This window comes from Thermogemmatispora sp., assembly GCF_019683635.1.
GTDB lineage: Bacteria > Chloroflexota > Ktedonobacteria > Ktedonobacterales > Ktedonobacteraceae > Thermogemmatispora.
The window spans coordinates 1-48,578 of sequence record NZ_JADGIA010000010.1 but is presented as its reverse complement, the minus strand read 5'-3'; the positions used below and the strand labels follow the sequence as shown (position 1 = coordinate 48,578).

General features: G+C 60.5%; 37 protein-coding genes. 12 read left to right on the top strand and 25 right to left on the bottom strand.

Annotation, left to right across the window (positions count from 1 at the left end; translation table 11 throughout):
* From cas3 to IRZ31_RS02530, 10 genes are all read right to left on the bottom strand, one after another.
* The coding region (gene cas3 / locus IRZ31_RS02570; RefSeq protein ID WP_297149215.1) for a CRISPR-associated helicase Cas3' at positions 1 to 2,540 on the bottom strand (2,540 nt) is incomplete at its 3' end.
* Between the two features lie 12 nt (positions 2,541 to 2,552).
* The gene (locus IRZ31_RS02565) at positions 2,553 to 3,632 is read right to left on the bottom strand and encodes a WYL domain-containing protein (protein ID WP_297149213.1); all 1,080 of its coding nucleotides are present in this window, start codon (positions 3,630 to 3,632) and stop codon (positions 2,553 to 2,555) included.
* Between the two features lie 178 nt (positions 3,633 to 3,810).
* Positions 3,811 to 3,957, bottom strand: coding sequence for a hypothetical protein (locus tag IRZ31_RS02560; RefSeq protein ID WP_297149211.1), 147 nt, complete (start codon positions 3,955 to 3,957; stop codon positions 3,811 to 3,813).
* Positions 3,929 to 4,096 carry a CRISPR-associated endonuclease Cas1 gene (locus IRZ31_RS21335; protein ID WP_363325627.1) on the bottom strand — a complete coding sequence of 56 codons (168 nt, stop codon included), beginning with the start codon at positions 4,094 to 4,096 and terminating at the stop codon, positions 3,929 to 3,931. The genes IRZ31_RS02560 and IRZ31_RS21335 overlap by 29 nt, the downstream gene beginning before the upstream one ends.
* Positions 4,041 to 4,298 (bottom strand): CRISPR-associated endonuclease Cas1, encoded by a 258-nt coding sequence (locus tag IRZ31_RS02555; protein ID WP_297149209.1) that lies wholly within the window; start codon positions 4,296 to 4,298, stop codon positions 4,041 to 4,043. The genes IRZ31_RS21335 and IRZ31_RS02555 overlap by 56 nt, the downstream gene beginning before the upstream one ends.
* A gap of 368 nt (positions 4,299 to 4,666) precedes the next feature.
* Entirely contained in the window at positions 4,667 to 7,228 is a 2,562-nt protein-coding gene (locus IRZ31_RS02550; protein ID WP_297149207.1) for a glycoside hydrolase family 31 protein, read from the bottom strand.
* Between the two features lie 254 nt (positions 7,229 to 7,482).
* Entirely contained in the window at positions 7,483 to 10,932 is a 3,450-nt protein-coding gene (locus IRZ31_RS02545) for a malectin domain-containing carbohydrate-binding protein (RefSeq protein ID WP_297149205.1), read from the bottom strand.
* Between the two features lie 116 nt (positions 10,933 to 11,048).
* Positions 11,049 to 12,086 carry a carbohydrate ABC transporter permease gene (locus IRZ31_RS02540; RefSeq protein WP_297149203.1) on the bottom strand — a complete coding sequence of 346 codons (1,038 nt, stop codon included), beginning with the start codon at positions 12,084 to 12,086 and terminating at the stop codon, positions 11,049 to 11,051.
* Between the two features lie 2 nt (positions 12,087 to 12,088).
* A complete protein-coding gene (locus IRZ31_RS02535; RefSeq protein ID WP_297149201.1) occupies positions 12,089 to 13,096 on the bottom strand; it encodes a sugar ABC transporter permease in 1,008 nt (335 codons plus the stop codon).
* A gap of 111 nt (positions 13,097 to 13,207) precedes the next feature.
* Positions 13,208 to 14,578, bottom strand: a complete 1,371-nt coding sequence (locus IRZ31_RS02530; protein WP_297149199.1) for an extracellular solute-binding protein — start codon at positions 14,576 to 14,578, stop codon at positions 13,208 to 13,210.
* Positions 14,579 to 15,196: 618 nt separating this feature from the next.
* On the opposite strand from IRZ31_RS02530, the gene IRZ31_RS02525 reads away from it, so the two are divergent.
* Together IRZ31_RS02525 and IRZ31_RS02520 are read left to right on the top strand one after the other, a co-directional pair.
* Positions 15,197 to 16,219, top strand: coding sequence for a LacI family DNA-binding transcriptional regulator (locus tag IRZ31_RS02525; protein ID WP_297149197.1), 1,023 nt, complete (start codon positions 15,197 to 15,199; stop codon positions 16,217 to 16,219).
* 700 nt (positions 16,220 to 16,919) lie between these two features.
* Complete coding sequence (locus IRZ31_RS02520; RefSeq protein WP_297149195.1) at positions 16,920 to 17,780, top strand: aldo/keto reductase; 861 nt, start codon at positions 16,920 to 16,922, stop codon at positions 17,778 to 17,780.
* 221 nt (positions 17,781 to 18,001) lie between these two features.
* Here IRZ31_RS02520 and IRZ31_RS02515 read toward each other — a convergent pair whose 3' ends face one another.
* Positions 18,002 to 19,249 (bottom strand): MFS transporter, encoded by a 1,248-nt coding sequence (locus tag IRZ31_RS02515; protein WP_297149193.1) that lies wholly within the window; start codon positions 19,247 to 19,249, stop codon positions 18,002 to 18,004.
* 180 nt (positions 19,250 to 19,429) lie between these two features.
* Here IRZ31_RS02515 and IRZ31_RS02510 point away from each other — a divergent pair, with 180 nt between their 5' ends.
* The gene (locus tag IRZ31_RS02510; RefSeq protein ID WP_297149191.1) at positions 19,430 to 20,536 is read left to right on the top strand and encodes a MarR family transcriptional regulator; all 1,107 of its coding nucleotides are present in this window, start codon (positions 19,430 to 19,432) and stop codon (positions 20,534 to 20,536) included.
* A gap of 846 nt (positions 20,537 to 21,382) precedes the next feature.
* Here IRZ31_RS02510 and IRZ31_RS02505 read toward each other — a convergent pair.
* The 3 genes from IRZ31_RS02505 to IRZ31_RS02495 form a co-directional block, all read right to left on the bottom strand.
* Complete coding sequence (locus IRZ31_RS02505) at positions 21,383 to 22,807, bottom strand: PTS ascorbate transporter subunit IIC (RefSeq protein WP_297149189.1); 1,425 nt, start codon at positions 22,805 to 22,807, stop codon at positions 21,383 to 21,385.
* A 117-nt stretch (positions 22,808 to 22,924) separates the two neighbouring features.
* Positions 22,925 to 23,197 (bottom strand): PTS sugar transporter subunit IIB, encoded by a 273-nt coding sequence (locus tag IRZ31_RS02500; RefSeq protein WP_297149187.1) that lies wholly within the window; start codon positions 23,195 to 23,197, stop codon positions 22,925 to 22,927.
* 35 nt (positions 23,198 to 23,232) lie between these two features.
* On the bottom strand, positions 23,233 to 23,712 hold the full coding sequence (locus IRZ31_RS02495) for a PTS sugar transporter subunit IIA (RefSeq protein ID WP_297149185.1): 480 nt from the start codon (positions 23,710 to 23,712) through the stop codon (positions 23,233 to 23,235).
* A gap of 587 nt (positions 23,713 to 24,299) precedes the next feature.
* Between IRZ31_RS02495 and IRZ31_RS02490 the strand changes: the two genes are divergently transcribed.
* From IRZ31_RS02490 to ptsP, 4 genes are all read left to right on the top strand, one after another.
* Entirely contained in the window at positions 24,300 to 25,238 is a 939-nt protein-coding gene (locus IRZ31_RS02490; RefSeq protein ID WP_297149183.1) for a MerR family transcriptional regulator, read from the top strand.
* A gap of 81 nt (positions 25,239 to 25,319) precedes the next feature.
* Positions 25,320 to 25,721, top strand: a complete 402-nt coding sequence (locus IRZ31_RS02485; RefSeq protein WP_297149181.1) for a PTS sugar transporter subunit IIA — start codon at positions 25,320 to 25,322, stop codon at positions 25,719 to 25,721.
* A 51-nt stretch (positions 25,722 to 25,772) separates the two neighbouring features.
* Entirely contained in the window at positions 25,773 to 26,087 is a 315-nt protein-coding gene (locus tag IRZ31_RS02480; protein ID WP_297149179.1) for an HPr family phosphocarrier protein, read from the top strand.
* Positions 26,080 to 27,816, top strand: coding sequence for a phosphoenolpyruvate--protein phosphotransferase (ptsP, locus tag IRZ31_RS02475; protein WP_297149177.1), 1,737 nt, complete (start codon positions 26,080 to 26,082; stop codon positions 27,814 to 27,816). Before IRZ31_RS02480 ends, ptsP begins: the two co-directional genes overlap by 8 nt.
* A gap of 192 nt (positions 27,817 to 28,008) precedes the next feature.
* Here ptsP and IRZ31_RS02470 read toward each other — a convergent pair whose 3' ends face one another.
* The 6 genes from IRZ31_RS02470 to IRZ31_RS02445 form a co-directional block, all read right to left on the bottom strand.
* On the bottom strand, positions 28,009 to 28,740 hold the full coding sequence (locus tag IRZ31_RS02470; protein ID WP_297149175.1) for a response regulator transcription factor: 732 nt from the start codon (positions 28,738 to 28,740) through the stop codon (positions 28,009 to 28,011).
* On the bottom strand, positions 28,697 to 31,468 hold the full coding sequence (locus IRZ31_RS02465; RefSeq protein WP_297149172.1) for an ATP-binding protein: 2,772 nt from the start codon (positions 31,466 to 31,468) through the stop codon (positions 28,697 to 28,699). The genes IRZ31_RS02470 and IRZ31_RS02465 overlap by 44 nt, the downstream gene beginning before the upstream one ends.
* A gap of 274 nt (positions 31,469 to 31,742) precedes the next feature.
* On the bottom strand, positions 31,743 to 32,786 hold the full coding sequence (locus IRZ31_RS02460; RefSeq protein WP_297149170.1) for an ABC transporter substrate-binding protein: 1,044 nt from the start codon (positions 32,784 to 32,786) through the stop codon (positions 31,743 to 31,745).
* Positions 32,787 to 32,918: 132 nt separating this feature from the next.
* Positions 32,919 to 33,758 carry an ABC transporter permease gene (locus IRZ31_RS02455; RefSeq protein ID WP_363325628.1) on the bottom strand — a complete coding sequence of 280 codons (840 nt, stop codon included), beginning with the start codon at positions 33,756 to 33,758 and terminating at the stop codon, positions 32,919 to 32,921.
* Between the two features lie 25 nt (positions 33,759 to 33,783).
* Entirely contained in the window at positions 33,784 to 34,557 is a 774-nt protein-coding gene (locus IRZ31_RS02450; protein ID WP_297149166.1) for an ABC transporter ATP-binding protein, read from the bottom strand.
* Positions 34,558 to 35,241: 684 nt separating this feature from the next.
* Complete coding sequence (locus IRZ31_RS02445; RefSeq protein WP_297149164.1) at positions 35,242 to 36,111, bottom strand: class I SAM-dependent methyltransferase; 870 nt, start codon at positions 36,109 to 36,111, stop codon at positions 35,242 to 35,244.
* Positions 36,112 to 36,615: 504 nt separating this feature from the next.
* Between IRZ31_RS02445 and IRZ31_RS02440 the strand changes: the two genes are divergently transcribed.
* Positions 36,616 to 37,554, top strand: a complete 939-nt coding sequence (locus tag IRZ31_RS02440) for a class I SAM-dependent methyltransferase (protein ID WP_297149163.1) — start codon at positions 36,616 to 36,618, stop codon at positions 37,552 to 37,554.
* A 157-nt stretch (positions 37,555 to 37,711) separates the two neighbouring features.
* On the opposite strand, the gene IRZ31_RS02435 is transcribed toward IRZ31_RS02440, so the two are convergent.
* Together IRZ31_RS02435 and IRZ31_RS02430 are read right to left on the bottom strand one after the other, a co-directional pair.
* Positions 37,712 to 39,226 (bottom strand): carboxylesterase/lipase family protein, encoded by a 1,515-nt coding sequence (locus tag IRZ31_RS02435; RefSeq protein WP_297149161.1) that lies wholly within the window; start codon positions 39,224 to 39,226, stop codon positions 37,712 to 37,714.
* A gap of 256 nt (positions 39,227 to 39,482) precedes the next feature.
* On the bottom strand, positions 39,483 to 40,358 hold the full coding sequence (locus tag IRZ31_RS02430; RefSeq protein WP_297149159.1) for a PHP domain-containing protein: 876 nt from the start codon (positions 40,356 to 40,358) through the stop codon (positions 39,483 to 39,485).
* Between the two features lie 556 nt (positions 40,359 to 40,914).
* Here IRZ31_RS02430 and IRZ31_RS02425 point away from each other — a divergent pair.
* Positions 40,915 to 41,835: a class I SAM-dependent methyltransferase gene (locus IRZ31_RS02425; protein WP_297149157.1), complete on the top strand. Its 921-nt coding sequence runs from the start codon at positions 40,915 to 40,917 to the stop codon at positions 41,833 to 41,835.
* 78 nt (positions 41,836 to 41,913) lie between these two features.
* On the opposite strand, the gene IRZ31_RS02420 is transcribed toward IRZ31_RS02425, so the two are convergent.
* Positions 41,914 to 43,620: a hypothetical protein gene (locus tag IRZ31_RS02420; protein ID WP_297149154.1), complete on the bottom strand. Its 1,707-nt coding sequence runs from the start codon at positions 43,618 to 43,620 to the stop codon at positions 41,914 to 41,916.
* Between the two features lie 339 nt (positions 43,621 to 43,959).
* Between IRZ31_RS02420 and IRZ31_RS02415 the strand changes: the two genes are divergently transcribed.
* Together IRZ31_RS02415 and IRZ31_RS02410 are read left to right on the top strand one after the other, a co-directional pair.
* Positions 43,960 to 44,568, top strand: a complete 609-nt coding sequence (locus IRZ31_RS02415) for a hypothetical protein (RefSeq protein WP_297149152.1) — start codon at positions 43,960 to 43,962, stop codon at positions 44,566 to 44,568.
* A 207-nt stretch (positions 44,569 to 44,775) separates the two neighbouring features.
* A complete protein-coding gene (locus IRZ31_RS02410) occupies positions 44,776 to 46,047 on the top strand; it encodes a Bcr/CflA family multidrug efflux MFS transporter (RefSeq protein WP_297149150.1) in 1,272 nt (423 codons plus the stop codon).
* A 293-nt stretch (positions 46,048 to 46,340) separates the two neighbouring features.
* Here the strand turns inward: IRZ31_RS02410 and IRZ31_RS02405 are convergent, their stop codons facing one another.
* Together IRZ31_RS02405 and IRZ31_RS02400 are read right to left on the bottom strand one after the other, a co-directional pair.
* Positions 46,341 to 47,396: a cation diffusion facilitator family transporter gene (locus IRZ31_RS02405; RefSeq protein WP_297149148.1), complete on the bottom strand. Its 1,056-nt coding sequence runs from the start codon at positions 47,394 to 47,396 to the stop codon at positions 46,341 to 46,343.
* A 32-nt stretch (positions 47,397 to 47,428) separates the two neighbouring features.
* Positions 47,429 to 47,878 (bottom strand): metalloregulator ArsR/SmtB family transcription factor, encoded by a 450-nt coding sequence (locus IRZ31_RS02400; RefSeq protein WP_297149145.1) that lies wholly within the window; start codon positions 47,876 to 47,878, stop codon positions 47,429 to 47,431.
* Between the two features lie 247 nt (positions 47,879 to 48,125).
* Here IRZ31_RS02400 and IRZ31_RS02395 point away from each other — a divergent pair, with 247 nt between their 5' ends.
* Positions 48,126 to 48,518: an ACT domain-containing protein gene (locus IRZ31_RS02395; protein ID WP_297149143.1), complete on the top strand. Its 393-nt coding sequence runs from the start codon at positions 48,126 to 48,128 to the stop codon at positions 48,516 to 48,518.
* Positions 48,519 to 48,578: the final 60 nt, after the last annotated feature.

Genomic DNA, 48,578 nt, shown 5'->3' with positions numbered 1-48,578 from the left:
CGTGTCATGACAAAGGCCAGCCAGGTTTCGTAGTGGGGTTTGTGCAGGTCCAGCGCGGGCTGACTGAACTTCCCCGAAGTGGCGTTCTCGGGGAAGAGATCTCCTTGCTGGCACGCTGGCAGAATCAACTGCAGGTTCATGGGCTGAGGAGGGGTCTCGCGCTGTACCAGGGCTAAGGCTCGCCGTACCGCCTCTAAGGCTCCTGGCGCCAGCCTGCTCGCACCATATTCGTGGGCCCCTGTGGTATGATGACGGGCAATGGCATAGCAGGTGGCCCGCGCCACGGGCGCAGTGGGGCTGGCCGGCGTTGTCGCGCCCAGGCAGTCCACAATGAAGCGGCGCGCCAAAGCCACGCTCTCACAGGCGTGGTTAGGACGGCGTTCGGCTAGCTCTTGCTCCCACTGTCGCTCTTCGCGGGCTCGCACATTATAGGTCGTCTTGGCAAAGAGATAATCGGCTGCCGGTTCCTGATAGTGCAGACCCTTCTTTTCGTGATAGAGGCGCTCCCAGGCGCGGGCCCAACGCTGCCAGCCCTCAGCCAGTTTCCCCAGGTCGTGCAGGGCCAGGGCCAACTGAATGGCCTGATCAATCGTGCCCGCTGCCACTCCCATGCGCTCCTCCAGGCGGCGCAGAGCATAGGCCAGCTCATGGTAGAGGCCGTAGTGGTAGGCGTCGGCCAGTCCCCCAATGTGCTCCTCGTAGCGCTGGCGCGAGACCGTCTGACTGGCCGCACCTGAACGCCGCCGCTCCTGCGGACGGCTCTGGTAGCGCGTGCCCTCAAGGCGCTGCCGCCAGCGCGCGGACAGCGGCAGACGTCCGTCGCGGAAGACCAGGCCCAGATCGCGATCGTAGGTCACCAGGGCCTGCGGCAGAGCCAAGACCAGCGCACTGCTGATCTGGGCCGGGTTGGTCACCGGCTCCCACGTATAGAGTGGCTCGCGCCGGCTATCGTCCTCGCCCTGGGCCGCTGTCCCGCTCCCGCTATCCACGAGCACCGCTTGTTTGCACACCCAATCGAGGCCCAGTGCGGCGGCCCGCTCCTGTAGGGCCCGCCAGTGCCGGCCCTGCAGCAGACTGGGACGCAGCGTGAAAAGCTGCCAGTGCCAGGGCGCTGTGACGATCTCCTCTTCGGGCGCATCGTGCACCAGCAGCGCCACTTGCAGATCGTCACGGATCAGCGTAGAGCGCACACTTGGATCGGGTTTCCTCAAGCTGGTCACCATCTTCTCCAGCAGAAGGGGCCGTTGCTCCTCGTAGCGCGCCAGCAACTGGAGGTCGCTCTCACAGTGGACCGTGTCAAGCAGGCGGCGCTCCTCCTGAAAGCGCACTACCTGGCCATCGTACTCGGCCAGGGCCTCCCAGGTACGTTGACAGGGTTCCGGCTCGTAGGGCAGTGTCTGCGGCTGACCCTGATCATCGACGGGGAGCGAGTAGACAAAGACCTGCCCCTGCTGGCGAGGGAAGCGCGCGCAGCGTCCGGCGCGCTGGATCAGGCTATTGGCTGGCGACAGCTCGCTGTGCAGCGTCTCAACCGAGATATCAAGCCCCACCTCGACCACCTGCGTCGCCACCACAATCACATTCTCGCCCTGATAGCGCCCGCTCTCCTCGTCCCAGGCGGCGGGACCAAGCAAACGCTGCAGTTCCTCGCCCTGGCGGCGCCGATCCTCATCACTAAAGCGGCTGTGCAGCAGTTGCAGACGGATGTCAAGCCCGCGCTCTTGAATCAGCTCATCAAGCTGCAGATATAGCTCCTGGGCTCGCTCGACACGGTTACAGACCGCCAGAGAGCAGCGCTGGTGACGCGCAAGCACCTGCTCGGCGCTCAGCGGCTCCGCCACGCGCCGAAAGACGCGCTGACGTCCCTTGGCCAGGGCGGTCAGCTCCTCATCGCTTGCCTCAATCACCTCAGCATCGATCATCTGCGCCAGTTGCTCCACCAGTGGCCTGGAGAGGGTCGCGCTCATGAAGATAAAGCGGGTCAGATCCTTGAGCTGGCGCAGCAGCTCGATCGTTGTTGTCAGGGCGCCAAAGCAGCTCTGGCCTTGCCGATTGAGCGGATAGAGATGCGGCTCATCCAGAATCAGGTAGGTGCTGGCGAGCAGACCAACATTGATATTGGCGCGCGCCCCGTCGACGCTATAGGGCACGCCGAGAGCGCTGGCCAGCAGCTGATCGATCGTGCAGGCGATGATCAATGACTCGAACTGGGGATCGTCCGGCGACTCGCCTGTTTGCAAACTGAGCAGCGAACGACCGAACTGGGCATAGCGTTGGCGCAGCGGCTCGATCAAGAGCGGGTTCAGCTCCTCCTCCAGTAACTGGCGGCAGGTTCTGATGAACTGCGTGGCCAGCACCCGCATGGGCGAGACGTAGAGCGCCTTCCCGGGCAGCGTCCCATCGTTAAACGCGCAGCTCTGCAGGAAGGGTAGCAGGGCTGCCAGCGTCTTTCCGCCGCCCGTCGGAATGACCAGAATCACATTGCGGCCCTGGGCCAGCACCTGGAGCACACGCTCCTGATAGGGATAGAGAGTCTTCATGAGGGAAACCGCTCACTCCTTTCTTTCCTTCACTTCAGCCTCTTCTGGCCGGGCGGGACGGCGGAACAGATCCGCGTTGAGCCTGCCTGGCTCGTGGGTGGAGAGGGCGGGGCGCTGCAATCCATAGTTCTGGCTGGCTCGTTGGACGTGGCTAATGACTCGCAGGCGTAGCTCTTCCGGCTCCAACACCACACAGTCGGCGCCCCAACCGCGAACCCAGGGTTCGATCTCGACCAGGTCACCGATCAGGGCCGTCCACTCGCAGCCGTCGCGCGTCAGACGAATCTCCTGCGACGGATGCCAGCGCGTCTCACGCACGCGCTTCACCACCTGGCTGCTGAAGTGCAAGCGTACCCTGACCGGTTCCTCATCGCCGTACATCACGCCCCAGGCCCGTTGCAGCAATTCCTCAGCCTTAAAGGAGGGATCGGGGACAAACGTCTCACTGGTTAGCTCTGCATGTCGGATGCGCTCCAGCTTCAAAGTACGCAAGGCCCGCACGGTATGACTGTAGCCGAGCACGTAGATGGTCCGTCCGATAGCTGATGGTTCCAGCAGGTAAGGATCGAAAAGCGTCTCGAAACGGCTCTTGCGCGGCGGCTCGTAGACCAGGCGTAGGCGGCGGTGTTGGACCCAGCCGCACGCCAGTGCCAGAAAAATGGCCGAAACATCTTCCCTGTCGCTATCCTCCGTGAGCAGCAGCGCGGCAATAGTCTCCTGCTGCTCGCGCACGGGAGCGGGCAGGGCCTCTACCAACTTATGCAGGGCCATTGTCAAATGCCAGTTCCGCTCATCGCGCGTCTGAGCCAGGAGGCGGCCAGCCAGATAGAGGCCCACCGCCTCGGGATAGCTCAGGGAGAGCTGTAGCCTGGGGATGACCGCCCCTTCCGGCAAAAACCAGTAGAGGCCCTCTTTCGTGAGAGGCAGCAGGCCGGTTAGCTGCAGCTCATTCAGGTACTTGTTCGCCGTATCCTCATTGATGCCCAGCCGCTCAGCGATTTCGCGGGTGCGCCACCGCCGCTTCATATGACTCTCGAAAAGGTGAATGATAGTCTGCAGGCGATGGACCCGTTTCATGGTCTCGGTATTCAAGGCGGCGTCTCCTTTCCCTTCGTGCTCTTGTCTTGACCTGGCCGAGGAGCTGAGCCAGGCGGCCCGCTGCTCTGGGAAGCAGTATAGCCTAACGATTCCGCTAAATCGTCGGAATCCCGGTCTTAGAGAAAAGACCGGTACGCCTTGCGTTCGCTCTCTGCTCTCCTGTTCTCCTGACTCACACCACGTCGTTGCAGAAGCGGCGAAACTCGCACAGTGGGCAGCGGCGCTGCTGAGCTGTGGGCCCTGGCAGACCCTCTGTCTGCAGGCTCTGACGGATGGCCGCCACTGTTGTCTCAACACGGCGGCTGTTCAACTTGAGCATAAAGCACGCCGTAGCCGTAGTTGAGGAGGGCATTGAAAAGATCGGTGGCTCCCCGTGTCTGCCATCCGGGCCAAGCGATCTGCTCAGGCAGAACATACCTGACGCCCGCTCCGTAGTGCTGAGCGGCCCGGCCTTCCAATCTCCAGGAAATGGAGCGCAATCCCTTCCTCGCTGCAGAGCTTCACCACATCGCTGGAGATCCCAACGCCTGTATCGATAACAAGAATTTGCTTGAGATGGATCAGAGGTATTTCCTCCACGACCTGCGATCCCTGGACCAGACGAATTCTTCCTTGATGTTTACTAATAAAGATGCCTTTCCCTTCCACAATCAGATTCATTGTTTCCCTATCCGTCAGACGATAGCCATTGACATTTTTATCGGAACAGTCTGGTAATTATACTGCAGCTACCAGGCTGAAGCAGCCTTAGCAGCAGCGCGCTCATGCCCACAAGAGTAGCGAGAAGATTCCGCTAAAGTATCGGAATCCTCGGAAGTATTCAAAAAAAAAGAGGAGAGAAACAAAAAGAAGAGTGCTGGCACCTCTTGCCAGCACTCTTCCTCTCTCTAGCTCTGGCAGCACAAAGATCTTGAAGACAGATCTAACGAGTGAGCCCAGGTGAAAAAACGAAGCAGGCCGCGCGGCGGCCTGAATGCCTGGTGAGTGACCAGGGCGAGCAGCGGGAAGGTCAACAGCTTGCCTACAGCTCAAAGCCGATCAGCAGGCTCCTCGTCCGTCTCCTCCAGCCAGGCGCCAGATCCTCCCTCGGTGGCTGTTGCCGCCAGGCGGATGCTCAGCTCCTGCGCCTCAACCTGCTCCCGCAACGTCACCAGCAGGCGGCCCTGCTCCTGGTCATAGGACCACTCGACCGGACCGGCAGAGTCACCGTCTCCGGTGCGTTGCTCGACACTCCGGGGAGCGCGCTCAAGGGCACGCAGCTCCAACACGATGCGCTGGCGCTGCGGCACAAAGCTGCCCTCGCGGGCGCTGAGGAACACGCGAATCTCATCGCCCTCGACCTCGCAAATGATGCGCCGGCGAGCGTATTCCCCCTGCAAGTAGCCATAGCCATCGCCGGCGTCCTCGTAGAGACTGCTCTCGCCGCTCCCTTCGGCTGGGTAAAGCAGCAGTGTCAGCGGATCTGGTGCTCGCTCTCCCACGTAGTTCATCTCGGGCCAGAGTGGCACCGCCGTATTCGCCCGCACGTAGAGCGCTGGCTGCCCGAGCGGGGCATAGGCTACCACATGGGCCGGACCGCTCAAGCGCTGGCCGCTCCAGAAGTGGAACCAGGTGCCGGCGGGCAGATAGACATGACGGTGACTGACACCCGGGCGCGAGACAGGAGCTACGAGCAGCGCAGGGCCGCAGAGCGCTTCGTCATCGTAAGCCCAGGCGACGGGGTCTGCCGGCGCCATCCAGAAGAGCGGGCGCAGCACTGGCGCACCAGTGCGATGGCACTCCTCGAACAGCGTATACAGGTAGGGGAGCAGACGCTGCCGTAGCTTGAGCATGGCGCGACAGACCGACTCGTACGGCTCGCCAAAGACCCACGGCTCTTGACGGCGCGTCTGCTTCTCCGAGTGGTTGCGGCAGAAAGCCTGAAAGATCCCGAACTCTGTCCAGCGAGCCAGCAGCTCGCCGCTACAATCGCCATAGAAGCCACCGATGTCGCTGCCACACCAGCTCACACCGGAGAGACCCAGATTGAGCAACTGCGACACACTCTGCGCCAGATCCTCCCACGTTGACGCATTATCGCCGGTCCAGATCAAAGCATGGCGCTGGATACCAGCGTAGCCGGCGCGCGAAATCACAAACGGGCGCTGGTCCGGGCGCAGGCGCTCCAGACCCTCGCGCGTCGCCTGGACCAATAACGAGCCATAGGCATTGTGAATCTCAACATGCAGACGTGGAGTCCCGCCGCCGGGGTGGATCGTCTCAGGGGGCAGCGTCCCATGTACCGGAATAAAAACAGCCGGCTCGTTCATATCGGTCCAAATGCCGGCTACCCCAGCATCGAGCAGTGAGCGATGCTGCTCGCCCCACCAGGCGCGCGCCGCCGGGTTGGTCACATCGGGAAAGACGCAAAGGCCCGGCCAGACCGCATTTTGATAATCCTGATAGTCGGGGGTCTTGCAATAAAGATCGCGCCGCTTGCCATCTACATAGACCGCGTAGTGCTCATCGACCTTGATGCCCGCATCAACAATGCTCACCACATGGAAGCCTTGCGCGCGCAGCTCGGAGAAGAGGCCGGCGGGATCGGGAAAGCGCTCCTGATCCCACGTAAAGACGCGGTAGCCATCGAGCGCATCGATATCCAGATAGAGCGTGTCGCACGGAATATCGCGCGCGCGGAAGGTGGTCGCCACCTCGCGCAGCTCCTCGGCGGAAGCATAGCTGAAGCGGCTCTGTCCGTTGCCGAGCGACCAGAGTGGTGGCAGAGGAGTGCGCCCAGTCAACTCGGTGTAGCGCTCCAGCACGGCCTGTGGGGTCGGGCCACAGAAGACATAATAGATCAGGTCGCCGGTACTGGTGCCGAACCAGGAGCGAGCTGGATGCTCATGAGCCAGATCGAAAGCCACCCGCCCGGGATTATCCAGAAACAGCCCCCAGGCCAGACCATCGGCCAGCACCAGCGTAAAAGGGATAGAGACATACAAGTTATTGTGGAAAACGCTGTGCCCGGGTTGCGGATCGGTGTTCCAAAAGATCTGGTAGGTCCCTGTCTTATCCAAACCGCCGAAGCGCTCGCCACAGCCGAAATAGCGCTCCTCGGGCAGGTGTCGCTTATAGACGCGCAGCGGTAGGCCGAGGGTTCCGGCCACATTGGCCAGCGGTAGCAGGGCCTCCTCGGCGGGCCGTTCGAACCAGCCCATCCCCAGCTCGGGATCATCGGCGGCGAAGATCCGCCCGCTCGGATCGGAAAAACTGAGACGCAAGGGATCAAGAGAGAGGTGCGCCGTCGCGAACGAGGTGGCCATGCTCAGCTGTCCCGCTGCTGGCTCTGTGATAGTGACAGACTCTGGCTGCCAGGCTTGTTCCACCACTGCCGGCGACTCGTAGCGGCGGGGACGGCCATCCAGAAAGAGGCCAACGCGGAAGAGGTCCGGCGCAAGGGCCGTCACCTCAACGCTGGCCGGTCCGCTGCGTAGGCAGATCCTGGCGGCGTCTCGCTCGCAGACCTGGGCTTGACCCAGGACCCGATAGCCGTCCGGTAAGGTGACAGCGGGGTGAGCATTGGTGGCTACTGGCTGTGCCCTCTCCATGAAATCTTGGTTCCTTTCCACTCTAGTTGCTTGTTTTTATAAGCTGACCGCTGATCATCGGTTCGCTGAAAAACGGGCAAAGAAGCGCTGTTGAACTGGGCCGGGCCGGCCTGTGAAAACCTGACCCCTCCGGAGGCGGAGCGAGCGCTCCGCGCTCCGAGCGGGGTCTTTTCTATCCAGCAACCAGCTTCCTTGCTCGTCTGCTTATCCACTCACCTGTCAGGGAAAGCGATGCTGTATCCCATGCAGGCAGATCAGGCCTGATAGATCTCGATGCCATTGATGAAGGGATTGTCGGCGCTTCCCTGGGTAAAGGAGATCACGATCTGGCCACTGCTGTTAGCCTGAACCGTGAACTGGCGCTGCAGAGCAGTCTTATAGCCTGCGGTGGCATAGACATCGAAATTGCTCAGCACCGTCTGTCCATTGATCGCCACATTGAAGACGCGCTTTCCTGAAGCCTGGAAAGTCAGCTCGGCCCAATCCAGCTTCACCGTATAGCGTGCCCCGGCGAACAGTCCAGTGATGGTGTAAGTGAAGGAGCTATTCCAGCGGCAGGACTGCCAGACCGCCTGTGGGGCGGGATTGCTGACGCCGCTGGTATTAATGGCTGTCGAGGTATCGCTATACTGGTTCCCCTGGTTGTAGCCCGTATCGGCCACAAAATTGCCCGCAGTCGAACCACCAGCGTTGATCGCGGTGATCAACGTTCCGGTCGGGGGAGGCGTCGGCGTACTGGTTGGCTTCCAGATCTCGATGCCATTAATGAAAGGATTGTCGGCCTTGGCAGTCCCCTGCGTGAAAGCAATGACGATCTGGCCGCTGCTATTGGCCGCCACATTAAACTGGCGCTGTACGGCAGTCTTATAGCCTGCGGTGGCATAGACATCGAAGTTTATCAGGGCCGGACTCCCGTTGATCGTCACATTGAAGACGCGCTGGCCGGGGGCCTGGAAAGTCAACTCGGCCCAATCCAGCTTCACCACATAGACTGTCCCCGCCGTCAAGCCGGGGATGGTATACGTAAAGGAGCTATTCCAGCGGCAGGACTGCCAGACCGCCTGTGGGGCGGGATTGCTGACGCCACTGGTATTAATGGCCGTCGAGGTATCGCTATACTGATTCCCCTGATTGTAGTCCGTATCGGCCACGAAATTGCCAGCCGCACCGCCGCCGGCATTGATGGCCAGCACCAGCGTCCCCGACGGAGCAGGCGTCGGTGTGGGCGTGCTCGTTGGCGTCACTGTCACTGTTGGGGTCGGTGTTGCCGTGCCGCCTGACGGCTGCCAGATCTCAATGCCGCTGATAAAGGGATTATCGGCTCCGCCCTGTGTAAAGGCGATCACGATCTGGCCGCTGCTATTGGCCGCTACCGTAAACTGCTTCTGCAACGCAGTCTTGTAGCCTGCCGTGGCGTAGACATCGAAGCGGCTCAGCACCGTCGTCCCATTGATCGCCACATTGAAGAGGCGCTGGCCCGCAGCCGTCCAGGTCAATTCTGCCCAATCGAGCGCCACCGTGTAGCTGTTGCCCGCGCGCAGGCCCCCGATTGTGTACGTAAAGGAGCTATTCCAGCGACAGGACTGCCAGACCGCCTGCGGGATAGATTCGGCCACGCGGCTGGTATTGATGGCCGTCGAGGTATCGCTGTACTGGTTGCCCTGATCGTAGTCGGTGTCGGCCACGAAATTGCCAGTCGCACTGCCACCGGCATTGATCGCCAGGACCAGCGTCCCCGTCGGTGCCGGCTGTGGCGTTGGGGTCGGCGAAGGTGTTGGTGTCGGCAATGGAGCCGTTGGCGAAGGCGTCGGGGTTGGCGTGCCTGTTGGGAAGCCACAGACCTGCGAGCTAGGACTCCAGCCGGAGTTACCGCTGCCCAGGGTGATATTCCAGGACCCGCTGCTCTCGCAGCTCTGGATGCTGGCCACCGTCAGCCCGCTGGCTGTCACATTGCTCGCCGAGCCGGTCACCTGGCTCACCTTGTTCGAAAAGGCGAACTCAGCGCCGCTGATGTTCACCCCATTCATATTGACCGTACTGATGGGGTTGCCGCCATCAAACGAGATCGCCATATACTGGCTGTTATCGATCTCCACATTCGAGACCGTGAACGTCGCGTTCATCGCGCCGCTGTCGGCCCAGAACATCAAAGCCCCAAACTGCTGAATGCCCTGGTCGCCGATACCCGCCGTCTGCCGGATCGTATCATTGCTCACCGTCGTTGTCCCGGCGAAAGGCGCGGTGGCATTGCCAAAGTCCTCATAATCGATCATGATGCCGCCGCCGCGGTACTGCGAGCCGGTCACCAGATCGTTGGTCACGCTGTTGCCATTACCGCCGTAGATCGCAATCCCGTTGGCCAGATACGGCGACTGCACCGTATCGTGATCGAACGTATTGTTGCTGTCGCCAGTGGCCGGCACATTATCGGTAGCCGACCACATCGCCAGACCATCATCGCCGGTGCCACGTACAATGGTCTGCGTCACACTGGAGTTGGTCACGTTGCGATGGAAATTGATGCCATCGGCCAGCACGCTATCGATGCGGCAGCCGGTGATCTTCAGGCCGCTGAAGGGACCATCGAACCACATCCCCACCTTGGTGTGTTCGATCCAGATGTTCGAGATCGTTGAATTGTTCAGGGAGCCACCGATACCGTTATCCTGGAGGCAGTCGATGCGGTTCGTGATCTGCCCCTCGATGGCGAAGTTTGACAGAGTCACATTGGAGCTGGTCTGACCATCGTAGGCATCGTAGCCGTAGACACCGACGCCCGTGCCGTTGCTGCCCACGGGAGCGCCCGTCAGCACAGTATACCAGGGGCCTGCCCCAGTCATCGTCACATTGTTGACCAGAATATGGCTGGTCACCAGATAGGTCCCCTTGGGCAGCCAGACCGTCTTGCCCTGGGCCGAGGCATCATTGACAGCCTGCTGAATGGCGCTCGTGGCATCGACCTTGCCCGTAGGATCAGCATTATATGGTGGATCGGTCACCGAGATTGAGCCGGCGGGCTGTGTCAGCGGGGCCGGTACCTGCTCGAAATCGGCCACATCAATGGCGTACCAGGGGGCTGTATTCTCAGGATCGACCTGCAGCTTGACCGTCGTCCCTGTGCTCATCTGCGGCAGCAGAACATGCACCTCATCGAACTGATGATGCGGCGTGCCGCCAGGCGTATCGCTCCAGTCGTTGGCGTTGCAGTTCGAAAAATTCGGCTGCCCGTAGAGCCAGCTATATTTCGACGTCAGCTGCAACTCCTGAGACTGCTTCACCCCATTGATATAGATGCTCAGCGTGGCCGAGATGCCGCCGCCGCTGGCGGAGTCCGGGATACTGTAGCGCAGATTCAGGGCATTGGCAGGCTGCGTCAGTGTAAACTGTACATACTGACCGCTGGTCAACAGGACTGCCTGGCGATCCACGGCATCGGAGGCCAGGCTCCCAAGCGAAAAATCGGGTCCCAGAATACTCCCATTGGTTGTAGCCTGGTGCGCTTCCATCTCCACATAGGGAAGCGTCGCCCCAGCGCCACCGGTGACCGCGGCGGTGCTCGCCTTCACCTCCTTCGCCAGGAGCGGCAGCGTGAGCAAAGCTCCGAGGCTCCCAAGCACCAATAGCAGCGTCGCGAGCAGCAGCGCCAGCCTGCGACTACTGTTCCTGCGCAGCGCGACCATTATTCGCTGCATTGCATCCTGCATACGAAACCATTCCTTTCTGACCTCATTGTGCCTGGTCATGTGACTGTCCATCGCATCTGCTATCGCCCTGGCAGCGCCTTGCCAGAGAGCACCTGGCAGGCTCATGAGCTAGCAGGCTAGCCCTTCAAGCCTGTCAAATTGACACCACGAATGATCTGGCGCTGGAAGAGCAAAAACAGCAGAATGGGCGGGAGACTGGCAAAGACCAGGCCGGCCATCAGATAGCTAAACGGCAGATTAGCGTTAAGGCCCGACTCATGGTAGAGAGCCACCATCAACGGCTGCAGATTGCTATTCGAGAGCACCAGCAGCGGCCAGAGGAAATCTTTCCAGGAAGCAATCACCGTAAAAATCGTGATCACCGCCAGAGCTGGGCGCGAGAGGGGTAACACAATGCGTATAAAGACCTGCCAGCTACTGGCGCCATCCAGGCGGGCCGCATCGGTCAGCTCGCCGGGGATGGTATCGAAGAAGCTCTTCAGGATCAGAATATTGAAAGCGTTGGCCGCCTCGGGCAGCCAGACCCCGGCCCAGTTATTGATCAGCGAGACGTGGATCAGGGGCAGATCGCTGATATTGACAAACTGCGGGATCAAATAGACGACCGGGGGCACCATCAACGTCGCAAAGAAGGCGAACAGAATCGCGCTCCGTCCCCAGGGGCGCAGTTTCGAGAGGGCATATGCAGCCGTCGCTGAGACCAGCAACTGCAGCAGCACCGCCCCCGCAGCCAGAATCAGCGAATTCCCTAGATAGAGCGGAAGCTGCAGAATCTGCCAGGCATTGCTATAGTTGCTCCATTGGGGATGAGCGGGCCAGAACGTGGGGGGCCTCTGGAAAATCTCCACATTCGACTTCAAGGCTCCGCTCACCATCCAGTAGAGCGGTCCCAGCGTCGTCAGCGTCCCCACGAGTAACAGCAGAAAGACCGCCCAATAGCAGAAGCGCACCAGCGGACGCCGCAGCATCAGGGGCGAAAGCAGCGTGCGCTCGCTGCTGACCTCAGATGAGCGAGAGGTCGCTGTGGCAGAGCGGTGCCAGCGCCATCCGCGCCTGAGCAGGGAGCGGGCCAGCCCATCTGCGGAATCTCTCTGGCGGCGCTGGTCAGAACCTGGCTCCTGCTCAAGAAGCGGCTCATGGTACTCTGTGGCCATCGTCAATCTCCTTGCAGCATACGGCTCGTCAGGCGCAGGTAGATCAGCCCAAACGCGGCCAGCACCAGGAAGAGCAGCACACTGAGGGCACTGGCCTCGCCGAAATCCGCATTCTGAAAAGCGTAGGTGTAGATCAGCAGCAGGATACTCAGCGTAGCGTGCTGGGGGCCGCCATCGGTGATCGTAAACGGCTCGATAAAGACCTGCATCGTCGCGATGATCTGCAGCACCAGCATCAGCAGCATAATTGGACGAATGCAGGGCAGCGTCACATGCCAGAGGCGGCGCCAGAAGCCGGCCCCATCGATCTCTGCGGCCTCGTAGAGAGAGGCTGGCACGCCCTGAAGGGCGGCGAGATAGACCAGCATCGTCGAGCCGGCGGCGCTCCAGGTCGCCACCACTACCAGCGCAGGGAGCGCGGTCTGCGGATCTTCCAACCAGAGCCGGCCTGGCAGATGGACCAGGCTCAAGAGCGCGTTCAGCAAGCCCGAGTCAGGGTCATACATCCAGCGCCACAAGAAGACCGTCACAATTGGCGGCAGCATGACTGGCAGGTAGAAGGCCAGGCGGAAATAGCTCTTGCCGTGGCGCATCTCGTTAATGGCCAGTGCCAGCACTAGCGGCACCAGATACCCAAAGAGCAAGGCATAGCCGGTAAATGCCAGCGTATTGCGCCAGGCGATGGCGAAGAGGGGATCGGCGAAGACGTGGCGGTAGTTTGCCCAGCCGACCCAGGTCGCGGGATTGATCAAGTCGACGCTCTGAAAGCTCATCACAAAGCCCAGCACCACCGGGTACCAGACGAAGAGCGCAAAGATCAGCAACGCTGGCAACAGGAAGAGATAGCCCTGGACCTGACGCCACAGCGCCCAGCGTCGCCGTCGGCGCAGGCCGCCGCGGCGCTGGACAAGCGCCCAGCGGACGGTCATAAGCCCCTCGTCCGAGGTCAGGAGCGGCGTCGACTCCTGCGCTGGCGAGAGCGGCGATGATGACGACGAAGAAAGCGACATGAGGTCCTCCTTCAGTGCGCCGTGCCCGCGCAGTGGCGCGAGCGCCCTGGCCGGGTAGGATGCTGGGCACTACGCAGGCCCACGGCGCGGAAACATAGCGGGCAAACCTCTCTAGGACGAAGACGACTGATCGAGAATCTGCTGGAACTGATGAGCGGCCTGGTTCAGCAGCGTTTCCGGGTCGGCCTTGGGGTCGGTCAGAATAGCCTGCATGACCGGGTCGAGGGTGGCATACATTTTCTGCGTCTGATTGCGCGGCTCCGGGCGAAGCTGGAGCGTAGCGTTCATAAAGGAAGTGTAGTTCTCCAGAGGTACTGTGGCATACTTGCGATAGAGAGCCGAGAGCTGCTGCTGAAAAGCTCCCTGGAAAAGCACCGCCGTTGGAGCGCCCACGGCCTGACCGGCAGCAGCTTGCTCAGCCAGGCTTCGCTCAACAACGTCCAGATTGAAGTTCGAATAAATCACATAGTCGAAGGCGGCTTTAATCACCTCGGGGGCCGACTTCGGATTGAAGACCCAGAGATTGCCGCCGGTCAGCGCCGCGTTGCCGCCATTCTGGGGCATCGGACCAATGCCGAAATCCTTCAAGTTGGCCTGGTACTGCGCCTGCAGCGCATTGAGCTGATCGGGGGCCATCACCACCATCGCCACCTTGCCGGTTGCCAGCAGCTGCAGCGTATCGGCCTGGGTCAACAGCTGCTGCTGCGTCATCGAGCGATCGGTGAAGCGCATAGCCTTCAGGAAATTCAGCACGCTCACCCCCTGGGGACTATTGAAGACAGCCTTAGTGCCATCGGAGGACTCCATATCGCCGCCGGCGGTGTACATCCAGTTGGTGAAATGCCAGCCGCCCTGGTTGGCCGTGCTTGTTTCCGCAAAGCCGGCTACCTGCGAACTGGTGAGCTGTTTCGCATAGCCGCGGAAGTCCTCCCAGGTCGTGGGTGGCTTGTCAGGGTCAAGGCCAGCTCCCTGGAACAGCTTGCGGTTATAGAAAATGCCGAGAACGTAGCCATTGACCGGAATCCCGTAGACGCGGTCGCCGCGGGTCACGATCGAGGCGATGCTGGGGATATAGTCCTTGAACGAGGGCCAACTTTTGGCCAGGCTGGTGATATCGGCCACAGCGTGACGAGCGATGAGCAAGGGTGGCTCGGTGAAATAACTTTGAATGCCGTCTTCAAGCTGACCGGCGGCCAGCTTGGCGAAGTAGGTCGTGGGATCGTACGGGTCGTTCTTGCCGATGATATGCTCGTGGGGATAGGCCTGCTCGAAGTCTTTGACGACCTGGTTGAAGACATAGACGGCTCCGGGATTGGTCGAGGGGGGAAGAGTATTGACGGTGGCGCTGACGGTAGTGGTGCTGCTGCTGGCGCCGCCACAGGCCGCGAGCAACTCTAAGCCCGCGACGCTGGCCCCCAGCGCCAGCGAGCGCTGCAGGAAGCGACGGCGATTCAAGGGGGACCCTGGTCCTTGCGTGCTCATAGGATAACCTCCTTGTCAAATAGACATGACGTCTTTACGACCTGCCGTACGGATGTCCTAATCAGATCCATCCTGCTCATAGCAGGTGCATGGTCCCGGCTGAGCCAGAGAGAAGAGAGGGCCTGCTGCGCTCGGCCACGCTGGCCTGGTCAGAAGACGGCGGGCAGAAGCGGGAGCAAGGCAAGCGATATATGTGAGGATGGCTCAGGATGAGCGTGTTGGTGTTGGTGGGGGAGAAGCAAAGAGCGCCATAGCTGAGTGACCTCCTTAAGCGTATCTGTCGCTGGCAAACGTTGGCAGGCGCTGGCTCCCGTCAAGCGCTGACGAGCTGAGATGAGCCGAGGCAACGTAAGGTTAACGTTTACTCTGCCTTCTGAAGAAGAAGGTAGCATAGAAAGAGAGGATTGTCAAGGGGAAGTTGAGTACTCGTTTTCTCTCACCTCGTGGGCGTTTGGTGGCTGCGTGCGGGCCTCGCTGGCTCCTGGCCTCTCCCTGGTCGTGCGTTGACACGTTGGGCAGGGCATGGTACCATTGAAATAACCTATTTGAGTTATCGTTTACCCTAGTGGAACAGGGGAGGGGCCGACACTGGAACCAAAACGACCGAAGCGCTTAACTATGGTAGAGATCGCCAGGCGCGCTGGTGTCTCAACCACCACCGTCTCCAAGGTCCTGAACCAGCGACCTGGCGTTGGTGAGAAGACGCGTGCACGCATTCAGCGTTTGATCGAGCAAAGTGACTATGTCCAGAACCATGCCGCGCGCCACTTGCGCAAAGGCCGCAGTGGCCTGATCGACCTGGTGCTGATGCGTCTGGAGGGTGGGTACGATCTCGGCATTATGCAGGGCGTACAAGAGGTGCTGGAGCAGAGTGGCTACCGTCTCGTGGTCTTTGCGACCAACGAAGATGAGACGACAGAGCGGCTCTGGCTGCGGCGCATCCTCGATCAGTCGAGCGATGGTGTGCTCCTCTTGCTTCCCTATGAGCGGGTCGGGATCGCCGATACGCTCTTGGAGCAGGGGATTCCTTTCGTGGCCATTGGCGATCGCAACGAGCCGACGACGGCCTTCCCGACGATCGGCTCGACGATCTGGCTTGGTGGCTATACCGCTACGGAGTATCTGCTCTCGCTGGGCCATCGGCGCATCGGCATTATCACCGGTCCGCTGCATCTGACAACCTCACGGGCGCGCCTGGCCGGCTATCGCGAGGCTCTGGAACAGGCGGGAATCGCCGTTGATCCGGCCTTGATCTGTGAGGGAAGCTATTTGCTGGGTGACGGCATTCGGCAGACGGAAGCTCTCCTTGACCTGCCGGACCCGCCGACCGCCATTTTCGCGGGGAACGACGCCCAGGCGGCTGGCGTCTATCAGGCGCTCTACCGGCGTCATATTCGTATTCCCGAGGAGATGAGCGTCATCGGCTTCGATGATGTAACCTACTCCGCCCATATGGCGCCGCCGCTGACGACGATCCGCCAGCCTTTGGAGGAGATGGGACGCATGGCGGCGGAGATGTTGCTGCGCCTGATTGCCGGTCAGACGCTGGAGACGCATCACGTGGAGCTGGCGACCTCGCTGGTCATTCGAGAGTCGTGTGGGCCACCACGTCAGGGTCCACTGGGCAGGGGAAATAGCTAGATCAGACTGCTGCCGCGCTGGCTGCTAGCCTGGAGAGTGAGCCTCTCCCCTGCCTGTACCCAGACAGGGCTGGCCCTGGATGCTCTTTTACGTTTAACTGCTGGCACCTCCCCTGAACAAGGAAAGCTCTTCTGATCTGGCCTTCCCAGTAGATGGGCTTCTCCAGCCATTGCCTTCTTTCGCTGCTGCTTTCACTGTGCCTTGCCCTGTCTGGCCACTGTCGGCGAACACCAGATCGGTCAGGCACTGAGGGCATAGCAGGCCAGGTTTTGGCAATAGCGGAACGTGCCCAGCGAGGACCGCTGATGATTCATGCTCGGCCTCGCCCGAAGAGAGTGGTGTGGTGGCGCAGAGAAAGCACCAGCTGCGCATCTCTTGCCTGCAGAATCGGCCAATTTCTGACGAGGATTCTCCTAACACTGGCTGCTGCCGACTGGATATACTCTCTCTGTGAGAAGCCCATCTGGCTCGCGTCTGATATGAGCGCGAGCCAGGTGGTGGGGCATCGGGAGCAGTCCGGCCTGGCGCTATTCGCCCTAGTCAGACCGTCTCTCCGGCGAAACTTGCCGAGGATGGGAGAGGGTTCCGCGTGGGAGAGTCTTCAACCGCAGTAGCAGCAGATGTCGCTTTCTGCGCTACCTCTTCCTATCCTTTCCTTCTGCTATCACAGTCATAACATCGAGAAGGATAAGAGGGAAAGATGCCGGTTCATCAGGTACATTCCGATATTCCCTGGGTCACTTTGAACAACGGCGTGCGCATGCCGCAGCTTGGCCTCGGGGTTTTCTTGACGCCGAAGGAGCAGACCATTAGCAGCGTGCTGGCCGCCTTTGAAAACGGCTACCGCCTCATCGATACCGCTGCCGCTTACCACAACGAAGAAGAGGTAGGCGAGGCGATTCGGCAGAGCGGGCTGCCGCGCGAAGAGCTGTTTATCACCAGCAAGCTCTGGAACTCGGATCACGGCTATGATCAGGCCATTAAGGGCCTGGAGACGAGCCTCAAGAGGCTGGGTCTTGATTATCTGGATCTCTATTTGATCCATTGGCCGTTGCCCATGAAGGGCCTGACGCTCCAGACCTGGAAAGGATTGGAGCGCGCCTACAAGGATGGGAAAGTGCGGGCGATTGGCGTCAGCAACTTCAAGCCGTCTCATCTTGAGCGCCTGCTGCCAGAGAGCGAAGTGGTCCCGGCGGTGCTCCAGATTGAGCTTCATCCCACCTTCACCCAGGAAGAGACGCGGCGCTATGCCAAAGCGCATGGCATTCAGGTCGAGTCCTGGTTTCCCCTGGGTGGGCAGCGGAGCAAAGACACCCTGCTGAGCACGCCACTGCTCAGGCAACTGGCCGACAAATATGGTAAGACTCCGGCTCAGATTGTCCTGCGCTGGCACATCCAGCTTGGGCTGGTGGTCATTCCCAAGTCGGTGCACCCCGAGCGTATCAGGGAGAACCGTCTGATCTTTGATTTCGAATTAAGTCAGGAAGAGGTGGCTGCCATTTCGGCCCTCGATACCGGGGTGCGTCTTGGCCCCGACCCTGATACCTTCGGTGCTGAGTAACGGCTGATCAGGGCTGCTGGTGACCATCAGTCTGCGAAAGCAGCAGAGCAGAGGAGATGGTGCGAGAGGAGGGAGGCAACGGTCCAAAACGGGCGCTGTGCTGCCTGCAGGCCCGGAGCGTCTCCAGCGGCCTCGTTGCAGTCCTTACGTGGATTACCAAGAGGTGGGCGCTCTTTGCCCCGTTCCGCCTCACCTTGCCACAAGGGCGCTCCTGGGCGCTCCTAGCTCTGACTTACTCTTCCTCGCAAGAGCGGGAGCGCGAGCCGCACACAGGCGATAGCCAGGAGCGTCGTGAGCGCTGCAAAAGCGTAAGCCTGCCAGTGTCCCCAGACTGTGTAGAGGTAACCGCCGACCAGCGGTCCTGCCACCCAGCCCAGTGACTGGAGAGCCTGCATGGCTCCACTCAGACGCCCCTGATCTTGCCGTCCTGCTGCTTGTGAAGTAAGACCGCGCAGGGCATTTTCCACGCAGCTCCCCGCGCTGGCAAAGAGCGTAATACCAAGGAGCGCCAGACCCGGCATTGCCAGCCAGGTAAGAGAGCCGAGCATCAGGTAACTCGCGCCGACCAGCGCCAGAGCAAGGAGGCCAAGACGGATGTTGCCCAGCTTCCTGAGCAGCCAGCCGATCAACAACCCCTGCACCAAGATGTCTACTGCTCCAAGCACAGTCAATACGAGGCTGACCTGCGTGACAGTGAAGTTGAGGCTATCCTTTAGCAGAACGGTGAATGTTCCTTGTAGAATGCCTACAGGGAAAGCGTAGAGGAACCAGGCTAACAGGAGCCAGCGGAGATCTTCCCAACTCAATGCCGAAATCAGCTGTTTCAGAGGATTCAGCTCATAGATAGAGAAAGAGGACAAACGATACCGGCGCTCCAGGCTCTCAGGAAGCACGAAGTAGCCCCAGATCAGGGCGAGCAAAAGCAGGCCCGCTGCAGCGAAAAAGGGCGCGCGCTCATTCAGGGTGGCGAGCAGGCCAGCGAGCGCCGGGCCAAGCAGTGAACCAATGCCGGCTGCACTCCCCAGCAGCCCGAAGTACTTACCGCGCTCCTCTGGTTCCGTGAGGTCGGCTACGTAGCCAAACAAAATGCTGATATTGCCACCAGTCAAACCATCGATGATGCGACCGAGGAAGAAGAGCCAGAGCGTGTGGCCCAGGCCCAGCATCAGATAACCAGCGACGGAGCCGAGAAGGCAGAGAAAGAGCACGGGCCGCCGCCCAAAGCGATCGCTTAGCACTCCCAGACCTGGCGCCGCCAGTAACTGGCAGATGCCATAGGTGGCAGTCAGCCAGCCGACGACGACGGCAAGGTTGTGGCCAGGAACAGCGTTCCGGGCGACAAGAAATGGCACCAGGGGGACCATGATCGCTATCCCCATCGTATTCAGGAGCGTGATCACGAGGATCAGCACCAGGGGCGTCCGTCTCACAGGAGCTTTCGCCTGGTTCAGTTTTGGTACCTTGTTCATAGAGATGTCCTGCTGTAATATAATGGTGACCGCTAAACAATCTGGCTTTTCTGTGTGATTTAGCTTAGTTACTAAGGTAAATATATGATAATCTGGGGGTAATGTCAATGGTTATTCCCTTTTTATATGAGAATTTTGCTTAGTTGCTAAGGTAAACTGTGCTCTATGGAGGAAGAGCGTATGTCCAGTGAGAAAGAGCAGAGCCAGGAGCCGGTTCCGATTGGTCAAGAGCTGACCAGCGAGTTGCGGCAATTTCAGGGACTGAGCGTCACTTTTTGGCGTCTTGTTGCTGCCCGGCTCAACCTGACCATCACAGATCTCCAGGTCATAGCCTTTCTTGACAGCCTTGGCCAGCTGTCAGCGGGCCAGCTGGCCGATCTGACCGGGTTGACCACCGGGGCTATTACCGGTATGTTGAACCGTCTGGAGGAGGCCGGTTTTGTAAAGCGGGAGCGCGACCCACAGGATGCGCGGCGAGTCCTTGTGCAGCTTAATCCCAGTCAGGAGAAGTGGCAGAATGTAGTGGCCTTCCTGGCTGTCTTCGACGAGCGCTGGCGGGAGCTGGTAGGGAGCGATGATGCGGAGCGGCTGATGTCCTTGCTGCATTTTCTGCGGCGCGGCAATCAGGTGCTCAGGCAGGAGCTGGCGCGCTTACAGACCATACGGGAGGCTGGTCAAGGTCTCTTCTCGGCTCCACTTGGGGCGCTGACACGTGCTCATCTGGTGGTATCCGGTCCTGCCAGGTTCTTCATCCAGGCGGACCCCGACCTGCGGGATCTCCTCTATCAGGCTCGTTTCGAGGGGGCGGTACCAGAGATCAGACTGCGCGGGGAAGCGGTAGTGATGCGCTATGCCCGTCGTTCCTGGGAGCTCGACGAGAAGATGCGTGAGGCAGAGGTGAGGCTCAACGCCGCTATCCCCTGGCGCATTGTTGTTGAGGGGGGGGCCGCTCAAATCGAGGCCCGTCTGGGCCAGCTGCAGCTACTTGGGCTCCACCTCAAAGGAATCGTCGGTGATGCGCGCCTGGAGCTGCCCCCTCCGACGGGAAGTGTTCCAGTCTCGATTGCGGGCAATGCTTCGCAGCTCTTGATCCAACGTCCCCAAGGCGTGGCCGTGCGTTTGTATTTCAAGGGCTGGGCTGTCCAGCTGCAGCTGGATCAACAAATCTTCAGTCAGGCTGGCGGCGTCGTGCGCTTGCGAAGTGCTGAAATCAACGATTCACCGTCTGCAGTCTATGATCTCAATCTTGTCGGCTCATTCAGTACCGTGACGATCACGACGGTATAGTCTGCTTTTAGCGACAACTGCTGGCGGTGTTATATGAGAGAGGCTCTTTCTGCTAGACCCTGAGCGGAAGCGCTGCTTCAGGTGGAAGAAAGGAGGCCGTGTTGCGCTTCGGAGGGCGGACAGGCTCGCATCACCGTCCCGTTTTGGCTTCGCCTCCCATCGTTGGACTGGATGGCCCGGAGAAGCAGCTCAGGTGATAATGCCGACCAGGCAGAAGTCGGTATCGCCGAAGGTTGGTTTGCCAGGCCGAGCGATCCCGTGAAGCCAGGAGCAGCGCCGGCAAATCTGAAAGAGGTAATACATGAGAGAATCTATGATCAAGTACATGGATATGGTTATTCAGGTCTTGATAAGGTTTTGATATCATCTACAGACTGAAAGTGTTGTTCGTGTGCTTCTGTGGCCGATCGGTTCTGGGAATGCAGGGTAGCTCCGTGTAACATGAACAGCGCAACCAGGCCAGCACCGATCGTGAGGATACCAGAGAAAGTAAAGAATGGCACCACCCAACATTGTTACTGCGATAAGTGTCTCGAAGAGCGCAAAGACTCGCCCTCAGTGACTATCAATCACGTAGTTTTGGAGCAGCGATTGTACCATTACCACAAAGCCGGCAGCGAACACCCCAGCCAGGAAAAGGAACAGAAGAACCGCTAGCAGGAACGAATAGTGAGCTGCGAGATTGGACTGGGTCGCGCGGGTAGGTGAGCGGCTCAGCGGCGCCCTGAGCTGCTGCGACTCCAGCCGGCAAGAAGGGGAAGATACACAAAGAGGGCCTGTCTGCGTCCTGCTCGGAGCAAAGCGGACAGACAAGCCCTCGCCTCTCTTGTGGGGCAGAGACCTTTCTCAGGCAGTCGTTTCGGCAGTTGCCTGAGCCTCTGTTGCCTCCTCTTGCGGTCCGCTGCGCGGTGTGATACGCAGGGTCACGAACGAGGCCAGGGCCAGGAGCACGATGGCCAGCAGCACCACCATCACATACGAGCCGAGGAACCCCGTCCTGGCTCCCAGACCCGTGATAATCCCAGCCAGACAGAAGTCGGTATCGCCGAAGGTCGTGTTTGCCAGGCCCAGCGATCCCATGAAAGCCAGGAGCAGCGCCGGCAAGAGCGTAATCAGCAACCCGTTGATGAAGGACCCAACCACGGCCCCTAGCCAGCCGCCGGTCGAATTGCCATAGACGCCCGACGTGCCACCGTCAAAGAAGTGGGGTACCATCCCAGGAATAATCAAGGCCAGGCCCAGCGGTCCCATCAAAAACAGCCCCACAATGCCACCCAGCAAGCTCATAATGAAACCGATCAGCACCGCATTTGGCGCAAAGGGGAAGGTCGTTGGACAGTCCAGAGCTGGCAACGCGTTGGGCACCACTTTCTCGGCAATACCGCGGAAAGCCGGCACGATCTCCGCCAGGATCATGCGCACACCGACCAGGATAATGGCCACGCCCGCCCCGAAGGTCAGAGCCTGGGTCAAGGCGAACATGATATAGTTCCCACCGCCGGCGGCCTGCGCCAGCGCTGCTGGTCCGGCGATGATCGCCAGCACCACATAAATAATCACCATCGTCAGCGTCGTCATTACCAGCGAGTCGCGCAAGAAGGCCAATCCCTCGGGCACCGCCAGATCCTCGGCACTGGCCCGCGGCGCCCCCAGGCGACGTACCAGCTTGCCCACTAGCCCCGACGTAATATAGCCGAACGTATTGAAATGGCCCAGGGCGAAGCCCGCATCGCGCGTCACCTTACGCGTAAAGGGATGCACCAGGGCTGGCATCACCGTACCGATCGTTCCCAACATCAGCGCGCCCAACACGACCTGATGGACCCCCGTGATTCCCGCGCTACCCAGAACCACGGCCAGCACTGTGGCCATATAGAACAAATGATGACCAGTTAAAAAGACAAACTTTACCGGAGTCAGGCGCGCTAAGATCAGGTTGACCAGAAAACCGAACGCCATAATGAGCGCTGTTGGCGCGCCAAAGGCCTTTTGGGCCAGACTGACAATTGCCTCATTGGTCGGCACCACGCCCTGCAAGTGGAAACCGGCCTGCACCATCGTCCCCAGCGGGGTCATGGCCCCGATCAAAATAGTGGCCCCGCCTGTCAGGATCAAAAAACCGACAATGGTCTTGAGCGTCCCCGCGATGATCTCACTGACGGAGCGCCGCAGCACCAACAAGCCCAGAAGGGCGATCAATCCCACCAGCAGCGGTGGCTTGCTCAAAATCTCCGAGACAATGAACTGAACGATCGCAAGCACAATGTCCATCGTTCACCATCCTTCTTCTGGCTGGCTAGCTAACGAGTGAGCCTGGAGGTCTCTCTCCAGGCCACAACATTGCTTCTTCGCTGAAGGCAAAAGCTCACGCTGAGTTGGGCCTCAGCATCAGGAGCCTTTCAACAAGGGTAGCAGCTTCTCTTTCATCTCCTTTCGATCGACATAGTTCTTGATCACGACGATAGGGAGGCCTCTATCGGCCAGCAAGCGTGCAAATTCGGCAGAAGTGACAATGATGTCAGCCTGCTCCGAGCGCGCGGTCCCGATATCGCTCACAACAACCTGGGCCTTGAGGCCAGCAGCCTTGAGAACGTCCTCGATGGTCATGCGCAGAACCAGGCTGCTGCCAAATCCCATACCGCAGACAGCTAGGATCTTCACGGTGCATTCCCCCTGATCAGCTCGGACGCCTTCGCTCACTGAGTGGATGGCGAAGCCGCAATGGTATGCATGACCTCCTCGGCGGAGGTACTGGCGCGGATGGCTGCCAGAGCCTGCTCATCAGCCAGCAGCCGGGTCAACATAGTCAGGGCCTGCAAGTGCTTCTGACGATCGACAGCGCCGAAGGCAATGGCGATGCTAACCGGGTCATTGTCCTCGTTGCCGAAGCGCACGGGAGGCTCCAGTGTGAGCAGGCTCATGCAGGGTCGTTTGACGCCATCGCCCGGACGCGCATGTAAGAGAGCCACGCCGGGCACAATCACCATATAGGGGCCGTAGGTCTGCAGGGCCTGCTGCATGGCCTCGATGTAGCGCTCCTCAATGGCCCCGCTGGCCAGCAACAATTGGCCAGCCTCGCGGATGACCTGCCCTGGATCGCTGGCTGCAACATGCAGGCGAATCGTGGCGGGCGTCAGCAAATCTTTAAGCTGAAACGGCGCTTCTGATGAAGCCACAGCGGATCTCTCCAGAATCGGGAGGGCGGGCAAGGTGACGCGCTGCGCGAATCAGCCGCGGCTCTCGTCTCGCTCGCCTACTCTTGTTCTGCGCTGGCTCTTCCGTCTATCCGGCCTCAGATCTGGGCGGCAGAGACCTCTTGCTGCACTGCCGGACCTGACTGACGCGCCAGGTACCAGGTGGGCGCCTCGTGGAGCTGGGACCTGGCCGGAGCCGGGCTGGCTCAGCGAAGCCAGTGCCGCTCTGTTGTCTCCTAGGCTGGACCTACCTGAGTGAGACGGAAGAGCCTGCTTGCTACTAGGATAAACTTTGCCGTCGTGTGAAAGTCAAGCGGTCGCCAGGCTCTTTCTTCTGACTGCAGATTGCTGCCACCAGCCCAACGTTGCCGGTCAGCAAGATGCTGGGCGGACGGCAGCTAGCAGTAGTAGACCTGGGTGAGCTGAGCTGACCGCCTGCCAGCTCTGCCTTTACCTTGACTTTCACGTCGCGGCAATGTTTATCCTAGAGGGAGGAGAAGCGCCTGTACTCTCTATGGATGCCAGGCCAACGCGCCTCCTCAGAGACGAGGAAGGAGGGGAGCAAGCTGGTGCTCAAGATCAGCGATTTTGCCAGGCTCGGCCAGGTCTCTATGCGGACCCTGCGCTACTACGACGAGATCGGATTGCTCAAGCCGGTGCAGGTTGATACCCTCACGGGTTACCGCTACTATGCCGTTGAACAGCTCACGCGCCTTCATCGCATCCTCGATCTCAAGGAGATGGGCTTTGAACTTGCTCAGATTGTCCAGTTGCTGGACGAGCAGGTGACCCCTGAGCAGCTGCGCACCGTGCTCCAGCAGCGACTGGCAGAAGTGCAGCAGCAGATTCTCATCGAGCAGGAGCGGCAGGCGCGTATCGAGGCCCGTCTCAAACAGCTTATGCTCGATGGCCAGCAGACCAGTTACGAGGTCGTACTGAAGCGCCTCAAGCCGCAGCTCGTGGCCGCCAGCCGTACCACTGCTCCCAGCGTCACGCTCCAACTGCGCTTTGCCAGGCAGATGTTGCAGTTTTTGAAGGACAGCGGAGTGAAGCCGGGCGAGCACATCCTTTTATTGACGCTGGATGCCAACGGCGGAGAAGGCGAGGGCGGCCTTGTGGAGGTGGCCATCCCGGTCGAAGGCTCCTCGCTCGGCAATATTGTCGAACGCAGCGGCGGCCACATCACCATTCGCGAGCTGCCGCCGGTGACCGCCGCCACCCTGCTATATCGGGGGGACCCTTATGGCCTGAGCGAGGTCTACCAGTCGCTGGCCACCTGGATTGAAGCACATGGCTACGCTGTCGCTGGCCCCTACCGTCATCTGCTCCTGCAATACCAGGATGAGCCGGAGGGCTGCCTGACCGAGGTCCAGCTCCCGGTCGAACGCAGGGAGGGAGGAACCAGTCGGCTCTTCTTCCATAGTGGCAGACGTCCAGCAGGGACGGAGAGCGGAGAGAAGAGGGCAGGCCGGAGCAGTTCCCTGCCTGTGGCCTCTATCAGAGCATGATGCTGGTGTCCATGTGATTGCTGTGGCTTCTTCATAGGCTGTGCCTCTGGGCCGCCTTGAGAAGAAGAGAGGAATGGCTGCGTGATCGGTGTCGTCCTTGTTTCACATGGCTCGTTAGCCGCCGGATTAAAGGATGCGGTGGAGATGATCGCTGGCCCCCAGGAGCACTTTGTGGCCATTGGCATGCCCGCTGGTGGCTCACTGGAACAGCTCAGGCGGGAGGTTGAAGCCGCAGTTCGCCAGATGATGAGCGATGGCGAGGTGCTCATCCTCATCGATATCCTGGGCGGCAATCCTGCCAGCGCCTCCCTGCAATTGGCGCTGCAAGGGACGCAAGTCATCTGCGGCGTCAATCTGCCAATGCTCCTTGAAATTCTTGTGCAACGAGAATATATGAGCTTGCGCGATCTCACGCCTATCGCCATTCAGGCCGCGAAAGAAGGCGTGATTAATCTTACCCAGCGTCTGGCTGATCGTGGATAGCGGCCTCACGCGGTCTCAGATCAGTCCAGCTGAGCAGGAAAGGGGATAGGTTTGGCTGCATCAACAGAAGTGGTTGTTGCCTATCGTGACGGCCTGCATGCCCGTCCAGCCACGCTGCTGGCAAAAACAGCAGCGGCCTTCTCGTCGACAATCACCATTGAAAACCTGACGCAAGGTAGCAAGCCGGTGAATGCCAAAAGTCCATTGACGGTCTTGTCGATCGGCATCCAGCGCCATGATCGGCTGCGCATCGCTGCCGAGGGGGCAGACGAACAAGAGGCCGTAGAGACCATCGCCCGGCTCATCGCCAGCAATTTCGGCGAGGCCGAGGAGGATGAGCAGCAGGAGCAGGTAAGCAATGAGTGAGAAGCGAATCCGTGGCATAGCGGCCTCCCCTGGGATTGCTCTCGGTCCTGTCTACCGCTATGAGCCGTCGCAGATCAAAGTCGAAGTGGAAAGGGGCCAGGATGTGGCGACAGAGCTGGCGCGTCTTGAAGCCGCCCTGACTGCGGCCCGCCAGGAAATCCGGCTCCTTGCCGAGGAGGCTGGCAGAGCCGTTGGCCCCAAAGAGGCGGCCATCTTCTCCGCTCACGAGCTGTTTTTACAAGATCCCGAGCTCCTGCAGCAGGTGCAGGAGCGCATCCGTCACCAACAGAGCGCCGCCTCTGCCTGGCAAGCAGCATTTCAGCATTATATTCAGCAACTGCAAACGGTCCAGAATGAGTATTTGCAGGCCCGGGTCCTCGATCTAGAAGATGTGGCTCAGCGCGTGCTCCGTCATCTGACGGGGCAGGCCGAAGAGGGCCTTCAGCTGAGCGAGCCGGCGATCATCGTCGCGCGCGAGCTGACCCCTTCAGCGATAGTGCGCTGCCCGCGGGAGCACGTGCTGGCTTTCTGCACAGCCCAGGGCGGACCGACCTCTCATGTTGCCATTCTGGCCAGGGCCTTGGGGGTGCCGGCGGTGGTTGGTTTGGGGGACAACCTGGAAGTTTTGCGCCCCGGTCAAGTAGTCATTGTAGATGGAGAGCAGGGCCTCGTCATTGCAGAGCCAGAGGCCGAGGCCCTGGCTCACTATCATCGGCAGACGCAATGGCTTCAGCGTCAGGCCAATCTGGCGGCGGAAACCAGGCAGCAGCCAGCCTGCACCAGGGATGGTCGATGCTATCCAGTGCGGGCCAACATCCAGGCTCCGGAGGAAGTGGCCGATGTGCGGGCCTTTGGGGCCGAGGGGATTGGTCTCCTGCGCACCGAATTCCTTTTCCTGGATCGTCAGCAGGCGCCCGGCGAGGAGGAGCAGCGAGAGATCTATCGCACGCTCATCGAAGCTGTCCATCCGGCGCCTGTCGTCTTCCGTACCTTTGACATCGGAGGAGACAAGCCGGCCCCTTATCTGTCCCTGCCGCGCGAATCCAACCCTTTTCTGGGCGTACGCGGTATACGCCTGGGTTTGAAGCACCTGCCACTCCTGCGCACCCAGCTGCGGGCCTTGCTCCGCGCGGGTGCGGGCCACGAGCTGCGTATCCTCTTTCCAATGGTGAGTAGCTATGAGGAAGTTGAGGCCCTGCGTCGGCTCGTGCATGAAGTAGAGGAGGAGCTACGCCAGCAAGGGCAGGCTCTGGCTGAGCGGGTGGAGCTTGGCATCATGATCGAAGTGCCGGCTGCCGCCCTGCTCGCTGACGCTCTGGCCGAAGTCGTTGACTTCTTCAGCCTGGGCACCAACGATCTCACGCAGTATGTCCTGGCCGCCGATCGCACCAACGAGGGCACGGCCTCCCTGGCCGATCCTTTCCATCCAGCGATCCTCCGTCTGCTCCAGCTCACTATTGAGGCTGCTCACCGTCGCCAGCGTCGCGTGGAGATCTGCGGCGAACTGGCGAGCGAGCCGCTCGCACTGCCCCTCTTGCTGGGACTGGGTATCGATGAGCTGAGCATGGCCCCCAGGGCAGTCCCTCGCTGCAAGCAAGCGATCCGTCGCTGGACACTGAGCGACGCTCAGCGAGTGGCTCAGCAGGCGCTCCACCTGCGTACTGCCGCAGAGGTGCGCTCGTACTTGCACACGTGCTCCCCAGATGAATCTTCTTCCTTCGAAGAATAGAAAGGAGGAAGAAGAAGATAGGCAAGAAACAGCGACGGGAAAGTATTGGAGCCGCACCAGCCACATCAACCACATCAACTGCATCAGCCACATCTGCATTGGACCTGTCAGTGGCGCGTCTCCTCCTCGTAAGCCTGGCCCCCAGCCAGGCGCGGGGAGGACAGTGACAGCGAACCGCCGGAGCGCATCGCTCTACTCCACCCCGGGGCCAGGGGCCACAAAGCGGTAGCCCACCCCTGGCTCGGTCAGCAAGTAGCGAGGGTGGGCCGGATCAGGCTCCAGTTTTTGACGCAGGCGGTTAAGATAAACCCGCAGATATTCCACTTCACCACCGTACTCTGGTCCCCAGACGCGCTGAAGCAGCCAGCGATGTGTCAGTACCTTGCCGGCCTGGGTAACCAGCTGCTCCAGCAGCGCAAACTCCGTTGGAGACAGACGAACCTCCTCGCCGCTGCGGCGGACGGTTCGTCTGTCCAGATCCACCTCGATCTCTCCAAAGCGTCGCGCCCCCAGCGCCGGCAGTGCAGGCATGCCACTCTCCCACTGGGCTCGCCGCAAGACGGCCCGCACCCGCGCCAGTAGCTCCTCGACCCCGAAGGGCTTTGTCAGATAATCGTCGGCCCCTAAATCCAGGGCGGCCACTTTGTCTCTCTCGGCGTCGAGGGCTGTCAGCACGATGATGGGGACCGTCGACTGCTCGCGCACGCGCCGGCAGACCTCCAGCCCGTCCATACGAGGCATCATCAGATCTAGAATCAGCAGGTGCGGTCGCTCCCGTTCAAAGAGCGCCAGCGCTTCCAGGCCGGTACTGGCCTCCAGCACCTCGAAGCCGCGCACGCGCAGATTGCGGCTCACGAAGTCCCGCAGCGCCAGCTCATCCTCAGCAAGCAGAATGCGCCTGGCCTTGTCTGTTCCTATAACCATCGCTGGGGTCTCCCTCCTCTTCGACTGCCTCGCGCAGCGTCGTCAATGCCGACTGCGAGGCGCATGGCAACGAAAAGCACATCACTGTGCCTTGCGGGCTGCTCTGGGCCCAGATGCGCCCCCTGTGGGCCTCCACAAACGCCTTGCAGATTGCCAGGCCCAAACCCGTTCCAGCAGCATGCTGACGGCGTCCGCGGGAAGCCCGGTAGAAACGTTCAAAGATATGCGGCAGCTCCTCGGGGGCGATGCCCGGTCCGTCGTCAAGCACAGCAAAGATAAGAGCCTCCTCCTCGTCTGTGGAGCGCCAGGCTCTGACCTGCACCTGACGCGCTCCATAGAGCAAGGCATTACTGATCAGATTGTGCAGCACTATCTCGATCCGTCCGCGGTCTACCAGGACCGGTGGCAGCCCTGGCGGGATCTCCACCGTCAGCGTTGCTGTCCCTGACTTGATCCGTTCGCCAACCGCCAGCACCAGCGCGCGTGGATCGACAGGAGTGCACCTAAGCTGTAGCAGACCAGCCTCTTGACGTGAGAGGTCGAGCAGATTGCGCACAAGCTGCGTCAGACGATCAGCTTCCTGCAGAATGGTCTGCAGAAACTGCTGCTGCTCCTCGGGGGACCAGAGCACATCTGGCTGCAGCAGCGTCGAAGCATAGCCTTTGATCGCCGCCAGTGGTGTGCGTACCTCATGGCCCACCGCTGCCAGCAAGGTCGTCTTAAACTCGTCCAGCTCCCGCTCGCGTGTGACATCGCGCACGAGCAGGCCCCGCCCGATCGTCTCCCCGGTCTCGCTCTGCACAGCGAAGAGTCGCAGCTGCAGCGTGCGTGCCTGGCTCCCCTCACGGTTCTCGATCAGGAATGTGGCTGGCTCCGTCTGCTGCAGCGCCTGGGCGCAGGCTGCGGCCTCGGCCCCTGTGGCCTGCAGGGCCTCATAGAAGGCCGCGATAGACTGCCTCTCCAGAGTCGTCCGTGGCAGACCAGCGATGGTGCAGGCGGCCTGATTGACGTAGAGAATCTGATTGTCGGTGCCCAACAGGAGCAGCCCATCCTGCATACTCTCCATGATAGCCGCCAGCCGCTGTTTCTCCTCCGTGGCTTGCCGATAGAGGCGGGCGTTCTCCTGAGCAACTTCGCGCAGTCGTTCATCGCTGCGCTCGTAGAGCACGGCGTGCTCCCAGGCGAGGGTCGCATAGTTGGCGAAGGTCGACAGCAACTGCACCTCATGCTCCTCGAAGAGGCGCGGCTCCCGTCGGTGGACCACCAGAACGACGCTGCCGACGTGATGACTGATGATGGGCAGGGCCAGAACAGCACAGAAGCCGTCGTCGTAGGCGAAGGAGGGCTGGCTGCCATCGAGCAACTTCTGCACAGGCTGACCGCTGTGCAGAGCCAGCACCGCTGCCGAGCTGACGCGCTCGGGCGAGAGGGAGAGCAGACGATCGTAGCGCTCACTGTGTCCGCTGCTCTGCAAGACCCGTAGCACTCCCTGCTCGTCGGGCAGAAGGACCGCCACCGCCTGGACATCGACCAGGCGCTGAACCTCGTGCATGATCTCCTCGATGACGGCGCGAGGATCAAGTGAGCGGACCACAGCGTTCGAGGTCTCCAGTAAAGTGTGCAGCTCGCTCAGCTTGCGCAGCCCATCACGCTCCAGGCGAATCAGTGAGCGGGCCAGATCGCCGATCTCGTCGCGTTGACGGGCGAGCAGGCGAGTGGCGGTCGGGATGGCATCGGCGCTGGCTGGCAGGGCCTGATGCTGACCGGCCAGTGTCTGCAGGGGGCGAATGACGCGCAGGTGTAGGAGCAGCCAAAAGAGCAGGCCGCCCAGGGTGAAAAGCGCGGCCACGAGGAAGAGCCAGAGATGGAACTGATCCACCACCGCCAGAGCCTCCCTCGCCGGTCGCTCAACCACCACTGCCCAGCCGACTTTCGGCACCGGTACAGAAGTGAACAACCAGTTCTGGCCGTCCGGCCCTGGTCCTGCGCGCGAGAGGCTCTGACCCTGGAGGGCCAGGGCTGCCCCTGGCAGCTCGCTGAGGACTGTCGCCAGCAGGCTCCCGCGCTCGGAGGAGGCCACCACGACACCATCCCCATCGATCACCGTAATCATCAGGTGCTTGCTCTGTCTCTGCTGAGCCTGAACCACATTGACCAGCGGCAGGCTCAACTCAGCCAGGGAGAAGCTGGCGGCGATCAGACCGCGCAGGCGTCCCTGAGAGCGCACGGCCTGAGCCACAATTACGCCTGGCGTTGCCAGCCTGCCGGGAGCCAGTCCCACGATGCCCACCTCGAAGGCGGGCTGACTACTCTTGAGGGCCTGCTCAACGACCGTTGGCGGCGAGAATTCGGCCCCTGCGGCGACATGGCCCGCGGGCCAGGCTACCAGCACCGCGCCGAAGGGATCAAGCCAGTAGACGTGGTCGACATCGCTCCGGGCATCGTGCCACGCCTGGAAGAGGCGCTCCAGTGTGGCGGGGGTCGCGTTCTGGGACTCCACTACCAGCCGGCCCAGGCTCTGTAGCGCTTGCTCGGCCCCTAGCAATTGCAGGCTCGTCTCGCGAGCGATTTCCTCGGCCAGGGCCTGATCGGCAGCCTGGACATCGCTGCGCAGCCGCTGCTCAACGAGGGTGTTGATCCCCACTCCGCCGAGCAGGACGACCACGACGAAGAGCAGATAGACCGTGAGCAGACGAGTCAGTAGCGAGCGACGAACCGTGGGCCACATAAGCCTTTCTCCACAGTGAACCTGGCTGGCTTCTCTCTCTCAGGGTTCCCTGCCCCCTGGTCGGTCCCGCAGCTCTCGCGGTGCGTCTCTCTGGGGCCAGGCACAGGCACCCCAGTGTTATGGCTATCTTCCGAGCAGGGCCAAAGGCCGAGACCCGGGAGACGCTGCCCTGCTCTGTTTGCCTGTGTTCTCGAAGCAAGGGCAGCGTCAACGACATCCCATTATACTATGTTGATGCTCCTAATCCGTCTAGCGCCCAGACCGTGCTCTCCCCCTAACTGGCCTTGCTGGCGAACTCATTGGTGTAGGTCGTGCTCAGATCGATCTGCTTCCCCTGCACCGAGCTATTTGACTGCTGCTCGGTACTCAGCACAAACTCCGGGCCACCGGCGGGCATCAGTCCGTCTGGACTGAAGATCGCCAGCTGGTTCTGCAGCGCTGTCACGTACAGCTGCTTATTGCCGGCGTAGTAGTCGGCGGGCATCATGTCGGCAATCTGCTCCGCCGTATGGCTGTGAATCCATTTCAGGGTCTTGACGTAGGCATTGACCAGCTTCTGCACCACATCCTTATGAGCATTCACATAGTCGTTGCGCATGAAGACACAGATAAAGGGGTAAGGACCACCGAGGGCGGCCTGTGTGGTCTGGGGAGTGCGCAGGTCGACCAGGACCTTGCCGATACCGCTCGCCAGGATGCGCGAAATAGTTGGCTCAGTCGTCATGCCGGCGTCGATCTTGCCCTGTTGCAGGGCAGCAATGAACGTGTCCCCGGCCCCCACCGGAACGAAGTGGACCTGATTGGGGGCGATGCCAACCTTGTGAAGCAGGACAGTTGTCAGGGTCTGAGTTCCCGAACCCAGCTCGGTCACCCCCAGATTCTTCCCTTTGAGATCGCTGACCGAGCGAATCTGGCCGGCCTCGCGCGCGGCCACAATTTCGGCCTCGCCCGGAGCGATGTCGAGCTGCACCACGCACTCCATTTGCTTGCCTGCCGCTTGCAGCTCAATGGTGTGATTGTAGGAGCCGGAGCCAGCATCGACCTGGCCAGCCAGCACCTCGTCCTCTGCCGACTGGCCGGAAGCTTCATCGATGAGGGTAACAGCCAGGCCCTCCTGGGCGAAGTAGCCCAGCCGCTGGGTGAGCATATTGGGCAGATAAATCTGCTTACTCAGCCCCCCGACCATGATCTTGAGCTGGACCTTGCCATTACTCACAGTTGGCCCGCTTGCACTGCTGCCACAGGCGCTGGCCAGGGCGGCCAGCAGAAGAATGAGCACGGTCATGGGCTGTCGCAGCCACTGTCGCTTGACACGCATGGTCTTCCTCTTCCTTTCCCTTCGTGCCTTTCATTTGTTGTGCGATTGAGGCAGCGCTCAGGCGCTACCTCTTGCGGGGCGTGGTGCTGTCCCGGCGAGGGCGAGCGTTGGTCTCTCTGAAGTGGAGCGGTATCAGAGGGTGACCTCGCTCAGGGCTGTCGGGCGCCAGCGCAGGAGACGCCGCTCCAGGGCGGTAATCACTATCTCCGAGAGCAGAGCGACTGCGGCCAGAATCAGCATGGCCGCGAAGACCCCATTGGCGTTGAAAGTGGCGCCGGCGTTCTGGATCAGCAGACCGATGCCCTCGATCGAGCCGACGAACTCGCCGACCACGGCCCCCACCAGCGCAAAGCTAAAGCTTGTGTGCAGGCTGGCGATGATCCAGGTGAGCGCCGAAGGCAGGATCACCTCGCGGAACAGTTGCCAGCGGTTGGCTCCCAGAATGCGGGCGTTGGCCAGCAGATTCCGGTCGACCTCGCGCACGCCCTGGAAGGCATTGAAGAAGACAATGAAAAAGACCAGGACGACCGCCAGGGCGACCTTCGACTGACTCCCCAGGCCCAGCCCAATGGCAAAGAGCGGCGCCAGGGTCACGCGGGGAATAGAATTGGCTGCCTTAATATAAGGGCCGAGCAGCTCGGCCAGGAAGGCGTTGCGGCCCAGGAGGACGCCGAAGCTGATGCCGAGAACGACCCCGATCAGGAAGCCAAGCAGAGCCTCCTCCAGGGTCATGGCTATCTGTACCCAGAGCGGCCCCTGGGCGGTGCCGTGGAGCACCCAGGTCACCAGCTGCTGCCAGATCCCAGACGGGCGTCCCCAGAAGAATGAATCGATCAGGCCCAGGCGGGCCCCCAATTCCCAGCCACCAATCAACGCCACCAACAGCAGCAGCCGCAGGGCGTTAATGAGCCAGCGTCGGCGCCGGCGTCGCCGAACCAGGGCCGCCAGGGCAGCGCTGTCCGTCTCCGCCATCGGATGGGCAATGCTCTGCTGCCGCTCAAGAAGAGTGTTTGGCTCGCTCATAGCTAATCATCACCTCGTCGCGGAGGTCCTCCCAGATATCGTGGTAGAGCTGAACAAAGCGCGGATCGAAGCGGATCTCGGCCACATTGCGCGGACGAGGCAGGTCAATGGTATAGATGCCCTTGACCGTAGCCGGTCCGGCGGTCAGCACGCAGACGCGATCGGCGAGGGCGATCGCCTCCTCCAGATCGTGGGTCACAAAGACCACTGAGGCCGAAAGCGCGGACCACAGCTGCAGCAGCTCGTTCTCCATCAGCGTGCGTGTCTGCACATCGAGAGCGCTGAAAGGCTCATCCATCAGCAGAATCTGTGGCTCATTGATGAAGGTTTGGGCGAGGGCCACACGCTTGCGCATGCCGCCCGAAAGCTGATGGGGATAGCGGTCTTCGAAGCCGGCCAGGCCAACGCGGGCGATCCAGGAGCGGGCCCGCTCCAGAGCTTCCCGCCTGGGAACGCCGCGAAAGAGGGGACCGGCGGCCACGTTGTGCAGCACGTTCTTCCAGGGAAAGACAGCGTCGGTCTGAAAGACATAGCCGATGCGCGGGTCGTTGCCATGCACCTCTTCCCCCATGACCAGGACGGAGCCGGCACTTGGGGTATCCAGCCCGGCGATGAGGCTCAATGTCGTGGACTTGCCGCAGCCGGTGGGGCCGATGAGCGCACAGAACTCGCCCGGGGCCACGCTCAGGCTCAGGTCGCGTAGCGCGGTATAGGTCTGCCCGCCGGGCGTGAGAAAGCGTTTGGTCACTTGCCGCAGCTCGATAACCGGCGTGCTGTCCTTAGAATACCGGGTGCTGGGTACCTCTTGGGCCGGTGAGCGTGGCGTAGGAGATGATGCGGGTGAGAGGTTTCTCTGTGGGTGTTGCATTATTCGTTCTTCTCGCTGCCGGAGAAAAGACGACTCTTTCACGATCTCGGTCGGCTAGCCGACCAGCCAGCCAGTGGGACGGTCAGGGCATTGCGAGACGACCCGACTGGCTGACTGGCTCCGTTCTCAATGGCTCGTCTCTGAGCGGACACTATGAGTTTAGCTCATAATGGATAAATAACGCATAAATGACCCTTGGTGAGAGTTAAACATTGTATAAATGCTCATTGCTTTTCAAGGGAAGGCTCTCCTCAGAGCGTGGCGCGCTAGTAGGCGGAATATCTGTCAGGGGCTTGCCCAGTGAGCGGTCTATGGCCCTGTAGAAGGGGCTGCATTGAATGGGGGCGTCCCTTATGAGAGGAATGACTGGACCTTTGCGGCCAATCTATTTCTTTTGCTGGGCGTTGGGAGTGGAGGGCGCATCACTCTTGGGAGCTGGGGAGAATATCCGGCACGACCAGGATAAGGAGGCAGCTCGCTGACGGCGGGGCGCTTCCCGGGGGCTGGCAGCGCGCTCTCAGCACCTCGCGCAGCTCAACCGTCAGCGAGCAACTGCCAGCTCTTCTAGACAGTGGAGCTGGTCGTGGTCGTAGGCTTACGTCCCCAGACGGTGAGCAGCGTCCAGAGCGCGCAGAAATCCTCTTGTTGCATCTCGGCCATCGCCTGCTGAGTCAGTTTCCCTAACTCCTCTTGACCGATGAGGCCGACTTTCACGAGAAAGGGCTGAATCAATTCCATCCCGGCCAGATGATCCTTGAAGACAGGATAATACGTCTCCGTCCCCATCGACCACTCGATAGCGCTGGCTCGGAGCCGTACCTCCTCAAAGCCAGCCTGGCGTACCATCCGTGGCAGCACCGGCGTAATACCGAGATGGCGCCCATCTGGGGAAAAACTCTGCCCCACCCGCCGGAAGGCTTCGGCGATCAAGGAGCTGAAATGCTCGTAGGCTGGACTGGTTGTCAGAGGAAGTTCCCCCTCGGTCAGGCGCAAGATGCCGCCAGGCTTAAGCAGACGGAAACACTCAGCCAGCAGGCGGGGCCAGGCCGCTGGCAACATGAAGCCCGACAGAGCGCGTCCGTTGATCAAATCAAAAGAGGCGTCAGCGAAAGCCAGCGGCTCCATGACATTGCCGACCTGGAAACGGACGTTCCTCAGTCCACGTGACTGAGCCTGAGCCTGGGCATATTCAATCACCGGTGGGCTGATGTCGATGCCAATCACCTCGACGTGGGGATAGTGAAACGCCACCTCTAAGGCCCAGCCGCCAGGACCACAGGCCAGATCAAGCAGACGTCCGCCCTCGGGTAGGAGCTGGCCCTCGGGAAAGAGGCCCCCCATGCCTTCCGTTAGCAGCCGATCCTGTTGCATCAGGCGGGCTAGCTCGCCGGCATTCTCTGGATCCATCACATACGTATGATCTACGTCGGCCATGCACTTGCTTCCTTTCCAGTCTGAAGAGGCGCGTTGCTCTGGGCGCCTCTGGGCTGATGGCATCTTCTTGAGCATGCATCTTCCTCAAGTGTAGCAGAAAGCAGCCCAATGCTGGAAGGGCCAGGATAACATGGCTGTGACATTGGTAGGAGTGGCCCAGCCCAGGTCAGAAAACAATGATCGAGACCAGGGCCAGACCTGCCGTCAGTTCGTTTTCCTGGGGATAGCGGTAACTGCTCTCCGCTCCTGGCTGGGCCAGTTCCTACTCTGGTGAGCAGGGCGTGAAAAATCCATAAAAATCAGAGCGACCGTCCTTCCTCCCTGCGAGGCATCTTGACAGTAACTTGTCCTCTTTTCTACACTTTCTTCCGAACTACGCTTTTTCCAGAGGAGCTCACTGGCTTCGTGTTCCGTCCACTTGTTGGGGGAGAAGGCCGTCGCGGCCTTGTTCTTCGTCTCCCTTACGTGGCAGATGATAAGGGCGGGATCAGGAAGGAGGAAAGGATGCCCTGGTGGCTGTTTCGCCGCCGAGTTAGCAAAGATGCCGGAGGTTCAGATCCGGCAGTGCAGCCGACGCGAAGGTCGGTTGGAGAGGTGGCTTTGCCGCCTCTGCGAGGCCATCGCCGCTATTTAGATGAGCAGCCTTACTTATTACCGAAGGATCTGGGAGAGGTCAACCGTCTCGATTTCCAACACTATGTGTTGCGCAGTCTCTTGCGAGGCAACTATCTGGCTCCCATTGGGCAACCGCGGCGCATTCTAGATGTCGGCTGCGGCACCGGGCAATGGGCTATCGAACTGGCCCAGCAATTTCCTCAAGCCGAAGTCATCGGTCTTGACCTGGAGCAGGTCAAGGTGAGTAGCTCGCCACCGGCCAACTATCGCTTTGTGAAGGGAGATGTGTTGGATGGCCTCCCCTTTGCGAGCAACTGGTTCGACTTTGTCCATCAGCGCCTTCTCTTCCTGGCTATTCCTTTGTCAGCTTGGCCGGGCGTGATACAGGAGCTGGTGCGCGTCACCTCTCCAGGCGGATGGATCGAACTCGTTGAGGGAAGCTCTAGTTCGAGTAACTTTACCCCTGCTGGTCCAGCTACCCAGCAGTTGATCGGCTTGATTGGGCAGCTAGCAGCTCTACGCGGTCTCGATAGCGAAGGCCAAGTGATGCGCTCGCTGGACCGCTACTTGCTAGAAGCTGGTCTGATCAATGTCCAGCGCTATCCAATCGAGATTCCTGTTGGGGAATGGGGAGGACGTCTCGGCTCGTTGATGGCTATTGATGTGCGTGAGGGAATTAAGGCTATCAGTGCTCCTGTCGCGGCGCGCTTTGGCCTCTCCGAGCAGCAAGTGCTTGATTTGCTGGATCAAGCCAACCAAGAATGGAATGAGCTGCGAACCTCCTACTCTCTGGCTGTTGCCTACGCTCAAAAACCGGCAGCTAGCTAACCCTCCTGGCCCGACCCAGCTTATGGCGCCATTATGCCGTGCAGCCAGGAAGGAAAGACTGCCTGAAGTGCGAGGCGGGTGCTACTCCCACCTCGCACCTGTCACTGATCAGCGCGAGGCTCTCCTGGTGCCAGTTTACCTTCCTGCTGGCTGGCGGTCAGGATACCAGCCTGATCTCCTCCCACAGTGCTCGCAGCTCTCCCTGGGGGTCCTCTGCGAGAGAGGGAGTCTCATCCCAGATCAGCGTTGCGCGCCGTTCCAGATCGTAGCGAGGCCACTCTGGCAGGCCAGGAATGGACGGGTTCCCATTGCGGATAAAGGCCGCCCATGAGGCGTGCATCAGATCGGCCAGGGCCTGCCGGTTGGGCGCAGTACCAGTAAAGACGCGCGAGAGTCCCACATCGAGCGTATTGAAGACAAAAGGAATATCCATCGCATGTGCGGCTCCGAGCACCCCGCCAAAGGCGGGCGACTTCCAATCGAAGCGATACATCCAGACGGGTGCCCCCTGCCGGACCTGAGCTTCCGCCAGGCGAATAGCCGGGATGCGAAAGACCAGATCACTCATCAGATCGATCCAGGCGAACTCTGGAGAATGGTCCTCTCGCGCCGCTGTATAAAGCGCGAGCACCTGCTGAGCCGAGTCCCCGAAGAGCCGCTTGAGGAGAGCTTCGTTTATCTGCACACCTCCACTCATCAAAGCGAACAGCCGCCATTCGTCGCGGTTCGTACCCAGCAACACGGTCACGTCTCTGGCTGAGCCTTGGGCCAGCATGGCCAGCGGGTGCTGCGGCAGTGTCTCGCCATCGATCACCGGGCTAAAAGCGCGGACCCCACCGAACTCCTGTCCCAGCTCCGGCTGGACCTTGAGCAGCGCCTCCAGCGGCACCTCAGCCAGCGCCTCGACCTGCGAAGGGTCCAGGCCAAGCCTGGTCAACAAAGCCTGAGCCACGCGGGTGGCCTCGGCACCAGTAGGAAGGTCGCCGGCGGCTCCGCTCTGCAGAATCGCCCGCTTAAAGAGACCGCGCGCCGCGGGCATGCCCAGCAGCGCCGCGATGCTCATGGCTCCCGCCGATTCGCCCATCACAGTCACATTCTCGGGGTCGCCGCCGAAAGCCTCGATATTCTCGCGTACCCAGCGCAAGGCAGCGATCTGATCGAGCAGACCGCAATTGCCACTGTAGCCGGAGGCAGCGCCGGCCAGCTCCTTCAGGTAGACAAAGCCCAGAATCCCCAGCCGGTAATTGAGCGAGACCACTACAATATTGTGACGGGCTGCGAACGAAGCGCCGTCGTACCACGGATCAGAGGCCGAGCCGATGGTGAAGGCGCCACCATGAATATAGACCATCACCGGGCGCTTCCCCTGGTCTGCGGCGGGAGACCAGATATTCAAGTACAGGCAGTCCTCGCTGATCGGGCGCGGATCAACGACGCGCTCGGCCCCAATGGCCCCGACCATACTGGCCCCCATCTCGGCTACCTGGGGGGCCATCGGACTAAAGGCTGTTGCTGGGCGCACATCCGTCCACGGTTCAGGTGGCTCAGGCGGGCGGAAGCGCCTGGTCCCGAGAGGAGGCCGGGCAAACGGAATGCCCTTCCAGACGCAAATCTCTCCTTGCTGATAGCCCTGAACCCTGCCATAGCGTGTTTCGACAATACATTGACTCATGCTTCTACTCCTGCTCATCGATGCAGATAAGCTTTAGTAAGGGCCTCACTGCCGCCGCCAGGCCCTGCCTTCACAGAGGACGGACCCTGCCAGCGCAGCTTTGTGACCATCCCGCGAAAGCGCTGGCGACCGTCTTATTCTCTTCTGCAGAGACCATGCCTGGTAATCAAAGAGGAGGTGGCATCGTGCCCATTTTCATCTTATCACCTGATCGTTGCTATTCCGGGCCCCGGCACCGCTTCGCTGGACGACTGCCTTAAGGGGCCTGGCCTTCCGGCTCGACCGCGATCCCCAGCCGCTCCAATAGTGCCCGGCAGCGCCACGCCGGGTAGCCGACAGGCAGACGACCGGGAGGGCCATGCGAATCCGAGCCAGCGCTCATGACCAGTCCATGACGCCGGGCATAAGCTTCATAGATCGCCTCCAGCTCCGGCCCGTGGGTGGGATAGTAGGCCTCTACCCCATCGAAAGCGACCTCCGCCCGTACCCGATCCAGTAGCTCGGGGCTGTAGAAGGTGAACTCTGCCGGCTCATGCAGGCCGCGGCCCGGGTGAGCGATCAGGGCCAGACCCCCACTGCGGTGGAGCGCCTCGACTGCCGCGGCCAGATCCACCTTAATCTCCCGATAGCCCGCGTCGCGAATCACCGCGAGCGCTTCTTCCCAACTGGAGACATAGCCATGCTTCAGCAGGAGGAACCCGCAGTCGCCAGCGACTCGCAGCCGGTTACCTTGCGCTGCAAGGAGCCTCTCCCGCTCGGGAAAGGAGTAGCCGCGACGGAGCAGCTCTGCATAAACCTCCTCTGCGTTGGCTCGCTGCCCCTCGCGTACTTGCTTCACCAGCCGCCGCAGGTCCGGCTGCTCAGGATCAAAGCCGTAGCCAAGCACATCGGCCATCTGGCCTCCCCAGGCGGCGCTGATCTCAACGCCATTGAGGACGGTGACCCCCTGCTCCTTCGCCAGGTGTTGCAGCTGGGGGATCGTATCCACCCGGTCGTGATCCGTGACGGCAATTAGTTTAAAGCCCCGCTCGCGGACGTGGGCTAAAAGATCTGCTGCGGTCCAGCGCCCATCACTCCAGGTCGTGTGCAGATGGAGATCGATCATGGCCTGCTCGGAAAGACGTCGCTGCAATTAATGCCTCCTTCTGATCTCAGCAACAGAGACGGCCCCTCTTGGCATATTCCGATAGCTCTTTGCTGGAGCGAGCGCCGCCGTCGCCGACAAGAAGCGAGTCATGGCTCATGTTGTTGGTTCGGTTGGGTAAAATCATCTCTTAGATCGTACACGACTGTTCCGGCTGGCGGCAACAGCAAACAAGGGCGCTGGGATGGCGGTGCCAGGCTGATGTCAAGACTCGCTTCTACCGCACGTCCGACCTACTCACATAAAAAATCTGTTAATAAAGGGCGGTGCGCTCCTCAACTGTCTGTGCTTACAATTGACAGAGACCGCTTGTCTTGCCTACACTCTCAATTGAGCGATTGCTCGCGGATAACGACGCCGTGCCTGGCGCCGGATGCGCTCCCCTTCCTGTCTTTGGAGAACAAGCAGGGCAGGGCCTGTTCCAGAAGAGGCAGGTCAGGGTATCTGCGCCTCGTTGTCTGTGCCTGTCTGACTACCTGTTTGCCGACTACTGCTTCTGCTGCCACCAGCGCCAGGTCATCTCGTTGCAGAAAGGAGCTTCTTCATGCCCTGGTGGGTTTTTCGGCGGCGGCGCTCGGTGCCAGCGTCGCGCGCGACGGGCCGGGTAGTGGCGGAGGGCGCTGCTTTGCCGCCGCTGCAGGGTGAGCGCCGCTTTTTGCAAGAGCAGCCCTACATGCTGCCCAAGGATCTGGGCGAAGTCAATCGGCTGGATTTCCAGCATTACGTTCTGTGGGCCCTGCTACGGGCTAACTACCTGGCCCCGATTGGCCAGCCGCGGCGCATTCTGGATGTTGGCTGTGGCACAGGGCAGTGGGCTTTCGAACTCTGCCAGCAGTTTCCGCAGGTGGAAGTAGTCGGGGTCGATCTGGAACAGGTCAAGGCTACCACCCCTCCCTCCAATTACCGCTTCGTCCAGGGTGACGTGCTGCGGGGCCTACCTTTCGCCAACGCCTCCTTCGACTTTGTCCACCAGCGGCTCCTGACCTCAGCTCTGCCCCTGGCCGCCTGGCCGGAGATAGTGCGTGAGCTGGCTCGGGTGACTGCCCCCGGCGGCTGGGTTGAGCTGGTCGAGCCTGGGCTGGGTCTGCGTGTCACCCCTGCGGGACCGGCAAACGAGAAGCTCCTGAGCATGGGAACCCAATTGGCTGCACAGCGGGGCTTAGACATGGAGGGAGCAGTGGCGCGCTCCCTGGAACGCTATCTTCAAGAGGCCAGGCTTGTCAACGTACATATGCGCATCGTCGAAGCACCGGTAGGTGAGTGGGGAGGACGGATCGGCTCCCTGCTGGCCCTGGACCTGCGCGAGATCTGGAAAGCGATCAGTGTACCTCTGGCTGCCCATTTCAATCTTTCACAGCAAGAAGTGCACAATCTTATCGACAGTGCCAATCAGGAATGGAACAGCCTGCACGCCAGTTGCTCTTTTATCATTTGCTACGGACAGAAGCCCTTTTCTCCTAGTTAGAGTCGTTCCCTCTGGCTCTCCCACTAACGCGAGGCGCTGCTCTGGGGCCTGCTTCGAGTCCCTTGCCAGCCAGGGTTGTCATCCCGCTGGTTGCACAATAAAGTAGTCTCCGTAGAGCGTCAGATGATAACGCCGGCTCTTCTGGGCCATCAGCGCTTGCAGAGCGGCCTCGTAGTCGCCGCGTGGCAGCACGTAGGCTGCATGGCGATCGGCGTGGGCAGCCCAGTAATAGGGCCAGTAGCGAATATAGCCCGGTTGCAACTGCTGGTTAACAACTCCACAGGTCAGGCGCTCCTGGCTGAGAAAAGCCACCTTATAGCAGGTCCAATAATCGCTATAGAAGTGGCTCACACCCAGCTCCTCCAGCCGATGTACAAAAGCCATATCCTGCTGATAGTACAGCTGAGCTGTGGAAGTTTCACCAAAAGCCTGAGCTGTGCCCAGTCCATAGAAGAGCAGTAGCAACAGCAGCAGAGCCAGGCAGAGCGCGCGACCAGGCTGGCGTAACCTGGGCAGAAAGGACCACGTGGCCCGCGTACCCTGCCACAGGGGCCAGAGGATCGCGGGGAGCGCAACCCAAAAAATGATCAGGTAGCGCCCATGAAGAGAGGGCCACTTGAGCGGTGCAAGACTATGAATGAAGAGCGCCAGGGTGATGGCCGCGGTAATCAACAGCAGCAGACGAGCGCTGGCCCGGACCAGGTCAGCCTGCTGATCAGCCTTACCCTCCAGACGGGAGCGCCGTCCCAGGCGCCACAGATCCCAACCGGCCAGTCCCAGAGCAGCGAGAAAAAGCAGCAAATAGCCAGTGCCCCAGCCGAGATGAATCAGCCGGCAGGCCAGCGTAGGGGCGCTGGTGGGGTCCCGCAAGACCGGCACTTCGCTGACTGGGCAGAAAGGATTGCCGCTAATCGTGGGCAGAGAGAGCTGAATAGTGGCCTTAATCTGCTGCCAGACCAGGGCTGGCGTATAGTGCAGCGGTACCGGTCCTTGTTGTTGCACAGCCACGGCGCTGAGCGTATCAAGACCTGGAGGAGCGTGCAGATTATAGGCCAGCAGCGGCCACATGCCCAGGGCCAGGCCACCCAGCATGCAAAAGACGGGTAACACGAGCACTAACTCACGCCAGCAGAAAAGTACGATCAACAGACCGGAGAGGCCCATCAGTGGTAAGATAAGCATATCGCTCCAGAGGCCCAGGCCCACCACGATGCCCCAGGCCAGATAGCCCCCCAAGCGGAGCAGGAGGCGGCGCCACGAGAGCGTCGGACTAGTGGAAGTGGAGAGCGCTAACCAGGTAGCGATCAGGAGGGCCAGCGTTCCGCAGAGCAAGATTTCCAGATAGCCCCCATAGGAGCGCAGTTGATAGGTGAGCATATAAGGCGAGCCGAGGCTCAGCAATGCCAGCGTCAGCAAGCTCAGCCCTGGGGTATACAGTGTACGGGTCAGGAGATAGAGAGCAACCAGAAAGAGTGCAAAGAGCATGACCAAGCCAAGCCGCAGAGCAAGAAGCGATGATCCAAACAGATGAAAGAAGGCGGCGCCCAGGTAAGCCTGAAGTGGTCCCATATAGAACGAGCCATACATAAACGTTGGGCGCTCGCCCTGATAGGCAATATGGCGCGCCATCAGGCCAAAGACCCCCTCATCGCTGTCGGTCCAGGGCCAGTGTTGCTTGAGCAGCATCAGGCGCAGGCAGACCCCAACCAGAATAAGGCCGAGCGCGGCCAGATTCCATTTTTCCAGGAGAACCAATCTACGCAATTTCCCTTCAACAGCTATCATAGTCATGCACTTCGATAGAACATATCATGATAAAGGACCAATTTTGCTGTTGATGGTAGCATGGATAAAATAGGGTGTCAACCGACCAGAGACAGGGGAGCTATTTGCTGCGCGGATCGGCTAAAAGCTGCTCAGCTAGCGATGAAGCTCAGTGGTGGGGAAACTGTCATCATCAGCAGACGCCTGGCGGCCTTCCGGTTGAGGCCCGGGCATCACCGCTATGCTCAGGGCGTGAACTGCGACACCAACACCCGAGCGAGCTTGACAGGGGTGATTAAGCTTAGAGATAGTGATCAGTTCTTTCTTGCTTGCGTTGATTAGGAAAGGACAAGACCATCGATGGAGAGCTTACTGGCATGCGCTCGCTCCTGGGTCAAGGAGCATGCCGGTTCCCAGGTCCCCCATCTTCTAAGAGCGGAAGAATGGCTTCGGCAGATCAACCCGGCTGCCTCGGAGGCCATGTTACTGGCAGCCCTGACCCATGACATGGAGAGGGCCTTTCCGGGACCCGATAGCCCAAAACAGGACCCCTCACGTGGGCCGGATGATCCCCTCTATCTCCAAGCCCACTCTGAACGCTCGGCGCGCATCGTGGGCGACTTTCTGCGCGAACAACAGGCGCCACCCGACCTGATAGAGGAGGTCATGGCCCTGATCCGCGTCCATGAGGTAGGAGGGTGGCCCGCAGCTGATTGGGTTCAGGCGGCGGACAGCCTCAGCTTCCTGGAGGTCAACGTCCAGCCTTTTCTCAACATGATGAGCAATACTCGCACTGGCTGGTCCCCTGAGAAGGTGCGCGCTAAGTTCTCCTGGATGTACACGCGGATACGGCTGCCGGAGGCCCGCCAGTTGGCCACACCTCTCTATCAGCAAGCTCTGGAGAAGCTTCGTCAGCAGGAAGAGCACTTGAGGCACCCAGGGGAGCCAACGCCCTCCCTGCAAGAGTAAAATAAAGGTAGTCGCCCCGGCATCTCACAGCACGGGCCACATCCAGGCCCTTCCCTTGGGATACTGCGGCCAAAAAGGCGATCGGAAGAGAGCAGCAGAGGAATCCCCCTGCCCGGAGCATGTATCTCTGCTGTGGCGCTTATTTTTTCGTCCTTGCATAAATATATGTATATATAGCAGATAGTTGAAGGAATGGGACAGACATCATTGAACGATACAGAGCGAGCCAATCATCAGGTGGATTCATTGGAGAGATGGCGCTATATCCTGCTGATCATCATCCTTGGATCGTTGGCAGCCTTTGGTCCTCTCTCGATTGATATGTATTTGCCCGCGCTGCCGCTGCTCAGCCGTGACCTGGGGGCCAGCGCCTCGGCGGCCCAGCTCACGCTGAGCGCCTGTCTGATTGGACTCGCTCTTGGTCAGCTACTAGCGGGGCCATTGAGCGATAGCCTTGGGAGGCGGCGGCCACTGCTCATCGGGCTGCTTGCCTATATTGTGGCCTCCCTCTTATGTGCCGTCGCGCCATCGGTTACGCTCCTGATTGGTCTCAGACTGATCCAGGGCCTGGCCGGAGCCGCGGGAATCGTCATCGCCCGAGCCATTGTGCGCGACAAATACAGTGGGATCGCCCTGGCCCGTTTCTTCTCCATGCTCATGCTGGTGAGTGGTGTTGCGCCCATTGCTGCCCCTGTTATCGGCGGCCTCATGCTGCGTCTCACCAACTGGCGTGGCATCTTTCTCTTCCTCGCCGTGCTTGTAGCCCTGATGTGGGTAGCGGTCCTTCTGGGGCTACCTGAGAGCCTGCCGCCGGAGCGACGGCAGAGCGGAGAGTTAAGTGCGACCTTGGGCACCTTTCGCCGTCTGCTTATCGATAAAGCCTTCGTTGGCTATGCGCTCTCTTGTGGTCTCTCGGCGGCGGCCATGTTCGCCTACATTTCTGGCTCGCCCTTCGTCACGCAGGAGATCTATGGTCTCTCGCCCCAGGCCTTCAGCCTCATCTTCGGCACGAACGCCCTGGGCATTGCCGTTATGGGACAGATCAGCGGGCGTCTTGTTGGCAGAGTAGAGCCGCGCAAGCTGCTGGCGGCAGCCTTAACAGCCGTGGCTCTGGGCAGTGGAGGACTCTTCTTAGCAGTGATCAGCGGAGTCGGATTGGCAGGCATTCTTCCTGCCCTTTTCATTGTCGTTGCCAGTCAGGGCATGGTATTCCCGAATGCTGCTGCTTTAGCTCTGGCCGACCATCCACACTCTGCTGGCAGCGCCTCTGCCCTCCTTGGGTTGCTGCAATTTGTCCTGGGTGCGCTGGCCTCGCCGCTCGTTGGCATTGCTGGCGTGCACACCGCTCTGCCGATGGCGAGTGTGATCTGCTTCCTCGGCCTGGCGGCCCTCCTCTCCTTTCTCCTCCTCGGACAAAGGAAGCCCGTCAAGGCTGCTTCCTCGCTGGGGGCAGAGGTCGAGCACCTGGAAGGTCACTGACTGACCCACCCTGGCGCTACCTGCACTCCTCTTTCCTCCCCTGACTCGCTCCTGGTTCGGCGGCCTATTGGCTGGCAGACCCGGGAGCGGGCTGGACAGAAGAGGAGCTTCCCCAGGCCAGCGCTCCCCCGCACTCTGCCAGGCAGATGGATAGCTGAGAATCCAGCGTTTGAGGTCCAGAGAGCAGCAAAAAGAAGGAGGGAAGAGAGAGACAGATTCAGCTCTCTCACGCTTTGACCATCCAGGGGGGCGCGAGGCCAGGCAAGCTCTTGGCCCTGGCTCTGACCCCGCGCTTATTCCTCAGCTGTGACCTGGGGCTGGCGTGGACGCCGCGAAGGGTCGAGACAACAGTAGAGGCTCTGACCGTGGCAACAGCTCTGGCGATCCTTCTCCGACTCGAACTGGATCGTCGCGTGATCGATATGGTACTTCTCCGTCAGCATCTGCGTCAGCGCATGGCGGATCGAAGCGCTGCGGGCTGGCGTCCCATCCTCGATCGTCGCATGGCAGGCCAGCGCTGGCATCCCGCTCGCAATCGTCCAGACATGCAGATCGTGTACCTCGCGGATTCCCTCGACTTGCAGCATATCGTGCGCGAGCTGGGAGACTGAAAGGCCGCGCGGTGCCGCTTCCAGCAGGATATCGGTCGCCTCCCGCACGACTTGCCAGGCACCCAAGGCCAGCAGCAGGGCGATTCCCACTGACAACAGCGGATCGACGGCGCTCCAGCCGGTCGCCAGGAGCACCAGGCCGCCGGCGATAACCGCCAGTGAGGCCCCCACATCGCCGAGCACGTGCAGCAGAGCCGCGCGCGTATTCAGATTATGGTGACCATTGCGCTGGAGTACAGCGCTGATAAAGAGATTGATGGCGATCGCGATCAAGGGCGTCACGAACATCGCCAACGGCTGCACCTCAGCCGGATGGCGCAGGCGCCCAATCGCCTCGATAAGAATCCCCACCGCGATGGCAATCAGGGTCACCGCATTAATCAGCGCTGCCAGGATGCCGACGCGATGATAGCCGAAGGTACGGCGCGCATTCGCGGGCCGCTCAGCCTGAACCGCTGCAAACCAGGCCAGACCAAGTGCAAAGAGGTCTGTCACCACATGACCAGCCTCCGACAAGAGGGCCAGCGAGTTAGCCAGGAGGCCACCTACAAGCTGACTGAGCAGGATCACCGTTGTCAACAGAAAGGCCAGACGGAGGCTCCGCCGCGGCATCTCCTGATGAGCATGGTGGGCATGGGCATGAGAGTGAACATGAGGATGAGTATGGCGCTCATGACTGGAATTGGCCTCTCTCCATCCCACCTGCTCAGGGTTCTTTCCCTTATTCATCTGCTTCATAGCAGGCTCTTTACCATGACCGACAAACATGGTCATGCGGAAACCTCCACCTTGGAAAAGGTACCAGGTGACCCTCCTGCCGGCTCGCTCGCATGGGCCAGGCCCAGCTCAAGCAATTGACGCACATGGTCATCAACGAGACGGTAGTAGACCACTCGCCCGGCTTTGCGCATACTCACAATGCCTTGGGTGCGCAGCACACGCAGCTGGTGAGAGATCGTCGTATCATCTCGACCCAGGCCAGCAGCCAAATCGCACACACAAAGCTCGCCAGCCGGCGCGTGCAGCAGCGCAAAGAGCACCTGCAGGCGCGTTGGATCATTGAGCACGGCAAAAAGGGCTGCCGTACGCATTGCACTGTCCAGAGGCAGCAAGCTTTGTCGCACAGCTTCCACCTGCTCAGGATGCACCGCGCGCACCTGGCAGAGGTCTGTCGCCTCAGCGCCGCCCCTTGTCTCGCTTCCTCGCGGACGAGTGGCCATCCCGGCTTGCTCCTTTCGTCTTCGTAAACCTGTACAGCTATGCAGCTTTCCTTTCTCTTACTACTATAACATCGTTGCTGCTTGCTTGCAATCCACTGGAAAGGATGAACGATCCTGGACAGGACCAGAAGGCTATGCTATCCTGGGTCCTGCCCTCACGAGGCCCTCCTGGACGAGCCTGCTTTTCCTGATTGGCTGGAGTCAGGGCGGCAGTGCCGACAGACACAACAGAGGATAGAAAGGACTGATGCCTATGCAGTTGCTGGTAGCCGCGCACAGGCTGGCGATTTGTCGTCTCGCTCCTGGCAGCCCGCTGCCGGTCTGGCTCTCTGCCGCCGGACTGGAACGGCAGCCTTTGTTAGCGCTCACCTGGACCGCCGATGAGCTGTCTGTAGTTTGCCCGCAGCAGCTGGTCCCAGAGGGAGTGCGCTGTGAAGCCGACTGGGTGGCGCTCAAGGTCGTAGGCCCGCTGGATCTGAGCTTAACTGGCATTCTCGCCACGCTGCTCAGACCGCTGGCCGAAGCCCATATTCCGGTCTTTGCGCTCTCTACCTACGATACCGACTATCTTTTAGTTCGCGAACCGCTGCTGGAGTCTGCCCGCTCAGTGCTTCTGGCGCAGGGCCATGAATTCTTATAGCCTGCGTACAGACGTACAGAACAGAGCAGAGAGGTCTGGTCGGAGGTATCTTCTGGGAGG

What these genes read in the sequence shown, in the direction of transcription:
- IRZ31_RS02560 (WP_297149211.1), bottom strand. Translation starts at nt 3,957, where the DNA reads ATGCTCAAGTTGAACAGCCGCCGTGTTGAGACAACAGTGGCGGCCATC.
- IRZ31_RS02555 (WP_297149209.1), bottom strand. Translation starts at nt 4,298, where the DNA reads ATGAATCTGATTGTGGAAGGGAAAGGCATCTTTATTAGTAAACATCAA.
- IRZ31_RS02550 (WP_297149207.1), bottom strand. Translation starts at nt 7,228, where the DNA reads ATGGAGAGGGCACAGCCAGTAGCCACCAATGCTCACCCCGCTGTCACC.
- IRZ31_RS02545 (WP_297149205.1), bottom strand. Translation starts at nt 10,932, where the DNA reads ATGCAGGATGCAATGCAGCGAATAATGGTCGCGCTGCGCAGGAACAGT.
- IRZ31_RS02540 (WP_297149203.1), bottom strand. Translation starts at nt 12,086, where the DNA reads ATGGCCACAGAGTACCATGAGCCGCTTCTTGAGCAGGAGCCAGGTTCT.
- IRZ31_RS02535 (WP_297149201.1), bottom strand. Translation starts at nt 13,096, where the DNA reads ATGTCGCTTTCTTCGTCGTCATCATCGCCGCTCTCGCCAGCGCAGGAG.
- IRZ31_RS02530 (WP_297149199.1), bottom strand. Translation starts at nt 14,578, where the DNA reads ATGAGCACGCAAGGACCAGGGTCCCCCTTGAATCGCCGTCGCTTCCTG.
- IRZ31_RS02525 (WP_297149197.1), top strand. Translation starts at nt 15,197, where the DNA reads ATGGTAGAGATCGCCAGGCGCGCTGGTGTCTCAACCACCACCGTCTCC.
- IRZ31_RS02520 (WP_297149195.1), top strand. Translation starts at nt 16,920, where the DNA reads ATGCCGGTTCATCAGGTACATTCCGATATTCCCTGGGTCACTTTGAAC.
- IRZ31_RS02515 (WP_297149193.1), bottom strand. Translation starts at nt 19,249, where the DNA reads ATGAACAAGGTACCAAAACTGAACCAGGCGAAAGCTCCTGTGAGACGG.
- IRZ31_RS02510 (WP_297149191.1), top strand. Translation starts at nt 19,430, where the DNA reads ATGTCCAGTGAGAAAGAGCAGAGCCAGGAGCCGGTTCCGATTGGTCAA.
- IRZ31_RS02505 (WP_297149189.1), bottom strand. Translation starts at nt 22,807, where the DNA reads ATGGACATTGTGCTTGCGATCGTTCAGTTCATTGTCTCGGAGATTTTG.
- ptsP (WP_297149177.1), top strand. Translation starts at nt 26,080, where the DNA reads ATGAGTGAGAAGCGAATCCGTGGCATAGCGGCCTCCCCTGGGATTGCT.
- IRZ31_RS02470 (WP_297149175.1), bottom strand. Translation starts at nt 28,740, where the DNA reads ATGGTTATAGGAACAGACAAGGCCAGGCGCATTCTGCTTGCTGAGGAT.
- IRZ31_RS02465 (WP_297149172.1), bottom strand. Translation starts at nt 31,468, where the DNA reads ATGTGGCCCACGGTTCGTCGCTCGCTACTGACTCGTCTGCTCACGGTC.
- IRZ31_RS02460 (WP_297149170.1), bottom strand. Translation starts at nt 32,786, where the DNA reads ATGCGTGTCAAGCGACAGTGGCTGCGACAGCCCATGACCGTGCTCATT.
- IRZ31_RS02455 (WP_363325628.1), bottom strand. Translation starts at nt 33,758, where the DNA reads ATGGCGGAGACGGACAGCGCTGCCCTGGCGGCCCTGGTTCGGCGACGC.
- IRZ31_RS02445 (WP_297149164.1), bottom strand. Translation starts at nt 36,111, where the DNA reads ATGGCCGACGTAGATCATACGTATGTGATGGATCCAGAGAATGCCGGC.
- IRZ31_RS02440 (WP_297149163.1), top strand. Translation starts at nt 36,616, where the DNA reads ATGCCCTGGTGGCTGTTTCGCCGCCGAGTTAGCAAAGATGCCGGAGGT.
- IRZ31_RS02435 (WP_297149161.1), bottom strand. Translation starts at nt 39,226, where the DNA reads ATGAGTCAATGTATTGTCGAAACACGCTATGGCAGGGTTCAGGGCTAT.
- IRZ31_RS02425 (WP_297149157.1), top strand. Translation starts at nt 40,915, where the DNA reads ATGCCCTGGTGGGTTTTTCGGCGGCGGCGCTCGGTGCCAGCGTCGCGC.
- IRZ31_RS02420 (WP_297149154.1), bottom strand. Translation starts at nt 43,620, where the DNA reads ATGATAGCTGTTGAAGGGAAATTGCGTAGATTGGTTCTCCTGGAAAAA.
- IRZ31_RS02415 (WP_297149152.1), top strand. Translation starts at nt 43,960, where the DNA reads ATGGAGAGCTTACTGGCATGCGCTCGCTCCTGGGTCAAGGAGCATGCC.
- IRZ31_RS02405 (WP_297149148.1), bottom strand. Translation starts at nt 47,396, where the DNA reads ATGAAGCAGATGAATAAGGGAAAGAACCCTGAGCAGGTGGGATGGAGA.
- IRZ31_RS02400 (WP_297149145.1), bottom strand. Translation starts at nt 47,878, where the DNA reads ATGGCCACTCGTCCGCGAGGAAGCGAGACAAGGGGCGGCGCTGAGGCG.
- IRZ31_RS02395 (WP_297149143.1), top strand. Translation starts at nt 48,126, where the DNA reads ATGCCTATGCAGTTGCTGGTAGCCGCGCACAGGCTGGCGATTTGTCGT.